We start from the raw sequence: 56878 nt of genomic DNA, 5'->3' as shown, positions 1-56878 counted from the left end.
AGGGTCTTCTCGTCCATGCGCACCAGCGTGTGGGGGCAAGTTCTCCGGCAGGTTGACCGAGGGTTACAACCACGTCTCGCGGCCACGTGATCCGCCTTACATTGCTCCGGTGACGACCCTCGAGGACCTCATCGACGTCCACGACATCAGCCAGCTGAAGTACCGCTACCTGCGCTGCCTGGACACCAAGGACTGGGACGGCTTCGCCGCCTGCTTCGTGCCGGAGGCCACGGCCGACTACAACGGCCTCACCTTCGCCGACCGCGCCGCCCTCGTCGACTACATGCGCACCAACCTCGGCGACGGCCTGATCACCCTGCACCAGGTCCACCACCCCGAGATCACCGTCGACGGCGACTCCGCCACCGGCCGCTGGTACCTCGAGGACAAGGTCGTCGTCGAGGCCTTCCGCTTCCAGCTCGAGGGCGCGTCGTTCTACGAGGACCGCTACGTCCGTACGCCGGAGGGCTGGCGCGTCACGCACACCGGCTACGTCCGCACCCACGAGGTCCACCACCACCTCGACGACACCCCGCGCGTGAAGGTGACGGGGGCCGGACAGGGCCTGCACTGATGGTTGGTCCTGGCCGGGCTGGCGCGGGAATTGCCGCCGCCACCCACCCGGGCAGCGACGGCAAGAAACACCCCGCGCCACCCCACCCGAGACGTGCCTGGCTCCGCTCGGCCTCGATGGTCAATCGGTCAGGCCCGGTCGACGCGTCCTGGGGTGGCGCCGGAACGGTCCGAGAAGGGCTAGAGGGAAGGTTCGGTCCAGGCGGTCTGGACGGTCTCGACGCCGCGCTCGCGGGTGACGAGGCGGCCGCGGCCCGGCGGGAGGGGCGTGGGGCGGAGGTTGCCGACGAGGGGGCCCTCGTCGGGCGAGCCCGAGAGCAGCAGCTGGGGCATCGCGAGGTCGCGGATGCCCTGGATGACCGGCTCGTAGAGCGCCCGGGACGCCCCGCCCGAGCGGCGGGCGACCACGAGGTGCAGGCCGACGTCGCGGGCCTGCGCCAGCAGCGGCTGCAGCACGGCGACGGGCGAGGCCTGCTGGGTCGAGACGAGGTCGTAGTCGTCGACGACCACGAACACCTCGGCGCCGGTCCACCAGCTGCGGTTGCGCAGCTGCTCGGGCGTGACGTCCCCGCCGGGCAGGCGGCTCTCGAGGTAGGTCGCGAGCTCGCGCAGCGCCGGGCCGGCCTGGGCGGCGGAGGTGAGGTAGTCGAGGAGGAAGTCCTCGGGCACCTCGCCCAGCAGCGACCGGCGATAGTCGACGACGACCAGCTGCGCGTCCTGCGGGGTGCGGCCACGCACGACCTCGCGGCACAGGGCCCGCAGGAGGGCGCTCTTGCCGGAGCCGCCGTCACCGAGCACGAGCAGGTGGGGCTCGGTGTCGGGGTCGAGCGCCACGGGCGCCAGCTGCTTCTCGTCGACACCGAGGTGGAGGCGCCGGGCGAGCGCCGGGTCGACTGCCGCCTGGTCGACCTCGGGCCCCAGGCCGGCGAGCTCGAGGACCCGGTCGAGCCCGACGACGTCGGGCAGCAGCCGCAGCTTCGGCCCCTCGGGACCCCGCCAGGCGGCGCGGGACCGGGCGACGAGCGCGGCGAGCCCGTCGGCCGCGGAGGCCGGGTCGCCGTCCCCGTCGATGCGGGGCAGCGCGGTGAGCACGTGCAGCCCGCCGGCGACCAGGCCGCGCCCGGCTCGGCCCGTGGGCACCAGCGCGGCGGCCCGCCGGTCGACCTCTGAGTCGGTCGGGTCGCCGAGCCGCAGCTCGACCCGGGTGCCGAGGACGTCGCGCATCGCGGCCCGGAAGTCGGCCCACCGGGTCGCCGAGGCCACGACGTGGAGACCGAAGGCCAGGCCCCGCGCGGCCAGGGCCTGCACGACGGGCTCGAGGTCGTCGAAGTCGGAGCGCAGCCCGCCCCAGCCGTCGACCACCAAGAACACGTCGCCGTGCCCGTCGTCGGCGCGGCCCTGGGCCCGGCGGGTGCGGTAGCTCTCGACGGAGTCGATGCCCTCGGTGCGGAAGTACTCCTCGCGACGGTCGACGAAGGCCTGCACCTGCGCCACCGCCCGGCGTACGGCGTCGGGCTCGCCGCGCGTCGCCACGCCGGCCACGTGGGGCAGGCCGGCCAGGGCGCCGAGCGCGCCGCCGCCGAGGTCGAGGACGAAGAAGGTGGCGTCGAGCGGGGTGGCGACCAGCGAGAGCGTCGTGACGAGGGTGCGCAGGGCCGTGCTCTTGCCGCTGCGCGGGCCGCCCACGACGCCGACGTGGCCGGCCGCGCCGGTGAGGTCGACGGTGAGGGTGTCGCGCCGCTGCTCGCGCGGACGGTCGATGGTGCCGAGCGGCACCACGAGGCCGCCCGCGGCCCGCCAGCGCGGGGAGACCAGCCCCAGCGCGGGGTCCTCGACGAGGTCGGGCACGAGGCGGTCGAGGGTGTCGGGCCGGTCGAGCGGCGGCAGCCAGACCTGGTGGGCGGGCGTCCCCTGCCCGGCCAGGCGGCGCACGGCGACCTCGAGCAGCGTGGCCTCGGGGGCCGATCCGTCGGCGTCGCCCGCGGGCACCGGCTCGGGGTCGGGGTCGGTCTCGAAGGCGACGACCTCGGAGATGCTGAAGGGGAGGATGCCCCGCAGGTGGCCGCCCTCGTCGCGCGGCGCCGGCCGTCGGGTCGTGACCGGGGGAGCGGAGACGTAGGCGGCCTGGAAGCGGGTGAGCGTGGCCGGGTCGGGCTTGAGCAGGCCGAGCCCGGGCACGGCGGGCAGCTCGTAGGCGTCGGGCACGCCGAGGACCGCGCGGGACTCCTGGGCGCTGAAGGTGCGCAGCCCGACGCGGTAGGACAGGTGGGACTCGAGCCCGCGCAGCCGCCCCTCCTCCAGCCGCTGCGAGGCCAGCAGGAGGTGCAGGCCGAGCGAGCGACCGGTGCGCCCGATCGTCACGAACAGCTCGAGGAACTCCGGCTTGGCCGAGAGCATCTCGGAGAACTCGTCGACCACGATGAGCAGCGACGGCAGCGGCACGAGGTCCTCGCCCGCCGCCCGGGCGCGCTCGTAGTCGCGGACCGAGGCGAAGCTGCCGGCCCGCCGCAGCACCTCCTGGCGCCGGACCAGCTCGCCGGTGAGGGCGTCCTGCATGCGGTCGACGAGCGTGAGGTCGTCGGCGAGGTTGGTGATGACGGCCGAGACGTGGGGGAGGTCGGCCATGCCGGTGAAGGTGGCGCCGCCCTTGAAGTCGACGAGCACGAGGTTGAGCTGGTCGGGCGGGTGGGTGAGGGCGAGCCCGAGCACCAGGGTGCGGAGGAACTCCGACTTGCCCGAGCCGGTGGCCCCGATGACCAGGCCGTGCGGGCCCATGCCCTGCTGCGCGGACTCCTTGAGGTCGAGGTGGACCGGCGCCCCGCGCTCCCCGAGGCCGACCGGCACCCGGAGCCGGTCGCGGGCCGGGCGGGTGCGCCACGCCGCCCGCGGCTCGTAGGCGTGCACGTCGCCCAGGCCGAGCAGGTCCATCACGTCGGCGGGTCCGGTGGCGGCGCCGGCGGCGTCGGCGCCCGGCGCGGCCACCGCGCCCTGCAGCGGCGTCAGCCGGCGGGCGAAGGCCTCGGCCGTGGCGATGTCGCACTGGTCGGCGCGACCCAGGACCGGTGCCTGGCGCAGCCGGGCCAGCTCGGCCGGGACACGCCCGTCGGCGTCGGCGTCGTCACCGAGCCGGACCCGCACGCGGTGGGGGTCGTCGAGCTCGGTCGCGCCGCGGGGCAGGTCGAGCACGGTGACCCCGTCGAGGCCGCCGGGGGGCACGACCGGCCCGCCCGGGGCGGCCTCGACCCCGTCGAGGACCAGCAGGACGTGGGGGAGCGAGGAGCGGTCGCCGGCGGCGTACGGCGGGCGGTCGCGCAGCCCGGCCGGGAGCATCGCGGCCAGGTCGGTGGCCGAGGCCGAGACCATCCGCATCGGGCCGACCGCGTCGCGCTCCTCGGCACTGAGCGCGTGCGGGAGCCACTTCAACCAGTCCCACCGGGCCAGGTGCTCCTCGGCGCACAGCACGGCCACGACGAGCTGGTCGGGGGCGTGGAAGGCCGTCGCCTGGCACACCAGTGCCCGGGCGAGCGCGCGCGGCCGGTCGTCCGGGCCGTGCACCGCGACCCGGTCGACGGCGCGCAGGTCGAGCGCGGCCGGCAGGTCGGGCTGCACGCGGTGGACCTGCAGCAGCCGGTGGAGCGCCGAGACGGCCGCGGGGTCGGCGTGGTCCTCGGTGGTCGAGTCGGGCGGGACCAGCTCGAGGGTCAGGGCCTGGGTGCTGGTGCCCCAGCGGACGTGGAGCCGCCGCGGGTCGCCGCCGCCGCGCTCCCAGACCCGGCTGCGCTCCTCGGCCAGGGCGGGCAGGGCCTCGGGCGCGGGGTGGTGCCAGGTGAGGGCGTCGCGCTGCTGCCGACCGGCCTGGCGGACGAGCGAGCGGACGCCGGCGAGGTAGCGGAGGTACTCGGTGCGGGACCCGCTGACCTGCTGCCCGCGCTGGCGGCGCTGGCGGTCGACCTGGAGCACGACGAACCCGACGGTGGCCAGCAGGAACATGCCGGCGGCGAGGAGGCTGCGGACGCCGGCCTCGGAGCTGGCCCCGGCGCTGCGGGTGATGGTCGCGACCAGCACCACCGAGCCGAGGCTGCCCAGCATCGGGATCGCGGTGAGCGCCACCCCCGACACGCCCTCGCCCGGCTGCAGCCGCGGCGGCGCCTTGAGCACCAGCTGGCCGCTCGGGGGCTCGGGCCGCTCGCGGCCCGCGGGCGCCGCGGGGCGGGCGGGGGTCGGCGTCGTCGTCACGGGGGTCCGTCCGGTCGTGCCGCGACCCGGCGGCCGCGACCTGCGGCGATGATAGGGCCGGGCGCCCCCCGGACCGGTCCGGTGCGCGCCCCGTCCACAGGCCGCGGAGGAGGCGCGATGAGCAGCACCCGCTCGAGCGGCGCCGACCTGCTCGCCCTCAGCGTCCACGGGCCGGCGGGCGTCGTCGACCTGCAGGTGCCCTCCGCGGCGTCGGGTGCCGACGTCGCCCGGGAGTACGCCCGCCAGGCGTCCCTGCGCGCCGTCCCCGCCCTGCACACCCGTCTCGGTCGGCCGCTCCCGGCGGGCGCCTCGCTCGCCGACGCGCGCGTGGCGACCGGGTCGGTGCTCGTCGCGACGGTCGCCGACGACGACCCGAGCGGTGGCACCCGTCGTCAGCGGCGACCGCGCACCCGACGCTCCGAGCCGCCCGGCCCGGGCCGCGCGACCCCGCTGGCCGCCGGAGCGCTCTCGGTGCTGTGGTGCGCGGTGGCCGTCGGCGCCGTCGCCGTGGCGGCCTGGTCGGCCACCCGCACCCCGGACGCCTCCGCGGCCCGCACGGCCACCGTCGTGCTGCTCGCCGTCGCGACCGCGGTGGCCCTCGTGCCCCTCGGCGCGCTCGCCCGGCACCGCGTCGTCGGTGCCCCTGCCTGCGCGGGGGCGGCCGCGGCGGTGGTGGTGCAGGACCCCGGGTCTGGTCTCGGCCTGCACGCGGTCGCCCTGGCGGCGGGGTGCGCCGCTGCCACTGCCGCCCTCGCCTGGGGCCTGCGCCGCGGACGCGACGAGGGCCTGCGGGTCTGGCTGGCGGCCGCGGGCACCGTGGCGGTCGTCGCGGGCCTCGGGGCCGTGGTCGAGGTCGAGCCGCAGGCGGTGTGGGCGGTGCTCCTGCTCCTCGGGGCGCTGGCCGCCCGCTGGGTGCCCGCGCTCGCCGTCACCGTGCCCGACCACCACCTGCTCGACCTCGACCGGCTCGCGGTCTCGGCCTGGACCGCCCACGACCGTGCCGGGGCATGGCAGCGCCCGGTCGTGCCCCGCGAGGCCGTCGTCGACGTCGTGGAGCGCGGCGCGCGGACCGTCCGGGCGGCCTCGCTCGCCACCGCCGTGGTGGTGCCCGCCGCTGCGGTGCTGCTGCTCCACGAGATGACCCGCGCCGTCGACCTGGTGGGCGCCCGGCTCCTCGTGGGCCTCGCGGGCGCCGCCGTGCTGCTCGCCTCGCGCAACCACCGCCACCCCGCCGCGCGCCGCCTGCTGCGCCTCGCGGGGCTCGCCTGCTGGGCCGCGCTCGCCCGGGTGCTCCTCCTCGACGGGGACGGCGGCGCCCTGGTCGTGCTCGCCGCGGCCGCCGTGGTCCTCGGGGCCGCGGTCCTCGCCGCCGCGGTGGCCCTCGGCCGCGGGTGGCGCTCGACCTGGTGGAGCCGGGCCGCCGACGTCGCCGAGACCGCGTGCGGCGCCCTCGCGATCGGCGCGGTCGTCGTCGCCTCGGGCCTCGTGCGGGCCCTGTGGACGATCGCCGGCTGACGTTTCCGCCCCTCGACGGCCCGGGCACCCCGGTCGGCACCGCGCCACCGGCGCGGGCCACCGCACCGCCGAGCAGAGGAGCACCCCATGGACCACCCCACCCCCGGCCACCCGTCCGGCCACCCGTCCGGCCACCAGTTCGGGCACGGCGAGGGCACCCTCGCCCGCGGCGCCGACCTCGTCGCCGAGGCCCGCGCCGACCTGACCGCGACCAACGCCCGGCTCAGCGACCTCGTGGGCAGGCTGCGGGCCGGCTGGCAGGGGCGCGGCGCGACGTCGTTCTTCGCGCTGCACCAGGCCTGGCACGACCGCCAGAGCCGGGTCGTCGCGACCCTCGACGAGCTCTCGACCTCGCTCGGCGACACCGAGCGCGCCGACGCCGCCACCGACGAGCAGCAGGACGCGGCCTTCGCGCGCCTGGCGACCCGCCTCGGCTGACCCGACCCACCGCCCGACCCGACCCGACCCGACCCGACCCGACCCGACCCGACCCGACCCGACCCGAAGGAGCACCCATGTCCACCCAGCCCGCCGGCGCCATCCGCGTCGACCACCTCGCCCTCGACAGCACCGCGGAGTCGATGCGCCGCTGCGTCGCCGACATCGGCCGTCGCCTCGACCGCCTCCACAGCGAGCTCGCGCCGCTGCGCGAGGACTGGACCGGCGAGGCCCAGCACGCCTACGCCGCCGCCAAGGCGGCGTGGGACCGCACGGTCGCCGAGATGCGCGACCTCCTCGACCTCACCCAGGGTGCCGTCGTCACCTCCAACCAGGACTACCGCGACGCCGACCGCCGCGGGGCGGCCCGGTTCGGGCACTAAGGTCCGGGGGACACCCGTCCGAGCACCCCAGGAGGATGACGATGAGCCAGGCGCCCGCCGGCACCTCTGGCCTCGTGCGGGTCACCGTCGCCTCGGGCACCCGGCGCGTCGACCTCGTGCTGCCCGGGGCGGTGCCGGTCGCGGAGCTGGTGCCCGAGCTGGCCCGCAGCGTCGGCCTCCTCGACGCCGCCACCGTGCACGGGGGCTACCGCCTCGTCACCGCCGACGGCCAGCGCCTGGCCGGTGACGCCGGCCTGGTGCTCCAGGGCGTCGAGGACGGGGCCGTGGTCACCGTGACCGCCGGCGTCGACGTCCCCGTGCCCCCGGTGTACGACGACGTGGTCGAGGCCATGGCCGACGTCGTCGAGCGGCAGCTCCGCCCGTGGTCACCCGAGGCCGGCCGGCGCACGGCGCTCACCTCGGCCGCGCTGCTGCTCGCCCTCGGCGCGGCCGCCCTGCTCGCTCTAGGCACCTCCCTCGCGGGCGCGGCCGCCGCGGCCGTCGCGGCGGTGCTGCTCGCGGGCGCCGTCGTCCTCGGTCGCGCCCACGACGAGGGCGAGGCCGCGGTGACCGTCGCCTGGACCGCCGTCGGGTACGCCGCCACGGCGGCGCTCGTGGTCGCCCACGACGAGCCGCTGCTCGGCGAGCGGCTCGCCCTCGCGGGGGCGGCGGCCGCCGCGGCCGGGCTGCTGGCCGTGATCGGGCTGGGCGCGGGTCGCGCGCTGCTGCTGCCGGCCGTGGTGGTCGGGGCGGTGCTGGGCGCGGCCGGGCTCGTCGTCGCCGGGACGGGGGCCGACCCCGACGTGCTGCTGGTCTGCCTGACGACGTTCGTCGTCCTGGTCGGCAGCGTCTTCCCGTGGCTGGCGCTCGGGGTGACCGGCACCCGCGCCGCCGCGCCCGAGGTCCCGGCCGCTGCGGCTGCGACGGCCGCGGCGCCCGGCCCGGTCGACCCGCAGGCGCTGCCGGCCGCCGTCGAGGTCGATGCCGAGCGGGTCGCCGCCGACGCGCGCGTCGCCCACGAGATCCTGCTCGCCATCACCGTCACCGTCGGCCTGCTGCTGGTCAGCGCCGCGCCCCTGGCCGTCGGCCTCGGCCTGGCGGGCACCCTCCTGGCCGCCGTGGCCTGCGTGGTCGTGATGCTGCGCACCCGTCAGTACCGCGCCGGTTCCGAGGTCGTCGCGGGCGTCGTCTCCGGGGTCGCCGGCCTGGCCGTCGTGGTCGTCACCGTGCTGCTCACCCGGGAGGAGTGGCGCCCGACGCTCGCGGTCGTCCTCGCTGCCGGCGGGCTGCTGCTGCTCGCGCTGACCCTGGTCCCGAGCGGGCCGTCGCTGCGGCGCGGCCGGGCGGGCGACCTGCTCGAGAGCGCCGCCCTGGTCGCGCTGGTCCCGCTGCTGGTGGTCGCCGTGGGCGTCGTCGACCTGGTCCCCGCCTGAGGCGCCCGTGGCGACCAAGAAGGACCTCGTCGAGGCCCACGCGTTCAGCCGCCGGCGGCTGGTGGCGGCGTTCGTCTCCGGTGCGCCCGGCGGTCGCGAGGTCGAGCCCGCCCGTCCCGCCCGCACCGTCGCCGCCGGGCTGGCCGTGGCCGTCCTGGTGCTGGCCGGCTCCGCCGTCTACGGCGCCCTGGCCTCGCCCTCCACCGCCGACCTCGACACCCCCGGCCTGGTGACCGAGCGCGGCACCGGCTCCTCCTTCCTCCTCCTGCCCACCGACGACCCCGACGACGGCGACGCCCTCGAGCTGCGCTCGTTGGCCAACGTCACCTCGGCGCTGCTCGTGCTCGGTGACGGCGTCCGCGCGAGCGAGGCGACCACCGAGGAGCTCGCCGCGCTCCGGCGCGGCGCCCCCGTCGGGATCCCCGACGCCCCGGAGGCACCGCCCCCGGCCGACGACCTCGTGCAGGGCGGCTGGGTCGCCTGCACCGCCGACGGCGCCGGCACCCGCGTCTCGGCCGGCTCCCCCGACGACGGGGCGGCCGTGGACGCCGCCGTGGCCGGGCTGGTGCGGTCGACCACGGGCGACCTCTTCCTGCTGGCCCCGTCCGCGGAGGGCGGAGTGCACGCCCTGCCGGTCCCGTCCGGCCCCACCGACCCCTCGCCCGACCCCGTGCTCGACGCCGTCGCCGCCACGCCGGCCGACGCCGCCGTGGTGGTGCCCGACGCGTTCGTCGAGCTGCTCCCCGCCGGCGCCCCGCTGGCCCGCTCGACGTTCGGCCTCGACGACGCCTCGCTCGGCTCGCCCTGGCCCGTCCGGACCGAGGTCGCCGACCTCGCCGTCCGGGCCCGCGCCCAGGTGGGCGACCTGCTCGAGGTCGACGACCGCACCTACCTGACCACCCCCGACGGCGTCCGCCCCCTCGACGCCTTCGAGCGCGCCGTGTGGCGGGCCGTGGGCCGGGTCGGGACCGACGCGCCGGCGGTCTACGACGACGTCGCGTCGCTCGGTGACGTCGACTTCACCGCGGGGGAGCCCACGTCGTGGCCCGCCGCCCCGGTGCCGAGCTCCGCACCGGCGACCGCGGGCCTGTGTGCCGTCCTCGACACCAGCGGACCCGCCCCGGCCGTGCTCCTGGCCACCACGGACGCCGGCAGCCCCGTCGCCGCTGACGGCCTGGTGCCCGACGCGGTCGCCCGGTCGGTGGCCCCCGGTCGCGGCGCGCTCGCGCGCCCCGAGGCCGACGCCCCGCCCGTGCTCGTCGACGACCGCGGCACCGCCTCCGAGCTCGGCGACGCTGACGTGCAGCGGCGGCTCGGCTACGCCGGCACCGAACCCGTCGTGGTCCCCCCGGCGTGGCTGGGCCTGTTCGCGCCCGGACCCGACCTCACCGTCGCCGCGGCCCGCTGTCCGGACACGCCCGACGACTGCCCGGGGGCCTGAGCGGCCTGAGCGGCCTGCGCGGCCTGGACGGTCGGTGTCGCGTCAGGCCTGTCCGGCGGCTGGCGCGTCGTCGTACGCCGCAGGGGCGCCGGCGCGCAGCAGCTCGTCGGGGAACGCGGCGGGCCACGCACCTGCAGGCGCGTGGGGCGCCCGGGGGGCGAACCGCCACCGGCGCACGCCGACGTCGTCACCGCCGTCCTCGTGCCAGACGAGCACCCCGTCGTCGGGCCGGCGCTGCAGCGGCCGGCCGAGGGCCAGCGCCGCCGGTGTCGTGCCGTGCTCCCACAGCCATCGCGTCACCGCGCGCCGGACGGGCGCGGGCGCGCCATCGAGCGGGCGGAGCAGCGTCAGCTCCGTCGGTGTGCAGTGCAGGTACCTGCGCATGTCGCGCCCCATCGAACCCCCCGAGAATGGCGTCGAGCCTCCAGGGAACCAGAGCGAGGGCCGTGTCGTCCCCCTGGCACAGGTTCTGTCCACAGTTGACGACGGGGACTGGTCCGGTGGACCACCGCCCCAGACGCGCGACGCCGGCCCCGACCCGTGCGGGTCGCGAGCCGGCGTCGAGTGCCGTGCGGCTGGCGGAGGTTCTGGGACGGTATTCCAACCACACCGCCACGGGTCTGAGCGTCAGGGCCGTTCGTGACGGCGCGTCGGTCGGCGTGCGCGACGAGCCGTGGGACGCGCCGAGGCTGGTCGGGACTACCCGTATCCGTCGCCTCCTCGCGAGAGAGTTGGACGCGATGATCGCGGACTATGAAGGCGGCATGGGTTGCGTATTGCTGTCACGCAAGTACGGGATCGGCGAGAACACGGTGCTCGCCAGGCTGAAGGAAGCCGGTGTCGTAATCCGGTCGAAGGGGTCTCTCGACCCCGAGACAGTGCGGGAGATGGCGTCTCTTCGTGCGGGTGGCTGGACGCTCAATGCGCTGGCGGACAGGTACGGCACGACACGACAGACGGTCGCCGCATATCTTCGGCGCGCCTACGTTGTCCTGCGATAGCGCACTCTTCGCGGGAGATCCGTGCACCTGAACTGCGTCGTTACGCAAAGCAACTTCTCAAGACCCGCGTCGGCACGAGTGGGCGACGTGGCGGCTAACGCCAAGGAACGCCGCTGTCCGCTGGCGCTAGGCGATCGAAGATCGTGAAGTCGAGAGTCCGCAACCAGTCCTGGACCTCGACGCCGAACGCCTCATACAGGAACGACGCCGTGCAAACCCAGAAGTTCTCCATCATCAAGTTCCAGGGGTCCTTCACGACGTAGTCCTGGTCGTACTCGTCTATGTCGAGCGAGAGAAGGCCATGCGTCGTAAGTTCTTGGGTCGTCTCCCCAAACGTCTGGTCCATCCCGTGCTTGACACGGTTCTCGACCGTGGCGATTGGCAACCGCACGCTCGCATCCCCCGGGTCTCCGAAGTCGTACTTTCTGGTCTTGTCGTCTCGAGAAGTCACCAGCCACACAGCAAGGAACTGGGCCAGCATGTCCAGCGCTGGTTGGGAAAGTCGTTCCAGACACGATCTGGCTTCCTCGAGAGCTGCCAGGAGACTCTTCCTGCTGGAGTCGTCGGTGAACATCATCGACTCGGCCAACCCTGCCGCTGTTGACGCGGCATTTGAGGGGCGAAGCGAGATGTCAAGCAACCCGGTGGCAGTACGCACTCCAGTGAGTTCTTCCTCCACCGCAGCCATGACCGCCTCTGAAACCTTGGTCTCGTGGGCGGCCTTGAGGGCGCGCATCTTCTCGATCGGGAAGAACTTCTCTCCCGTTTCTGGAGAATCGACGTCGCGGCCGTGGGTGGCGCACATGAGGACGAGGTTGTCGAAGGCACGTCGTTCCTCCGCCGTTTCCGGTCCACCGCCTCGCGGGCCGCCCTTCTCGGCGCCGACGATATGAGCCACGGTTCCAATCCATCCCCCAGTCGGGGAAACGAGGGGAAGACCGCACCCAGTCATCGCGCAACGCCCACCCGAGGCGAACATTAGTCGGCGCATCACAGGTGTAGTAACGGGCAAGCGGGTACCCTTCTTGGTCAGCGACTTCTTCTTCGGGTCAGACTTCGCCACGTCAAGATCTTGTCATCTAGTCTGCTGGCCCCTGATCGACCGCTGTGCGTTCGCGAGATCAGCTGGCTGCATCGACACCGCAAGCAGCTCGCAGCCGCGAACCGCCCAGCCCGCGGCCACGACCGCCAGGTCAGAGGGCGTCGGGCTGGGCACGGCAAGATTGATCCCGTGAGTGAGGTCATCGAGCATCCGGCGCCAACGGACGCCACCAACAAGGAGCTCTACGCCCACGCCTTCACCTGCGCGCGGCCAGACTGCGCCGAGTGGCTGTACCGGCAGGAGCCCGGGGTAGCGGACCGAGTACTCAACAGCCGTGTTTGCCACATCCACGCCCGCCGGTCGAACGGCCCTCGCTGGCTGGAGGGGATGACGTCCGAGGCCAACCGCAGCGTCGCGAACCTGCTCATCCTGTGCATCCCGCACTCCTACGAGATCGATGAGCACGCCGACCGTTTCCCCGCCGAGCTGCTGCAGGAGTGGCGGGCGTCGCAGCTCGCTGAGTACGAACGCAGCCGACAGGGCTGGGTCCTCACCGACGAGCAAGCTCGAGAAGTCGCGCGGGAGTCTTTCGAGTCGCCGACGATCGCTGCCCCGATCCTGGCTGCCCTGGTTCGCTGCGCCGAACGGCTCTGCGTGCGCGCCGAAGCCACCCGACCTGCTGTCACCGCCGAGGCGATGCGTTGGCGTGCGACCTGGCAGGCAGTCCGCGCCTCGCTCTCTGGCTGGGACGAAGACGGCAACACGGTCTACGCCGAGCCATCCCGACAGGAGACCGATCGCCACAAGGCGGCGCTTCTCGAAGCTCTCGTAGCCGCGCGCGAAGCGGTTGTGCCCCTCGCCGAGGAACTCAAAGGAGACATAGCAGCTGCCAGGCATTCGCAACCGCGGTCTGCTCCGTGGTGTGACTGGCTGGTGCGGGCCACCGACGAGCTGCTAACGGCGGTCGCGTCATGGCCCGGTCCACCGCCGGCCGAGGACGACTCCCGTCTCACGGAGGCGTGCTCTGAGGTGCGGAGCGCGGCGCGGTCGCTCGCCGCGTCGCTGCGGGGAGAAGCCCCATCGGCGCCGCCTCCTCTCGATGAGCTCGACAGCGCCGTCGATGGCTCGGCCGAGGATGACCCTGCGGCGATGCTGGACCAGCACCTCGAGCTTCTTGACCGAGCCCGGCCATGGCATCGGGTCAAGCACCTGGCCTATGACGCGGAGCTGCGAACGGACCTGGCCGAAGCAGCCGTTCAAGCCTCAGTGGTGCCCCGGGTTCTGTCGATGAGCACGTTCGGTCTCGATACCACCGCCGCGTTGGCAGCTTCAGTCGCACGGAACGCACCCGATGAGGTCTTGGCCGACCTGATCGAGACGGACCGCCAGGCGCGCCCCTTGGTGGTCATGTCTGCCCTGCTGGTCGAGATGTGGAGGATGCTGACCGACCGTGGCCTGGAGGACCTGGCGCAGCGGGCCCGAGAATCATTGGTGGAGGAGTTGACCGGGCAGGATTGGAGCGATGACGCGGCCTGGGCTGGTAACGAGGTCTGCGGCGCTGAGATGTTCACCGCTTGGGCGGCGTTGGGAAGCGGCGAGGACGCGCATGAGGCGCTGTTGGCCGCCCTGAGCGCGAAGCCCGAGCTAGTGCGCGAGGTCGTAGTCAGTTGCTCGGGCTGGACCGAGAGGCACAGCACGCGCGACGGCAGCATGTCGTTCCACCGCAGCTATCGGACGCTTCCCGAGTGGTTTCCTGCGGACGCCGTCGTCGAGGCTTGCGCCGAGACGATGCCAACAGTGACGGCCGCGGGAGACTCGTACGATGCTGGACCAGAGGAGGGCGAAGACGAGGTGGAATACCTAGTCTCGCGCTTGCTGCGAGTCATGTCTGAGACCGAGACGGGGTGAGCTCCGAGCAGCCTTGACGGTGACGACGGGCAGCCAGCATCTCTCGAGCCGAAGCCCGGCGGCCCGCCGTGTAGACCGCCTGAGCCGCTACTTCGTGGCCGCAACCCGGCCAGCGATCGGACCCCGTACTCGATAGCGAGTCCTGGCGTCGCCCGTGTCAGGCGACAGTTGGACGATGCCTGCGGGACCGGTCGGGACGTGGCCTTTCGTCCTAGCCTCGCGGGCCCACCATGCTTGCCACGCAACCTCATCCCGTGCCATCTCATCGCCCTCGAACTCCGCCGTGAACGCAGTCATCGTCGTCCTCCAGATGTGTGGTGTCGATGTGACTGTGACCGCTCTACTCCCCGGATACCAAGCGGTTTCGTTGTGACAAATACGCTGTCCCTGAAGACCTGTCCGGCAGCCCACGAGACCTACGAAGGGGGTTGAGCTCGATCAACCTCGCCTGGCTGTCCGGAATGGGGGTGTGTCATGTGCCGTCGGGGCCCGTCGCCCGGCTGATATCCCGACATAGGTCAGGGTCCAAGGAGCGCGGAACGACGGCGATCTGGTCTGGGCGCTGTCGCCGAGTGTGGTGTGGCGAGAGGTAGTTCACGTGGTCCCAGACGCTGTCGGGGGCCACACTCGGAGCTCGGCAGATCCGGATGCCGGGCGGCGGTCCGCCTATAGACAGCGAAGTTGCCCGCGCCATGGGGTTGGAAGAAGAACCGCAGGGGCGCGCTCGGCGGAGGTTCTGGGACGGTATTCCAACCAAGGCGTCGTAGCGGCGAGCGTCAGCGCACTGCGAGCCAGGGCTTCTGCTGACATGCGCGACGAACCCTGGAGGGACTGCTGCACGAACCGGTGACAGGTTTGGTTAGGCCGCCTGGGTCGCGGTTGGTTTCATGATCAGTTCGTATTCGACCGGGGTCAATCTTCCGAGGGCGGCTTGTCGTCGGCGTCGGTGGTAGGTCTTCTCGATCCAGGTCACGATGGCGATCCGCAGCTCCTGACGTGTCGCCCAGGTCCGTTGGTTGAGGACGTTCTTCTGCAAGAGCGCGAAGAACGACTCCATGGCTGCGTTGTCGCCGGCTGCTCCGACGCGGCCCATGGAGCCGACCATCGAGTGGCGGTTGATGGCGTGGACGAACTTCCTGCTCCGAAATTGCGACCCGCGGTCGGTGTGGATCACACAGCCGGCCACATGACCGCCCTCGATGCGGCGGCGAGCAGCGGCGTTGTTCAGCGCCGCGACCGCCAGCGAGGACTTCATCCGTGAGTCGATGGAGTAGCCGACGATCCGATTGGAATAGGCGTCCTTGATCGCGCAGACATAGAGCTTGCCTTCGCCGGTCCAGTGTTCGGTGATGTCGGCCAGCCACAGCTCGTTCGCGTTGCCGGCCTTGAACTCGTGGCGAGTCACACCGTGCTTGTCGGTCACCGCGCACAGGTCGTCGTGGACCGGCGGTCCTGGCTTCTTGGCGTTGGCGCCGCGCTTCTTGCCGTGCGAGGACCACCACCCCAGCTGTGAGCAGATCTTCCAGGCCGTCCGCTCGGCCATCGGCTCGCCGACCTCCTTGGCCTCGTCAAGGAGGAACCGGTAGCCGAACTCGGGGTCGTCGCGGTGAGCGTCGAACAGGGCGTTGGCGCGGTAGGCCGCGGCCAGTTCGGCGTCGGTGACCGGACTGCGCAGCCAGCGGTAGTAGGGCTGGCGGGTGATCTTGAGCACCCGGCACGTCACCGCGACGGGGACCCCGTCGGCGGCCAGCTCGCGGACGAGCGGGTACATCATTTTCCCGGCAGGTTCGCCTGGGACAGGTAGGCCGCTGCGCGGCGTAGGACCTCGTTCTCCTGCTCGAGCAGCTTGATCCGCTTGTTGGCCTCACGCAGCGCGTCTGACTCGCTGCCCGAGCTCAGTGAGCCCGACGAGCGGGTTGAGGTTTTCTCATCGATCGCAAGCCAGCGCTTGAGGCACGACGGTGAGATACCGAAGTCCTTCGCGACCTGGGCCATCGAGGCATCGGAGTCCTTGTAAACCCGGATCACGTCCTCGCGGAACTCCTGGGGGAACGCCTTCGGCATAGTGCACATCCTTCCAGCGCCGACACACATCGACGCAGATCAGATGTCACCTATCCGTGCAGCAGTCCCGGGCGCTCAATCTCGCCCTTCGCGACGAGTTGGTCGCACACAACGCTGCTCAGGGTCTGGACCTGCCGAACTACACGCGTAGACCGGTCAAGCTTTGGACGCCGGAGCAACTCGCGCGCTTCTTCGAGGCGACGAAGGACCACAGGTGGCACGCCGCGTTCTTGATCTCGGCAATCTGCGGCCTGAGGCGCGGCGAGGTTATCGGCTTGCAGTGGCGCGACATCGACTTTGCCGACCGCGTCATTCACGTGCGCCGCCAGCGGTAGGCGCTTCGTGGGCAAGGGGTGGTTACTTCGACCCTGAAGACCGACGCGGGGCTTCGTGACGTTCCGATTCCCGATGCCGTTGGCACCGCGCTCCTGCGGCTCGACTCGGACGGTCAGGCAGATGACTTCGTGTTCGTCGGTCGCGGCAACACTCCGGCGAATCCCAACCGGTACTACCGGGACTTCAAGGAGGCTGCGGAAGCAGCTGGTTTGCCGCCGATTGCACTCCATCACCTACGTCATGGCGCGGCAACGATGGTCAAGGACTTCGGAGGCGCACCCAAGGATGCCCAGGCGTTGCTCGGGCACGCCGATATTTCTACAACGCAGCAGATCTACCAGCACGCGAATCTGGACGCTCAGCGGGCCGTGCTTGATCGCGTGGCGGCGAGCGTGGTGGGCGGCGTGGTGACAAAACGGGTGACACGCGTTGTTCTTTCCAAGGGTCAAAACACCGAAATCGCTGCTGTGACCTCTGGAGGGCCAGGAGGGGCTCGAACCCTCGACACCCTGCTTAAGAGATGGTCCACGGCCCCAGGGGTCAACACCTTGACCCCTGTCATGCGCGAGCTGGACGTGTGGACGCAGTCGCTCATGTTGGGGCGTGTGGTGACACAACTGGTGACACAAGCCGCTGGCGACGCGGCCCCAGTCTTAACCGACCGTCGCGTCGTCGATGCTCGCAACGACCAGCTGCAGGTCCGAACCTTCGCCGAGGGACTCGAAGCCGAGCGTCTCCGGACTCTCTGCTTCCCATACTCGTTGCTCCCGCCAGCCTGACCGCCCCGACCGAACGAAAGTGATTGCCATGGCAGACACCTCTCCGCGATGCGCGCTCTACCTTCGGGTGTCTAGCAAGTCCCAGGTCGACACCGATTTCGACCCAGAGGGCCTCTCTATCCCGGCCCAGCGCGCGATCTGCCAGCGCAAGGCAGAAAGTCTCGGGCTAACCATCGTGGCCGAGTACGTCGAGCCCGGGCGCAGCGCGACGACGGTCCAGAACCGTCCGCAGTACCAGGCGATGATGCAGCGCATCAGCGCCAAGCGTGACGTCGAGTACGTCATGGTCTACCAACTCAGCCGGCTCAACCGGAACCGCATCGATGACGCTCTCGTCATGCTGCAGATGGACGCTGCAGGCGTTCAACTGATCTCCGCCACGGAGAACATCGACGACTCCCCGGCGGGCCAGATGACGCGCGGCATCCTCGCGGCGATCAACCAGTACCGGTCGGCGTCCGAGGGCGAGGACATCGCTCGCAAGCTCGCGCACAAGGCGAAGCTCGGCGGCACCATCGGACGGGCGCCGCTCGGATACCTGAACGTCAAAGAGGACATCGATGGGCGGCTAGTCAGCTCGGTCGCCGTCGACGAGGAACGTGCACAACACATCCGCGCTGGCTTCGAGTTGTACGCGAGCGGCAACTACTCGCTCGAGCGGTTGGCGCGCGAGATGAACGACCGGGGGCTCACCGTCCGCGCGACCCGTCGTCATCCCGGTGCCAATCTGGTGTCTGTGAGCAAGTGGCACTCGCTGCTCGCCGACCCGTATTACATGGGACTCGTCCGCTACAAGGGTGAACTCTTCCCGGGTCGTCACGAGGCGATCATCACGGCGGAACAGTTTGCGATTGTCCAGCAGATCCTTGCCGAGCGATCCGTGCCGACTCGTCGCGACCGCACTCACTTCCACTACCTCAAGAAGCAGCTGTACTGCTTCCGGTGCGAGCAGACCGGGCAGCGAAGCAAGCTCGTCTACACGCGGGCGTCAGGGAACGGCGGCCAGTACGAGTACTTCGTCTGCATCAACAAGAAGAAGGGGCTGTGCGACCTGCCGCACTTGCCCACGGAACTCGTCGAGGATCACGTGGTCGAGCACTACACCGCCGTCGAGCTTCCGTCAGACTTCACCGAGCTTGTAACGGCGAACATGCACGAGGCACTCGCCGACGAGCAGGTGAGCCTCCGTGAACTCCACGTCTCACTCGCCAGGCGCCTCGCCGACCTCGACAAGCGTGAGGAGCGCCTTATCGACCTGGCCGAGGAAGGACTGCCGCAGCACAAGATCCGCGAGCGCCTGAACAAGCTGCGCGAGGATCGCGCGCGGCTCGAAGCCGATCACGCGACTAGCGGTGCGGCGCTCGCCACGGGTGCCGACGTCCTGACGGAGTGCCTCGGACTGCTTGCCGATGTACGGACGCTGTACCGGAACGCCAACGACGATGCCAGGGGTGCACTCAACGACGCGGTCTTCACCCGCCTCCTCATCGACGAGGACGGCGTCCACGGTGCCGACCTGCGTGAACCGTTCCTTGAGGTCGTGGAGGCGGTCCAGGCGTTCCGGGGCGACGCGACGGCGCCGGGACACACGGGACGCATCCGGGGCGCCCAGATCGCGCCCAAGCGGCGTGGGACGACGGTCCGGTTGTGTGCAGTGATCCCAACCGTGGGGGTCAAGAACCCTCACGGTTGGAATAAGCACCTCATGGCGGAGGATAGGGGATTCGAACCCCTGAGGGCTGTTAACCCAACCCGCTTTCCAAGCGAGCGCCATAGGCCACTAGGCGAATCCTCCGCGGAGGAGCGTACCCGTCCGGTCGCGGCCCCGACCAATCGCCTATGCTCGGGGCCAACCCCCCGCGTGGCGGCACCTCGCCCAACTCCCCCAGGGCCGGAAGGCAGCAAGGGCAAGCGAGCTCTGTCGGGTGCGCGGGGGGCCTTGTTCTTCGTGCAGGGCGGGGCGACCCCCGCCCCTCCCCGCGGGGATCGAGCGGCGAGGGGCGAGCGACCGGTGCTGACCGGGCCACACGGTGGTCGAGGAAGGCGCCCTGGCGCCTGTCTCGAGACCGCACGACCCCCGTGGCATGGGCTCCGCCGGGTGCAGTGGTGTGGTCTCGAGACGGGACTTCGTCCCTCCTCGACCACCGTGGATCGGGCGGCGAGGGGCGAGCGACCGGTGCTGACCGGGCCACACGGTGGTCGAGGAAGGCGCCCTGGCGCCTGTCTCGAGACCGCACGACCCCCGTGGGCGGGCTCCGCCGGGTGCGGTGGTGTGGTCTCGAGACCGGACCTCGTCCCTCCTCGACCACCGTGGGTCGGTCGACGAGGGCGCCCCAGCGCCCGTGTCGCGACCACGCGCCGCCGCCGGTGGGGGTTGTCGGTGGCCGTGGCTAGGGTCGGGCCCGTGGACTCACCGCTCGCGCTCTACCGCCGCTACCGGCCGGAGACCTTCGCCGAGGTCATCGGCCAGGAGCACGTGACCGAGCCCCTGCGCGCCGCGCTGAGCCACAACCGGGTCAACCACGCCTACCTCTTCTCCGGGCCCCGCGGCTGCGGCAAGACGACGTCGGCGCGCATCCTGGCCCGGGCGCTCAACTGCGCGCTCGCGCCGGTGGCCGACCCGTGCGGGGAGTGCGACAGCTGCCGCGACCTCGCACGCGGCGGGTCGGGCTCGATCGACGTCATCGAGATCGACGCCGCCTCCCACGGGGGCGTCGACGACGCCCGTGACCTGCGGGAGAAGGCGTTCTTCGCGCCGGTGCGCGACCGCTACAAGGTCTACATCATCGACGAGGCCCACATGGTCACCACGCAGGGCTTCAACGCCCTGCTCAAGCTCGTCGAGGAGCCGCCGCCCCACCTGCGGTTCATCTTCGCCACCACCGAGCCCGAGAAGGTCATCCCGACCATCCGCTCGCGCACCCACCACTACCCGTTCCGGCTCATCCCGCCCCGGTCCCTCTCGGCCTACCTGACCGAGCTGTGCGAGCGCGAGGGCGTGGCCATCGAGCCGGCCGCGCTGCCGCTGGTCGTCCGCGCCGGCGCGGGCTCGGCGCGCGACACCCTGTCGGTCCTCGACCAGCTGCTCGGCGGTGCCGGGCCCGCGGGGGTCACCTACGACCTGGCCAGCGGGCTGCTGGGCTACACCCCCGACACCCTGCTCGACGAGGTCGTCGACGCGTTCGCCGCGGGCGACGGGGCGGCGGTCTTCGGAGTGGTCGACAAGGTCATCGAGACCGGCCAGGACCCGCGCCGGTTCACCGAGGACCTCCTGCGCCGCCTGCGCGACCTCGTCATCATCGCCGCGGTGCCCGACGCCCCGGCCACCGGACTCATCGACGTCGCCGCCGACCAGGCCGAGCGGCTGGTCGCCCAGGCCTCCCGGTTCGGCCGGGCCGACCTCAGCCGGGCCGCCGACCTCGTCGCCCTCGGCCTGACCGAGATGCGCGGCGCCACGGCGCCCCGTCTCCTGCTCGAGCTGGTCTGCGCGCGGGTCCTGCTCCCGGGTGCCGACCACGGCACCCAGGGCGTCCAGGCCCGGCTCGATCGGCTCGAGCGCCGCGTCTCCATCTCCCCGGTCCCCCCGACCGCGCCCGCGACGGGCGCCTCGGCCGCGCCCGCGGTAGAGCCCGTGCGCACCCTGCCCCCCGAGCACGAGACCCCGCGGCCCGCGCCCGTCGAGCCGGCGCCGGCGCCGCCCGAGCCGGTTGCGGCTGCCCCGGCAGCCCCGGCTGCCCCGGCCCGTGCGGCCCCGGCGACCCCCGAGCCGCGGCCCACCGCGGTCCCGGCGGCCGAGCAGGCGATGCCCACGCCGCCGCCGCGGGTGCCCGAGTCGTTCCCGGCGCCCCCGCCCCGCGTCCCGGAGCAGACCCCCGCCCGTCCCGAGCCCGCCCCCGCGGAGCCGGCAGCGTCCGCGCCCGACCCGGCCCCCGAGCGCCCGGCCGCGCGCGTCTCGGCCCCCGGCAGCGGCCTCACGCTCGTCGACGTGCGCCGGCTGTGGCCCGACATCATCGAGGCGACCAAGCAGCGCCGCCGCATCACCTGGATCCACCTCTCGCAGAACTCCCAGGTCGTGGCCGTCGACGGCGCGACCCTCACCCTCGGCTTCGCCAACGCCGGGGCGCGCGACTCCTTCGAGGCGGGGGGCAGCGCCGAGATCGTCCGCCAGGCCGTCATCGACGTCATCGGCGCCGACTGGCGCATCGAGACGATCATCGACCCCGGGGCCACGGCCGACGCCGGCCCGCCGCCCACGGCCACGCCGGCGCCGCAGGCCCGACGCGAGCCCGACCCCGCCCCGGCGGCCGCGCCGGCGCCCACCGCCGCGCCCGCGCCCCGCGACCCGGCGCCCCCGCCGCCCGACGAGCCCCCGGCCTGGCTGGACGAGGAGCCCGAGCCCCCGCCGCCCGGCGCCCAGGCCGCTGCCCGCGGCGCCATCCGGCAGACCCGGCCGGCGGGCGAGCGGCCGCGGGCCGACACCTCCTCGATGGAGGAGGCCGACGCCGCGGCCAGCCCCGACGACCTCGACGCCGACGCCGACCAGCTCGGCACCGACGACCTGCTCGCCCGCGAGCTGGGCGCCCAGGTGATCGAGGAGATCCCGCACCAGTGACCACGACCACCACCGAGAGGCCCCACCCATGACCGACAACCCCTTCGGCGGAGCCGGCGGCTTCGACATGAACTCCCTGCTCGAGCAGGCCCAGGCGATGCAGGCACAGCTGGTCGAGGCTCAGCAGCAGCTGGCCGACATGGTGGTCGAGGGCACCGCGGCCGGGGTCACCGTCAAGGTCGCCGGCACCGGCGAGCTGGTCGGCGTCGAGATCGGCGTCGGCGTCGTCGACGGCGGCGACCCCGAGTCGCTCACCGACCTGGGCGACGTGATCGTCGCGGCCTACCGCGACGCCAAGGCCAACGCCGACGCCGCGGCCGCCGGGGCCCTCGGCCCGCTCGCCGGTGGCGGCGGGCTGCCCGGGATGCCCGACCTCGGCGGGGGCGCGGCCCCCGGCAAGCTCGGGTTCTGACCACCCGTCCCGCCGCGGTGACCGGGTCGCCACGCCCCCGGGCGGGTGCGGCCCGGCGCCCCGGCCGCTGAGTAGGCTCACGACGTGTACGAAGGCGTGGTCCAGGACCTCATCGACGAGCTCGGCAGGCTGCCCGGCGTCGGTCCCAAGAGCGCCCAGCGGATCGCCTTCCACCTGCTCCAGGCCGACCCGGTCGACGTACGCCGGCTGGCCGACGTGCTCGTCGAGGTGAAGGCCCGGGTGCAGTTCTGCTCGACGTGCTTCAACGTCAGCGAGGACGAGCAGTGCCGCATCTGCCGCGACCCCCGGCGCGACCCGACCGTGCTGTGCGTGGTCGAGGAGTACAAGGACGTCGTGGCCATCGAGCGCACCCGTGAGTTCAAGGGCCGCTACCACGTGCTCGGCGGGGCGATCTCGCCGATCGACGGCATCGGGCCCGACCAGCTGCGCATCCGTGAGCTGGTCTCCCGGCTCTCCGACGACCAGATCGGCGAGATCATCCTCGCCACCGACCCCAACCTCGAGGGCGAGGCCACCGCCACCTACCTCACCCGCCAGCTGCGACCCCTGGGGTTGCGCGTGACGCGGCTGGCGAGTGGACTGCCGGTGGGTGGAGACCTCGAGTACGCCGACGAGGTGACCCTCGGACGAGCATTCGTAGGAAGGCAGGCCGCACCGTGAGCCAGACCCCCCAGACGCCCCTGTTCTCGACCCCGCAGGCGGTCCTCGACAGCGAGACCGAGGACTTCGCCCAGCAGATCGCCGACTCGGTGACGGGCTTCCTGCTCGCCCTGCGGGCGATCGCGCGGGAGGCCGACGGCGGCCGCGCCATCTCGCTGCTGCTCCTCGAGATCAGCCAGGTGCTGCTCGCCGGCGCCCGGCTCGGCGTGCAGCGCGACTTCGAGCCCCGCCTGGAGTACCAGCCCGACGTCGGGCCGGAGGCCGACGTCGACGAGATGCGCATCCGGCTCGCCGAGATGCTCGGCGACGTCGACACCTACAGCTTCGTCTTCGACCCCTACGTGCCGGAGGTCGTGGCCAGCCAGCTCTCCGACGACCTCACCGCGATCGCCACCGACCTGGAGAACGGGCTGCGCCACTACCGCGCGGGTGACGTGGCGGAGGCGCTGTGGTGGTGGCAGTTCTCCTACGTCTCCTCGTGGGGCAACCTCGCCGGCGCGATCCTCAACGCGCTGCTCTCCGTCGTGGCCCACGACCGGCTCGACGTCGACAACGACGCCGAGCTGGAGCAGATCGAGGCCGCCGAGGCCGTCCTGGACAGCAAGGGGTCCTGACCCCCGTCGCCAGTAGGCTTGAGCACCGGAACCACGTCCAGCAAGACCACAGCCAGGAGTGAGCCCGGTGGGCATTGTCGTGCAGAAGTACGGCGGGTCGTCCGTCGCCGACCCCGAGGCGATCAAGCGCGTCGCACGGCGGATCGTCGAGGCCAAGAAGGACGGCCACGACGTGGTCGTCGCGGTCTCGGCCATGGGCGACACGACCGACGAGCTGCTCGACAAGGCCAACGCCGTCAGCCCGCAGCCCCCGGCCCGCGAGCTCGACATGCTGCTGACCGCGGGCGAGCGCATCTCGATGGCGCTGGTGGCGATGGCGATCTCCGACCTCGGCTACAGCGCGCGGTCGTTCACCGGCTCCCAGGCCGGCGTCATCACCGACTCGGTGCACGGCAAGGCCAAGATCCTCGACGTCACCCCGGGTCGCATCCAGGAGGCCATCGCCGACGGCCACATCGTCATCGTGGCCGGGTTCCAGGGCGTCTCGCAGGACACCAAGGAGATCACCACCCTCGGCCGCGGCGGCACCGACACCACCGCGGTGGCCCTGGCGGCCGCGCTCGACGCCGACGTGTGCGAGATCTACACCGACGTCGACGGCGTCTTCACCGCCGACCCGCGCATCGTGCCGAAGGCGCAGAAGGTCGACACCGTCACCTACGAGGAGATGCTCGAGCTCGCCGCGTGCGGCGCCAAGATCCTCCACCTGCGGTGCGTCGAGTACGCCCGCCGCCACGACATCCCGATCCACGTCCGCTCGTCGTTCAGCCACCTCGACGGCACCCTGGTGCAGGGCTCGATCGACGACGTGCGCCACCACGACCAGGAGAACACCACCATGGAGCAAGCGATCATCGCCGGCGTCGCCCACGACCGCAGCGAGGCCAAGGTCACCGTGGTCGGCGTGCCCGACAAGGTCGGCGAGGCCGCCCGGATCTTCTCCGCGCTGGCCGAGGCGCAGATCAACCTCGACATGATCGTGCAGAACGTCTCCGCCGCCGAGACCAACCTGACCGACATCTCCTTCACCCTGCCCCGCACCGACGGGCAGACCGCGATGACGACGCTGGCCGGCCTGCAGGCCGAGGTCGGGTTCGACTCCTTGCTCTACAACGACCAGATCGGCAAGGTCTCGCTGATCGGCGCCGGCATGCGCTCCCACCCGGGCGTGACCGCGAAGTTCTTCAGCGCGATCTCCGAGGCCGGGGTCAACCTCAGCATGATCTCCACCTCCGAGATCCGCATCTCGGTCGTGGTCGACGAGGCCGACGTCGACGCCGCCGTGCGGGCCACGCACACGGCGTTCGACCTCGACGCCGACGAGGTCGAGGCCGTCGTGTACGGCGGGACGGGTCGCTGACATGGGTGCACGTATCGGCATCGTCGGCGCGACCGGGCAGGTCGGCGTCGCCATGCGGCAGATCCTCGAGCAGCGGGCCTTCCCCGCCGACGAGGTCCGCTTCTTCGCCTCCGCCCGCTCTGCGGGCACCGTGCTGCCCTTCGCGGGCGGTGAGGTCACCGTCGAGGACGCCGCGACGGCCGACCCGACGGGCCTCGACATCGCCCTCTTCTCTGCCGGGGCGACGACGTCCCGCGCCCAGGCGCCGCGGTTCGCCGAGGCGGGCGTCGTCGTGGTCGACAACTCCTCGGCGTTCCGCCGTGACCCCGAGGTGCCGCTGGTGGTGTCCGAGGTCAACCCCGGCGACATCGAGCTGGCGACCCGCGAGGGCGGCCGCCGCATCATCGCCAACCCCAACTGCACCACGATGGCCGCGATGCCGGTGCTCAAGCCGCTGCACGACGAGGCCGGCCTGCAGCGCCTGGTCGTCTCGACCTACCAGGCCGTCTCCGGCTCCGGCGTCGCCGGTGTCGAGGAGCTGGCCTCCCAGGTCGCCGCGGCCGGCGACAAGGCGCGCGAGCTGGCCTACGACGGCCAGGCCGTGGCCTTCCCGGAGCCGCAGAAGTACGCGCGCACCATCGCCTACAACGTGCTCCCGATGGCCGGCTCGATCGTCGACGACGGTCTCGGCGAGACTGACGAGGAGCAGAAGCTGCGCCACGAGTCGCGCAAGATCCTCGGCATCCCCGAGCTGCGCGTCTCCGGCATCTGCGTCCGGGTGGCCGTCTTCACCGGGCACTCCCTGGCCATCAACGCCGAGTTCGCGCGGCCGCTGCCCGTCGAGCGGGCGCGCGAGCTGCTCGACGGGGCCCCGGGCGTGGCGTCGAGCGACATCCCGACGCCGCTGCAGGCGGCCGGCCAGGACCCGTCGTACGTCGGCCGGCTGCGGCAGGACGAGGGCGTCGACGACCAGCGGGGCCTGGCCCTGTTCGTCTCCGGCGACAACCTGCGCAAGGGCGCGGCGCTCAACACCGTGCAGATCGCCGAGCTGCTGCTGCGCTGACCCGACGACCTCTGACCAGGTCGCTGACCGTCGTCAGCGTCACTCGGGGTCGATGTAGGTCGTGGTCACCCACCACGAGGCCAGGAACGTCAGCGCGGCGATCGCGGGGATGACGACGACCATCGACCAGTGGTCGAGCTGGTCGACGAGGAAGAGCAGGCACACGACCCCGGTCAGGCCGGTGCCGAGGAAGCTGGTGGCCCCCGGGTCGGGCACCCGCACCCAGCGCAGCAGGAACGCACCCACGACCACCGCCAGGACCAGCACGACCAGCAGCGCGGCCATGCCCGGGCCCGTCCCGCACGACGACGTGCCGCGGGCGACCTCGCAGCCGCGGAAGCCGAGCCAGGTGAAGGCGAGCAGGGCAAGACCCACGACCACGCCGGTCAGCGCTGCGGCCGGGGCGCCCTGGACCGGGGGCTCGCCCGAGAGCCGCGGCAGGGACGGCAGGGACGGCCTCGGTCGGCGCGGTGCCCGGCGGCTGGTCCCGGCCGTCGGCTCGGAGCCGGGCCCATCGGCGGTGTCGTCGAGCTCCTGCAGCACCGCGGTGCGCTCGGCGGGCGTCTCGTCGGCCGGTGCCGGTGCCGGTGCCGATGTCGATGCCGGGCGGCGGCGCTTGAAGAGGCGGGGCGCCTCGAGCGAGGGACGTTCGGTGTCGTCGTCGGCCACCGGAGGATCCTCCCACGGACGACTCGACCCCGGCCGGGGATCCGGACCGGGGTCGGGTGGTGCGGTGCGATGAGAAGTCGGGCTGACAGGATTTGAACCTGCGGCCTCCTCGTCCCGAACGAGGCGCGCTACCAAGCTGCGCCACAGCCCGATGGCGATCGGCACGGGGCCGGTTCACCAGTCGGTGAGCATACCCGAGCCGTCACGCGCCGCCGCAATCGGGATGAGCGCGGGATCAGCGCGGGACCAGCCGCAGGAGCGTGGCCTCGGGCCGGCAGGCGACCCGGAACCGGACGTAGGGGTTGGTGCCGAGCCCGGCCGAGACGTGCAGCCAGGCCGAGCCGGGTTCGCCGGGCTGCGAGTCGGCGGGGTGGCGGTGCAGCCCGCGGGCGCGGGCCGGGTCGAGGTCGCAGTTGGTGGTCAGCGCCCGGCCGCCGGGCAGGCAGACCTGGCCGCCGTGGGTGTGGCCGGCCACGACGGCGTCGTACCCGTCGGCGGCGTACTGGTCGAGGACCCGCAGGTACGGCGCGTGCGCGACCGCCAGGCGCAGGTCGGCGGAGGCGTCGGCGGGGCCCTGCACCTCCTCGAGCCGGTCGTAGGCCAGGTGCGGGTCGTCGACGCCGGCCAGGGCGAGGGTGAGGTCGCCGACGGCGAGCCGGTCGCGGCGGTTGGTCAGGTCGAGCCAGCCGGCGTCGGTGAACCGGCGGGAGAGCTCGCGCCACGGCAGCTGCGGGGTGTGGGTGTGCCGGCGCCCGTCGTCGGGGAGCAGGTAGCGCAGCGGGTTGCGCACGGTCGGCTCGAAGTAGTCGTTGGACCCGTGCACGAAGACCCCCGGCACGTCGAGCAGGCCGCCGAGCGCGTCGACGACGGCGGGCACGGCGTCCCGGTGGGCGAGGTTGTCGCCGGTGTCGACGACCAGGTCGGGGCGCAGGTCGGCGAGCCCGCGCACCCAGTCGAGCTTGCGCCGCTGGGTCGGCACGACGTGCAGGTCGCTGAGGTGCAGCACCCGCAGCGGGCGCGCGCCGGCGGGCAGCACCGGCACCTCGACGTGGCGCAGCGTGTAGGCCCGGGCCTCGTGGGCGGCGTACGCCGCGACGGCGGAGCCGAGGAGGGCGCCGGCCCCGAGGAGGCGCGTGGGGAACCCGGTCGGAGGCACGGCGCCAGGCTGCCACAATGCTGGGCATGACCCTCAAGGAGCAGCTGCGCGCCGACCTGACCGCCGCGATGAAGGACCGCGACAAGCTCCGCTCCTCCACCTTGCGCATGGTCCTGACCTCGGTCACCACGGCCGAGGTCGCGGGCGAGGAGTCGCGTGAGCTCAGCGACGCCGAGGTGCTCGACGTGCTGACCAAGGAGGCCAAGAAGCGCCGCGAGGCCGCCACCGCGTTCGAGGACGGTGGTCGGGCCGAGAGCGCCGCCCAGGAGCGGGCCGAGGCCGAGGTGATCGCGGCCTACCTGCCCCAGCAGCTCACGGCCGAGGAGGTGGTGGCGATCGTGGCCGCGGCGATCGAGCAGACCGGCGCCGCCGGCGAGGGCATGCGCGCCATGGGCAAGGTCATGGGCGTCGTGCAGCCGCAGGTCAAGGGCCGCGCCGACGGCGGCGCCGTGGCCGCGGAGGTACGCCGCCAGCTCGGCTGAGCCGGCGCAGGGTCAGCCGCCCAGCAGCCGGGCCACTGGCACCACGGCGAGCGCCACGGCCGCGAGACCCGCGAGCCAGGCCCGCCGGCCGGTGACCAGGGCCTGTCAGGCCGGGGTCGGTGCCGGAACGGTCCCGCCCGAGGTCCCGCCCGTGGTCCCGCCCGCGGTGGCGCTCACCGCGCGCCGGCCACCTGCGGCGGGTCGAAGTCGACGTAGTCGAGCCGGGGGGCGATCGCCTTCATCGCGGCGCCCCACATCGGTGCGGCCAGGCCGGACCCCGAGGCGCTGACGACGCGGCCGTTGATGACCTGGCCGTCGAGGCCGAGCGGGCTGCCGAACTCGTTGGCGCCGGCGATCATGGCCGCGGTGGCGAGCTCGGGGGTGTAGCCGTTGAACCACACGGCGGGGGAGCCGGCCGCGCCGCCCGTCGTACCGGTCTTGCCCGCGGCCGGCACCGGCAGGCGCTGGGCGGAGGCGAAGCCGTTGTCGATGACGCCGCGCAGGATGTCGTTGACCGCGTCGGCGGTGGACTCCGACATCACCTGCTCGCAGCGCGAGGAGTACTCCTTGAGCGGGTTGCCGTTGGCGTCCTCGATCTTGGTCACCGGTCGCGACGGGCAGTGCGTGCCGCGGGCGGCGAAGGTGGCGTAGGCCTCGGCCATCTCGAGCGGGCTGACGTCGGCGACGCCGAGGGTGAAGAAGGGGACGCGCTCGGGCGACACGCCGGGGCAGCTGCCCTGGTCGGGGCAGGTGAGCCGCACGCCCATCTTCTTGGCCAGCTCGTAGGGGTCGCAGATGCCGGTGCGCTTCTCGAGGTTGAGGAAGAACGTGTTGATGGAGTTCTGGGTGCCGGAGTAGAGGTCCTCGGTGCCACCGGACTGCACCGAGTTGGAGATCGGGAAGCTGCCGTAGCCGTAGGGCTCGCCGTCGCAGTTCTCGTACTCGCTCTCCTGCATCGTCACCGGGCCGTTGGGCGAGGGGATGCGCTGGTTGAGCGGGGTGCCCTTCTCGATGGCGTCGGCGAGCACGAAGGCCTTGAACGTCGACCCGGCCTGGAAGCCGTTGGAGTCGCCGTACTTGGAGGGGACGACGTAGTTGAGGAAGGTCTGGCCCTCCGCCTTGTTGCGGCCCATGGGGCGCGACTGCGCGAGCGCCTTGACCTGGCCGGTGCCGGGCTCGACCATCGCGAGCGCCCCGATGGCCTGGTCGGTCGGGCGCACGCTGGCGGCGACCGCGGCGTCGGCGGCCTCCTGGTCCTGCAGGTCGACGGTGGTGTAGATCTTCAGGCCGCCGGACTTGATGAGCCGGTCGCGCTCCTCCTTGTTGCGGCCGAGCGACTTGTCGTCGAGGAGGTACTCCAGGACGTAGTTGCAGAAGAACGGTGCGCGACTGCTGATGCAGCCGTTCTCGCGCGGCTGGGGGTCGAGCCGGAGCCGACGGGCCTTGACCTCGTCGGCCTGGGCCTGCGTGATGGCGCCGAGCTGGGCCATCCGGTCGAGGACGACGTCGCGCCGCTCGAGGGCCCGGTCGGGGTGGTTGGTGGGGTCGAAGCCCGTGGGGTTCTGCACCAGGCCGGCCAGGATCGCGGACTGGTTGAGGTTGAGCTTGCGGGCGTTGACGTCGAAGTAGTGCCGGGCGGCGGCCTGGATGCCGTAGGCGCCGTCACCGAAGTAGACGGTGTTGAGGTACTGCTCGAGGATCTGGTCCTTGGAGTACTTCTTCTCCACCGCGATCGCGTAGCGCAGCTCCTGCAGCTTGCGGGCGTAGGTGTCGTCGGTGACGGCCTGCCGCTCCTCAGCGGTGTCGGCGGCGTTGAAGAGGGTCTGCTTGACCAGCTGCTGGGTGATCGAGGAGCCACCCTGGACGACGCCGCCCGAGCCGAGGTTGGTGACCAGGGCGCGCATCGTGCCCTTCACGTCGAGCGCCCCGTGCTGGTAGTAGCGGTAGTCCTCGATCGAGATCAGCGCCTCCACCATCGTGCGCGAGATCTGGTCGAGCGGGACGTTGATGCGGTTCTGGTCGAAGACCGAGGCCAGGACGCTGCCGTCGCCGGCGTAGATCGTGGTCTTCTGCGGCAGGGCGCCGAACTCCAGCTCCAGCGGCAGGTCGTCGGTGGTCTCGGCCGTGCTCTTGGCCGCGAAGCCGAGCAGGCCCGCGAACGGGATCGCGAGCCCGGAGACGACGACGCCGAGCACGACGGAGACGATCGCCATCACTCCCAGGTGGGAGAGGACGGTCGTGGGGCGGGGACGCTCGGACCGGGGCCTGGACACGGCCACCAGGGTACGTGAGCCCTGTCGACCCCCGGATTCCTCGCGCCGCGGCTGCGTCGTGACCGGCTCGCTCGCCGACCCCAGCCCGGGGGTGGTCATGGTGGACTAGTCATTTGTGACTAGCGAAGTTGGGTCTAACGAGCCCTGTCGCGACCTGGGGATGGTTCCTTAACTTTGTCCTTGAGAGTCAGGGACAGGGACGGCGTCATGGGGCGCACAACCGCTCTCGTCTGATGTGGGGACATCATCATGTGGGTTGAGGACTGGGCGCCGCGCGCCGCGTGCAAGGCCGAGCAGCCGGACAAGCTGTTCGTTCGAGGGGCCGAGCAGAACAAGGCCAAGCAGCTCTGCCAGGGGTGCCCCGTGCGCACCGAGTGCCTCGCCGAGGCCCTGGACAACCAGATCGAGTGGGGCGTCTGGGGTGGCATGACCGAGCGCGAGCGCCGGGCGCTGATCCGCCGCCGGCCCAACGCCTCCTGGCGCACGGTCCTCGAGACCGCCCGCCGCGACGCGACCAAGGTCAGCGTCACTGCCTGACCCGCTCCCTGCGAGCACCCGCCGGCCCCGCGCCGTACGCCGTCACCGGCGTCGCCGCGGGGTCGTCGCGCGTCCGGGGCTTCGAGGCTCGCTGCGCTCGCACCTCAGCCACCGGTGGCCGCGGTGCGAGGAGCGCCGGCGACGAGCCTCGAGGCCACCGCGGCCGGCGTGCCGGGGCCGCGCGGTCTCAGGCGTCGGCGAGCAGGGTGCCGATGCGGCGCAGGCCCTCGAGGTCGTGGACGTCTGCCGGGAGCGCCGGGACGACGGCCGTGGCGACCTGAGGGTGGGCGGTGGCGAAGCCGCGGCGCAGCTGGCCCTCGCGCTCGACGAGGCGGACCCGGTCGGCGTGCAGGCGCAGCAGGCCGGCGGTGACCGAGCCGGGGTCGTCGCGGCGCAACCGGGCCGCGACGCTGGCCGCCTCGTCGGCGTCGAGGTCGCCGGCCGGCGCCTGGGCGGCGCGGTTGACGACCATGCCGGCGAGCGGCATCTGGTCGCCGCTGAGCCGCTCGACGAAGTACGCCGCCTCGCGCAGCGCGTCGGGCTCGGGCGCGGCCACCACGACGAAGGCGGTGCCGCGCGCCTGGAGCAGCGCGTAGGTCTTGGTGGCCCGGGCCCGGAAGCCGCCGAAGACGGTGTCGATGGCCGCCACGAACGTCTGCAGGTCGCGGAGCACCTGGGCGCCCAGGATCTTGGTGAGCGCGTTGGTGATGAGGCCGAACCCGGCGCCCATCAGCTTCATCGGACCGCGGGCCGGGGCCAGCATCAGCCGGATGAAGCGGCCGTCGAGGAAGCTGGAGAGCCGCTCGGGGGCGTCGAGGAAGTCCAGCGCCGAGCGCGACGGCGGGGTGTCGACGACGATCAGGTCGTAGCGGCCGTCACCGCCCGGGGCGACGGAGTCGGCGTGGATCTGCCCGAGCTTCTCCATCGCCATGTACTCCTGGGTGCCGGCGAAGGAGCTCGACAGGGCGATGTAGAAGGGGTTGTCCAGGATCTGCTGGGCCTTCTCGGGGCTGGCCTGGCTCTCGACCACCTCGTCGAAGGTGCGCTTCATGTCGAGCATCATCGCGTCGAGGCTGCCGCCGGCCCCGGTGTCGACGTCGGTGACCGGGCGCGGGGTGTTGTCGAGGGCCTCGATGCCCATCGACTGCGCCAGCCGCCGGGCCGGGTCGATGGTCAGCACCACGACCTTGCGGCCGCGCTCGGCCGCGCGCAGGGCCAGGGCGGCCGAGGTGGTGGTCTTGCCGACCCCACCGGAGCCGCAGCACACGATGATGCCGACCTCGCGGTCGTCGAGCAGCGCGTCGACGTCGAGCGGGGGAGCGGGGGAGGCCGCGGTGGGCCCGACCCGCGACGCCGGGCTCACGCCAGCCCCTGCTCGCGCAGCGAGCCGGCCAGCTCGTAGAGCGCGCCGAGGTCGACGCCCTGCGGCAGCCGCGGCAGCTCGTACGCCGGCACGTCGAGCCCGGCGACGATGGCCCGTTGGGAGGCCTCGAGCGTGCGGCGCTCGGCGTGCTCGCGGCCCTCGGTGACCAGGGAGTCGACCAGCGTCGGCACCGGCGCGACGCCGGCCGCCTCGAGGTCGGCGGCCACGGTGCCGGCGTCGACGGCGGCGAGCTGCTCGGGGGTCAGGTCCTGGGGCCGGACGAGGTTGACCACGACCCCGCCGACCGGCAGGTCGACCGAGCGGAGCTCGGCGATGCCGTCGCTGGTCTCCTGCACGGGCATCTCCTCCAGCACGGTCACCAGGTGCACCGCGGTGCGCGGCGAGCGGAACAGCGTCATCATCGTGTCGGCCTGCGACCTCACCGGGCCGACCTTGGCCAGCCCGGCGAGCTCGTTGCTGACGTTGAGGAACTGCACGATCCGGCCCGTCGGCGGGGCGTCGAGCACCACGGCGTCGTACTCGATGGCGCCCTTGTTGCGGCTGTTGCGCTGCACGGCCTCGAAGACCTTGCCGGTGAGCAGCACGTCGCGCACGCCCGGGGCGATGGTGGTGGCGAACTCGATGACGCCGAACCGGTCGAGCGCGCGGCCAGCGCGGCCGAGCTTGTAGTAGAGGGCGAGGTACTCCAGCAGCGCGGCCTCGGGGTCGATGTGCAGCGCGTGGACGACGCCCGGCGTGCCGTCGGGGCCGGGCAGGCCGGTGGTGAGCCGCCGCTCCTCGAAGGGCAGCGGGTCGACGTCGAACATCCGGGCGATGCCCTGGCGGCCCTCGACCTCGCAGAGCAGGACGTTCTTGCCGCCGGAGGCCAGGGCCAGCGCGAGTGCCGCCGCCACCGTCGACTTGCCGGTGCCGCCCTTGCCGGTCACGACGTGCAGCCGGACCTTCGGCCAGTCGCTCATGGTCCGCGAGCGTAGGGGATGGGGCCGACCCGGGTGGGTGAAGCAGGGGCGCCGGGGGCCGCCGGGCGGCGTGAGGCCGGTCACCCCTCGTGACGGCACCGGACTAGGGTGCCGAGCATGGACAAGGTGGTCTCGTCGGCGGCCGAGGCGGTCGCCGACATCGGGTCGGGCTCGACGATCGCGGTCGGGGGGTTCGGGCTGTGCGGCGTGCCCGAGGTGCTCATCGACGCGCTGCTGGCAGCGGGGGTCGACGACCTCGAGGCCGTCTCCAACAACGCCGGCGTCGACGCGGCCGGCCTGGGCAAGCTGCTCTTCGCCGGCCGCCTGCGCCGGATGGTGTCGTCGTACGTCGGGGAGAACAAGGAGTTCGCCCGGCAGTACCTCGCCGGGGAGCTGGAGGTCGAGCTCACCCCGCAGGGCACGCTCGCCGAGCGGATGCGGGCCGGCGGCTCGGGCATCGCGGCGTTCTACACCGCGACCGGCGGCGGCACCCAGGTCGCCGAGGGCGGGCTGCCCTGGCGCTACGACAGCGACGGCGACGTCGTGAAGGCTTCACCGCCCAAGGACACCCGCACGTTCGAGACCGCGGACGGCCCGCGGGAGTTCGTGCTGGAGGAGGCCATCGTGGCCGACTTCGGCCTGGTGCGGGCCTGGAAGGGCGACCGCCACGGCAACCTCGTCTTCCGCAAGTCGGCGCGCAACTTCAACCCGCTGGCCGCGATGTGCGGTCGCACCACGATCGCCGAGGTCGAGCACCTCGTCGAGCCCGGCGAGATCGACCCCGACGCGGTCCACACGCCGGGGGTCTTCGTCCAGCGGGTGGTGCAGCTGACGCCCGAGCAGGCCGCCGACAAGCCGATCGAGAAGAAGACCGTCCGGCCGCGGCCGGACGGGGCGGGGGAGCAGGCATGAGCTGGACGCGCGAGGAGATGGCGGCCCGGGCCGCCGCCGAGCTGGCCGACGGGTCCTACGTCAACCTCGGCATCGGCCTGCCGACGCTGGTGCCCAACTACGTGCCCGACGACGTCGAGCTGGTGCTGCAGTCGGAGAACGGCGTGCTCGGCACCGGCGCCTACCCCTACGACGGCGAGGAGGACCCCGACCTCATCAACGCCGGCAAGGAGACCGTCACGCTGCGGGCGGGGGCGTCGTTCTTCGACTCCGCGACGTCGTTCGGGATGATCCGCGGCGGCAAGATCGACGCCGCGATCCTCGGAGCCATGCAGGTCTCGGCCGCGGGCGACATCGCCAACTGGATGATCCCGGGCAAGATGGTCAAGGGCATGGGCGGTGCGATGGACCTCGTGCACGGCGCCAAGCGGGTCATCGTGCTGATGGAGCACGTCGCGCGCGACGGGTCCTACAAGATCGTCGAGCAGTGCTCGCTGCCCTACACCGGCCGCGGGGTCGTGGAGCGCATCATCACCGACCTCGCCGTCCTCGACGTGGCGCGGGGCGGCGAGGGCGGCCTGCGGCTCGTCGAGCTCGCGCCCGGCGTGACGCTGGACGAGGTCCGCGAGAAGACCGAGCCCGAGGTGCTCGCCGACTGAGGGTCGGCTGCGGGCCCGGTCCGGAGCTGCAGCTCCGTGTCCGAGGCACTACCCCTGCGGTAGACCGCAGGGGTGGTGCACGGGACACCCGGTTGCATCCCCGGGGAGGCCGGGCGGCTGGGGCGGGCCTGCTCAGCGCCTCGGCGGCAGCCCGCGTACGACAGCCAGCCCGCGCTCGACCCACGACGCCAGCGCGTCGTCGGCGACCAGGGCCCGGTCGGCGACGCGGACCCAGGTGCGTGCGGTGCGGGCACCCATCGCCATCCACGCCACGTCGCCGGTGTCCCCGCTGGCGGCGACGAGCGCCTCGCCGTCGGGCTCGGGCACCCGGACCAGCAGGCCCTCGCCCCGGCCGCTGACGCAGACCGGCATGTGGCCGGCGACCAGGAACCCCAGCCCGCCGAACAGCCGTTCCTCCTCCACCGGCCCGCCGCCCGACCCGTCGACCAGGTCGCCGAGCAGCGACCTGACCCGCGCGGCCAGCGCGTCGTCGTACGTCATGGCGCGACGATGCCACGTCGTGCGGGCGCCGTCCCCCGTCTCCTCGGGCTCGCAGCTGTGGCACGGAGCTGCACCACCCGGGGCGACCGCAGGAGTCCCACCGACCCCAGGAGCAGGCGTCGGGTCGGCCCCCGACGGGTCGCGGCGACCGCGGACCGGGTGTTTGACGCCGACGGTCGCGGGGGTGCAGGTTCACCCGGGTGAGCCTCTTCCGGACGAAGTCGATCGAGCAGTCCATCAAGGACACCGACGACCCCGACCACCAGCTGAAGAAGGACCTCGGGGCCCTCGACCTCATGGTCTTCGGTGTCGGCGTCATCATCGGCGCCGGCATCTTCGTGCTCACCGGCACGGTGGCGGCGTCCAACTCCGGCCCGGCCCTCGCGCTGAGCTTCCTCATCGCCGCCCTGGCCTGCGGCCTGGCCGGGCTCTGCTACGCCGAGTTCGCCTCGACGGTGCCGGTCGCGGGCAGCGCCTACACCTTCAGCTACGCCACCCTCGGTGAGTTCGTCGCCTGGATCATCGGGTGGGACCTCGTGCTCGAGTTCACGATCGGCTCGGCCGCGCTGGCGTCGAGCTTCTCGGGCTACCTCGCCCAGGTGCTCGACATCGTCGGCATCACGCTGCCGACGTCGATCTCGTCCGCCTCCGACGGGTTCGTCGACCTGCCGGCCCTCGTCATCGCCCTGCTGGTGATGGGGATGCTCGTGCGCGGCACCAAGTTCTCCAGCCGGTTCAACCAGGTCGTCGTGGCCATCAAGCTGGTCGTCGTCGCGGCCGTCATCGTCGTCGGCGTCACGCTGGTCAAGGTCGACAACTGGACGCCGTTCATCCCGCCCTCGCAGCCCGTCGACGAGTCGGGCGGCGGCTTCCGCGACCTCCCGCTCATCACCTCGCTCTTCGGCATCGAGCCCGCCGTCTTCGGGGTCGCCGGCGTCGTGTCCGGCGCCGCGATCGTGTTCTTCGCCTTCATCGGCTTCGACATCGTCGCGACCACGGCCGAGGAGGCCCGCAACCCCCAGCGCGACGTGCCGATCGGCATCCTCGGCTCGCTGGCCATCGTGACGGCGCTGTACGCCGCGGTCAGCCTGATCGTCACCGGCGTCCAGAGCTACACCGAGATCGACCCGAACGACGGCGCCCCGCTGGCCACCGCCTTCGACGCGGCCGGTGTCACCTGGATGGGCAACCTGGTCGCGATCGGCGCCTGCATCGGCCTCGTGGTCGTCGCGATGATCCTGATGCTCGGCCAGAGCCGGGTCGCCTTCGCCATGGCCCGCGACGGCCTGCTGCCGGCCAAGCTCGCACAGGTGCACCCGACCTACGGCACGCCCCACCGCATCACGCTCATCGCCGGTGTCGCGATCGCCCTGATCGCGGGCTTCGTCGACCTCGAGACGCTCGCCAACCTGGTCAACATCGGCACCCTGTTCGCCTTCGTGCTGGTCAGCATCGCGGTGCTGGTGCTGCGGCGCACCCGCCCTGATCTGCCCCGTGCGTTCCGCACGCCGTTCGCCCCGGTCGTGGCCAGCGTGGCGGTCATCATGTGCGTCTACCTGATGCTCAACCTGACCGGTGAGACCTGGGAGCGGTTCCTGATCTGGATGGCGCTCGGCGTCGTCGTCTACTTCGCCTACGGACGGCGGCACAGCAAGCTGGGCCTGCGCCAGCAGCCGCACACCGCTACGCCAGGGCCAGGCCCGCGGAAGGACTGACCCGGGCCGCCCGCCGCGCTGGCAGCAGGCAGGCCGCCAGCCCGGCGACGGCGGAGACCGCGACGACCAGCGCCAGCTGTGCCCACGGCAGCACCAGGGGTGCGCCGGGCACGACCGCGGCCACCATCACCTGCACGGCCACCCGGGCGAACGCCACCCCGATCGCGGTGCCGACGAGCGTGGCCACGACCGAGAGCAGGACCGCCTCCACGGCCAGGGTCGCGCGCAGCTGGCGGCGGGTGAGCCCGACCGCGCGCAGGAGGGCGTGCTCCCGGGCCCGCTCGAGGACCGACAGGCCGAGGGTGTTGGCGATGCCGACGAGGGCGATGAGGATCGCGACACCCAGCAGGCCCACGACGACCGCGGTGACCACGTCGAGCTGCAGCTCGACGTAGGCCCGGTCGGCCAGGCCGTTGTCGACGACCCCGCCGACACCGGCGGTGCGCGCCTCGAGGTCGGCCTGGAGCAGGTCGGGGTCGGCGCCGTCGGCCGCGTCCACCCACAGCGCACGCGGCTGCGGGTCGTCGGTGAGCCGGGCCAGGGTGGTGGGGGTGACGAGCACGGCGTCGCCGAACCCCTCGCCCCCGACCACCTCGACCGGCACCGCGCGGTCGCCGACCGCCAGCCGGTCGCGCAGCCCCGCCGCGACGTCGTACGGCGCCAGGACCTGCCCGTCCACGGGTGCGACGCCCCCACGGTCGCGGGCCCGGGTGAGGGCCTCGTCGTCGACGGCGAGCGCGAGCACGGGGGTGTCCCCCAGCCGGGCCTCGACGCCGCGCAGCACCGTCGCACCGGCCACCTGGTCGCTGGCCCGCACGCCGGCCAGCGTCTCGTCGTCGAGCGGGTCGGCCGCGGTCACGACCGCGTCGACCGGGTGCTGGACGTCCATCTCGCCGGCCAGCGCGTCGCGGCCGCTGGCCATGCCGGTCAGCACGGCCGTGGTGAGGGTGACGCCGACGAGCAGGGAGGCGGCGGTGGTGGCGGTGCGCTTGGGGTGCCGGGCCGCGTTGCCCGCGGCCAGGCGGGCGGCGGGTCCGGCCACCCGGCCGAGCGCGGCGCCGACGACCCGCAGGACCGCGGGCACCAGCCACGGGCCGAGCACGAGCACCCCGGCGAAGGACGCCATGCCGCCCAGCAGCATCGGCGGGAGCGTCTCGGTCACGACCGCCAGCCCGAGCAGGGCCACGCCGCCGGCGACCAGCAGCACACCGAGCGCGAGCCGGAGCACGCCGGCCCGGGACCGCGCGTCGACGCCGGCGTCGGGACGCAGCGCCGCGAGCGGGTCGGCGCGGGTCGCCGAGCGGGTCGGCAGCCAGGACGCGACCAGGGTGACGAGCACGCCGACGACGAGGGCGCCGGCGTACCAGGCGGGGGAGACGGTCGCCTCCCCGAGCCGCGCCTGCGGCCACCGGCCGGCGACGACGGCGGCCGCGACCCGGGCCACGACGGTGCCGGCGAGCAGGCCGACGACCGTCGCCGCGACACCGAGCGCGAGCGCCTCGGCCCGCACCGACCGGAGCAGCTGGCGCCGGGTCGCGCCGACGCAGCGCAGCAGCGCGAGGTCGTGGCGGCGCTGGGCGAAGAGGATCGCGAAGGTGTTGGCGATGACGAGCACGCCGACCGTCAGGGCGATCGCGGCGAAGACGAGCAGCAGGATCGTGACGACGTCGACGCCGTTGTCGACCTCCTCCTGCAGGTCGGCCACGTAGGTCGCGCGGTCGGTCACGGTCGCGTCGGGTGCCGCGGCGCGCAGGGGTGCGGCCGGGCCCGCCCAGGCCACCGCGTCGACGCCGAGGCGGCCGGAGGAGGTCGCGGTCAGGTCGGGCCAGGTGAGGTAGAGCGACCCGCCGAGCATCGTCGGGGCGTCCACGAGGGCCGTCACCTCGACCGTCCGTGCCGTCCCGCCCGAGCCGACCTCGAGCCGGTCGCCGAGCCCGAGCCCGTGCTCGCGGGCGGCCCCGGTGTCCAGGGCGGCCTGCCCGGGGCCTGCCGGCCAGGTGCCGTCGACGAGCTGCTGCCACCGCAGGTCCTCGGTCGGGGCGAGGGCGCCGACCTGGGTCTCGCGGTCGACGAGGCGCCCGCCCTCCCGGACCGGTTCGAGGCTCCAGGCCAGCGGGGAGACGCCGGCGCCGCTCTCGGCCGCCGCCGCGACGACGCGGTCGGCGGCGGCCTCGTCGAGACCGGTGGCCACGACGTCAGAGCCGGCGTACGGCGCCCCGACCCCGGAGGTGAGCCCGCTGCGCGCGGCCGACGACAGTCCGGCGACGACGACCACGAACCCGACACCGACGACGATCGCCAGCGCCGCCGAGACGTAGCGGCGGGTGTGGGTGCGCAGGGAGGCGAGCACGACGGTCCTCATCGGGTCACCACCGCCTCGCGGACCGGGCGGCCGGCGAGGGTCTCGACGAGGCGCTCGCGGTCGGGGTCGACGAGGTGGGCGCGCACGGCGCCGTCGGCCAGCACCACCACGTCGTCGGCGTACGCCGCCGCCTCGACCTCGTGGGTCACCATGACCACCGTCTGGCCGAGCTCGCGCACGGAGCGGCGCAGGAAGCCGAGCACCTCGGCCGAGGCGGTGCTGTCGAGGTTGCCGGTGGGCTCGTCGGCGAACACGATCGCCGGGCGGGTCGCCAGCGCACGGGCGATGGCCACGCGCTGCTGCTGGCCGCCGCTGAGCTCCGAGGGCCGGTGGCGCAGCCGGTCGCGCAGGCCCAGCACGTCGACCACGGCGTCGACGTGGTCGCGGGCCTCGGCGACCGCGCGGCGTCCTTCGAGCTCGAGCGGGAGCACGATGTTCTGCTCGGCGGTGAGCATCGGCAGCAGGTTGAAGGCCTGGAAGACGAAGCCGAGGTGCCGGCGGCGGAACAGCGTGAGTGCGGTGTCGTCGAGCCCGGCGAGCTCGCGCCCGGCCACGGTGACGCTGCCCGCGGTCGGGGTGTCGAGGCCGGCCAGGCAGTGCATGAGCGTCGACTTGCCGGACCCCGAGGGGCCCATCACGGCGGTGAACCGGCCGGTGGGCAGGTCGAGGTCGACGCCCCGCAGGGCATGCACGACGGTCGCGTCGCGGTCGGGTCGGCCGTAGGTGCGGACGAGGCCGCGGGCGGAGGCGGCGGGGCCGGGGGAGGGGTTCTCGATCATGGCCACGACGCTAGGAATCCGGCCCCCTCCCCGTCGTCCGGCGACGGGATGGTCCTGGCGTCAACCCGCGGGATGACGGGTCCGGGTCGGGTGGCCCCGACCACCGTGCACCCCGGCCGACCCCACGGTGGTCGAGGAAGGACGGAGTCCTGTCTCGAGACCACGTCCAGCAGGTGGCCTCGAGACAGGCGCCAGGGCGCCTTCCTCGACCACCGTCGTGGCAGCCCTCAGCCGCCGACGAGGCCGGTCTCGTGGGCGAGGACGACGAGCTGGACGCGATCGCGGGAACCGGTCTTGGCGAGCAGGCGGCTGACGTGGGTCTTGACGGTGGCCTCGGCGACGACGAGCTCGACGGTGATCTCGTGGTTGGACAGGCCGCGGCCGACGAGCACGAGCACCTCGCGCTCGCGGTCGGTCAGGTCGCGCAGGCGCGGGTCGTCGGCGGCCGGCGGGCTCGCGGGGGAGGGGGCCGCGGCGAGGTGCTCCAGCAGCCGCCGGGTCGTGCTGGGGGCGACCACGGCGTCGCCGGCGTGCACCGTGCGCACCGCGGCGAGGAGGTCCTCGGGGGCGGCGTCCTTGAGCAGGAACCCGGCCGCCCCCGCCCGGATCGCCGCGAACGCGTGCTCGTCGAGGTCGAACGTCGTCAGCACCAGCACCCGGGGTGCGTCGGGCAGCGCGGTGACCTCGGCGGTCGCGGCGACGCCGTCGAGCACGGGCATCCGGACGTCCATGAGCACCACGTCGCACGGCGTGCGCCGCACCAGGTCGACGGCCGCGCGCCCGTCGCCGGCCTCGCCGACGACCACGAGGTCGGGCTGGCTCTCCAGCAGCATCCGGAAGCCCGCGCGCACCATCTGCTGGTCGTCCACCAGCACCACCCGGATCACAGGGGGATCGTCGCCGACACGCCGAACCCGCCGCCGGGCCGGGGTCCGGTGACCAGGTCGCCGCCGTGCACGTCGAGCCGCTCGCGCATGCCGACGAGGCCGTGGCCGTGGCCGTCGTCCGGCTCGCCGGCCGCCGCGCCGCGGCCGTCGTCGACCACCTCGACCTCGACCGCGCCGTCGTCGACGACCACGCTGACGTGCGCCCGGGCACCCGGCCCGGCGTGCTTGCGCACGTTGGTCAGCGCCTCCTGCACGACCCGGTACGCCGTGAGCGCGGCCGCCGGCGGCACCGGCCGGTCGAGCCCCACGAGGTCGGCGTGGGCCGCCGACTCCTCGCACAGCGCCGGCAGGTCGCCGAGCCCGGGCAGCGGCGAGCGCCCCGTCCCGTCCTCGGCCCGGAGCAGCCCGAGCAGCTGGCGCATGTCGCCCAGCGCCTCGCGACCCGTGGCGCCGATGCGGGCCAAGGTCTCCACGGCGACCTCGGGGTCGCGTGCGGCGGCGTACCGGGCGCCGTCGGCCTGTACCACGATGACCGACAGGCCGTGGGCCACCACGTCGTGCATCTCGCGGGCGATGCGGGCCCGCTCGTCGGCCGCGGCCAGGGCGACCCGCTGCTCGGCGTCGCGGCGGATCCGGTCGGCCCGCTCGACCAGCGAGTCGACGTACGCCGCCCGGGTGCGGCCGAGCGTGCCCAGCGCCCAGGCCGTGACGACGATCCCCGACAGCGTGAGGAAGAACGACGTCACGGCCTCGTCGACCAGGGTCCCGGCGACGTCGCTGGTCCAGTCGAGTGCCGCGACGGCCGCGCCCACCTCGCCGAGCACGAGGGCGACCAGGCCGACCCGCGCCGACCCGAACCGGGCCGCGGAGAAGACGGCGATCGGCACGGCGAGCTGGGAGTGGAGGGGCAGGTCGTTGACCGGCACCTGGGCGGCCGTGGCCAGGGCGACCGCCGCCAGCACCGCGGCCGGGCGGGTCCGCCGCCACAGCAGCGGCACGACCTGGGCCACGACGAGGGGCACCGAGGCCAGGTCCTCGTCGATCGCGTAGATCGGCGCCGGCAGCAGCAGCACGACCACGATCGCGACGTCGAGCACCCGCCGGCCGCGCGGACCGAGCCGCCACGGACGGCGTACGCCGTCGGGGTCGGCGGGGAGCGCGGGAGCCACGGCCACACCGTAGGCGGGCCGGGGCGCGGGGTCGTCAGACCACGGGATGACGTCGGCGCGGTGCCGGTGTAGACCTGGCACGTGCCGCTGCGACCGACTTCTGGATGGCTGGCCGACGAGTGCGCGCGGCTCCTCGACTTCAGCGCCGACCCGCGCCACCCGCGGGGCGGGTTCGCCTGGCTCGACGACGACGGTCGCCCCGTGGCCGACCGCCCGGTCGAGCTGTGGATCACCTGCCGCGGCGTGCACGTGCACGCCCTGGGTCACCTGCTCGGCCGCGACGGGTCCGCCGCCCTGGCCGACCACGGCCTGGCCGCCCTCGCCGCGGGCGGGGTGCTGCGCGACGACGAGCACGGCGGCTGGTGGGCGCGGGTCGGCGCCCAGGGACCGGTGACGAGGAGCAAGACGGCCTACGAGCACGCGTTCGTCGTGCTGGCCGGCGCGAGCGCGACCGCCGCGGGCCGGCCCGGCGGCCGCGCCCTGCTGGAGGAGGCGCTCGACGTGCTGCTGACCCGCTTCTGGGACGACGACGCGGGCATGGTCGTCGAGGAGTGGGACGAGGCGTGGACAGTGCTCGACGGCTACCGCGGCCTCAACGCCGCCATGCACACCGTCGAGGCGCTGCTCGCGGCCGCCGACGTGCTCGACGGCGACGACCCGAGCGGCGCGACCCGGGCGGCCGGGCTCCGGGCCCGCGCGCTCCGCTCGACCGACCGGGTGCTGCGCGACCTCGCGCCGGCACACGACGGGCGGCTGCCGGAGCACTTCGACGACCGGTGGGTGCCCGACCTGGCCTACCACCGCGACCGACCCGCCGACCCCTTCCGCCCCGCGGGCGCGACGGTCGGGCACTGGATGGAGTGGGCCCGGCTCGCCCTGCACCTGCGCGCCGCGCTCGGCGAGGATGCGCCGGACTGGCTGCTCCCCGGCGCCGAGGCGCTGTACGCCGCCGCCGTGCGCGACGGCTGGGCGGCCGACGGCCACGACGGGTTCTGCTACACCGTCGACTTCGACGGCCGCCCGCTGGTGCGCCAGCGGATGCACTGGGTGCTGGCCGAGGCCGTCTCGGCCGCGGCGGCCCTGCACGCCGCCACCGGCGAGCCGTCGTACGCCGAGGACCACGCGACCTGGTGGGCCTGGGCCGAGGACCGCCTCCTCGACCGCGAGCGCGGGTCGTGGCACCACGAGCTCGCCCCCGACGGCACGCCCGACGGCGCGACCTGGCCCGGCAAGCCCGACCTCTACCACGCCGTCGGCGCCACCCTCGTGCCCCGCCTGCCGCTCGCCCCGGGGGTGGCCGTCGCGCTCCGCGAGGGCCTGCTGGACCCCGGCCCGACGTGAGTAGGGTGCGGAGCATGACGACGTGGGAGTACCAGGTGGCGCCGATCCCGCTCCACAACGAGGCGCTGATGCTCAACAACTTCGGCCAGGACGGGTGGGAGCTGGTCGCGATCCACACCAACGCCCAGGGCGGGCTCGTCGCCTTCCTCAAGCGACCGAAGGCGTCCTGATGTCCGAGCCGACGGCCGAGGGCGCGACGCCGGAGGAGCGCATGGCCTCGCTGGGCCTGGCGGTCCCCGAGGTCGCGGCGCCCGTCGCGGCCTACGTGCCGGCGGTCCGGTCCGGGGAGCACGTCTTCACCTCCGGCCAGCTGCCGATGCGCAAGGGCGAGCTGCTCGCCACCGGCAAGGTCGGGGGCGAGGTGAGCGCCGAGGAGGCCTACGCCTGCGCCCAGCAGTGCGCCCTCAACGCGATCGCGGCCGTCAAGGCCGTGCTCGGCGACCTCGCGCTCGTGGAGCAGGTGGTCAAGGTCGTGGTCTTCGTGGCCTCGACGCCCGACTTCAGCGGCCAGCCCGCCGTGGCCAACGGCGCCTCTGAGCTGCTGGGTGAGATCTTCGGCGACGCGGGTGTCCACGCCCGCTCGGCCGTCGGCGTCCCGGTGCTGCCGCTCGACTCGCCCGTCGAGGTCGAGCTCGTCGTCCGCGCCGCGCTGGCCTGACCCGGCCGCCGACCCCGCCATGCAGATCCCCCTCCCGCCCGTCCTGCTCTCCGACGACCTCGTCGCCGTCGCCGCGGCGTACGCCAACGGCACCCGCGAGCCCGTCTCGCCCCGCGACGCCGCCACCGTCGTCCTGGTCCGGCCCGGCCCCGACGGGACGGGCGGGTCGGACGGCCCCGAGGCCTACTACCTGCGCCGCCAGCTCTCGATGGACTTCGCCGCCGGCATGGCCGTCTTCCCCGGCGGCGGCGTCGACCCGCGCGACTTCGACACCGAGGTCGCCTGGGCCGGCCCCGCGCCGTCCGCGTGGGCGGCACGTCTCGGCTGCGACGAGGAGACCGCGCGGGCCCTGGTCTGCGCGGCCGTGCGCGAGACGTTCGAGGAGTCCGGCGTCCTGCTCGCCGGGCCCTCGGAGCACGAGGTCGTCGCCGACACCACGGCGGAGGACTGGGAGGCCGACCGGGTCGCCCTCGAGTCGCGCACCCTGTCGCTCTCCGACTTCCTCGTACGCCGTGGCCTGGTGCTCCGCACCGACCTGCTCGGCGTCTGGGACGCCTGGCTGACGCCGGTCTTCGAGCCCAAGCGCTACCGCACGTGGTTCTTCGTGGCCACCCTGCCCGAGGGCCAGCGCACCCGCGACGTGTCCTCGGAGTCCTCCTCGGTGCTGTGGCTGGCCACGGGCGAGGCCGCCGACCGGGCCGACCGCGGCGAGCTGGCGATGATGCCGCCGACCTACCTGACCTCCATGGAGGTGGCCTCCTTCGTCACCCCCGAGGCGGTGCTGGCCGAGGCCGCCACCCGCTCGGTCGAGATGTTCACCCCGACCGTCGAGCCGCTCGGCGACGGGTTCACGCTGTCGATGCCCGACCGGCTCCGCCCGCTCGTCGCGGAGCGCCGCTCGTGAGCGGCGACTGGTCCGGCGGCGAGTTCGGCGAGCGGGGACGTTGCCTGCTCGCGCCCAACCCCGGCCCGATGACGCTCGACGGCACCAACACCTGGGTGCTGCGCGAGCCCGGGTCGTCGCGGTCGATCGTGGTCGACCCGGGCCCGGTGGAGGACGGCCACCTCGACCGCGTCGACGAGCTCACCGGCGACGTGGCGGTCGTGCTGCTGACCCACCACCACCACGACCACTCCGAGGTCGCGGCAGACCTGGCCGAGCGCAAGGGCTGCGCCGTGCGCGCCCTCGACCCGGCCTTCTGCGTCGGCGCCGACCCGCTGGCCGACGAGGAGGTCGTCGACGTCGACGGGCTGAGGCTGCAGGTCGTCACCACCCCCGGCCACACGGCCGACTCGGTGTCGTTCCTGCTGCCCGCCGAGCGGGTGCTGCTCTCCGGTGACATGGTGCTCGGCCGCGGCACCACCGTCGTGGCCCACCCCGACGGCCGGCTCGGCGCCTACTTCGAGTCCATCGAGCGGATGCGCTCCCTCGTCACCGACGGCGCGGTCGAGACCATCTGGCCCGCCCACGGGCCCGTGCTCGGCGAGGCCGGCGCCGTCCTCGACTTCTACCTCGCCCACCGTCGCCAGCGCCTCGACCAGGTGCGTGCGGCGCTGGCCGAGCTCGCCGACCAGCCCCACCCCGAGGGCATCAGCGAGGACGAGCTCCCCCGCCGCGTCGTCGAGGTCGTGTACGCCGACGTCGACCGGTCGGTGTGGGACGCCGCCGAGCTGTCGGTGCGGGCCCAGCTCGCCTACCTGCGCGACCAGGAGTCCTGAGCCCGGCCCACCTGCGCCGTGGCCCGGGTGTTGCGTCAGACGAGGTGGTGGCTCGGGCGACCAGCGACGCCCCCGCCGGCCCCCACCGGCCTCCACCGGCCTCGCCGGGGGAGCGAGGGGCAGGGAGGGAGAGGGGCCGTCACCGCGCGCGGCGGGCGAGCCGCTCGACGTCCATGATGACGACCGAGCGGGGCTCGAGGCGCAGCCAGCCGCGGGAGGCGAAGTCGGCCAGCGCCTTGTTGACCGTCTCGCGGGAGGCGCCGACCAGCTGGGCGAGCTCCTCCTGGGTGAGGTCGTGGTGCACGTGCACGCCGTCGTCGGCGGTGCGGCCGAAGCGGTCGGCGAGGTCGAGCAGCGCCTTGGCGACGCGGCCGGGGACGTCGGAGAAGACGAGGTCGGCGACGACGTCGTTGGCCTTGCGGAGCCGGCCGGCGAGCTGGGAGAGCAAGCCGCGGGCGACGACCGGTCGGCCCTCGAGCCAGCGCAGCAGGTCCTCGTGGGAGAGCGAGGCGAACTCGGCGTCGGTCACCGCGGTCACCGTGGCCGAGCGCGGGCCCGGGTCGAACAGCGACAGCTCGCCGAACATCGAGCCGGGGCCGAGGATGGCCAGCAGATTTTCCCGGCCGTCGGCCGAGGTGCGGCCGAGCTTCACCTTGCCCTCGAGCACGATGTAGAGCTTGTCGCCGGAGTCGCCCTCGTGGAAGAGCACCTCGCCGCGCCGCAGCCGGGTCTCGCTCATCGAGGAGCGCAGCGCGCTGGCCGCCTCGTCGTCGAGAGCGCTGAACAGCGGGGCCTGTCGCAGAACCTCGGTGTCCACGGGAACCTCCTCGAGCCTGGGCGCGGGCAGGCGCCCGCAGTCGCGATCCTAGAGGGTGGCCGACCTCACAGAGGAAGCCGAGGTCGGCGTTTCCCGCTCTGCTGCGCGCCGTACCCGCCTCGAGCCCGGCCTACCCGTACCTCCTGCGGTGCCGGGACTGTCGGTGCCGGACCGTACGCTGGCGGGGTGCCGAAGCCCGTCACGCCTGTGCCGCCCGCGCCCACGAGCCTCGTGCGGCGCGCCCGCAAGGTCGACCGCGTGCTGGCCGAGACCTACCCCGACGCCGGGTGCGAGCTCGACTTCGACAACGCCTTCGAGCTGCTCGTCGTCACCGTGCTCAGCGCCCAGACCACCGACCGCCGGGTCAACGCGGTCCGCCCGACGTTGTTCGCCGCCTACCCCGACGCCCGCGCCATGGCCGCGGCCGACCGCGAGGTGCTCGAGGGCATCGTCGGACCCCTGGGGTTCTTCCGGGCCAAGACCGAGTCGCTGCTCAAGCTGAGCGCCGCCCTGGTCGAGCACCACGACGGCGAGGTGCCGCCGCGCCTCGACGACCTCGTGCAGCTGCCCGGTGTCGGCCGCAAGACGGCCAACGTCGTGCTCGGCAACGCCTTCGACGTCCCCGGCATCACCGTCGACACCCACTTCGGCCGGCTCGCGCGCCGGCTCGGCTGGACCGAGGAGACCGACCCGGTCAAGGTCGAGCACGCGATCGGGGCGCTGTTCCCCCGGCGCGACTGGACGATGCTGAGCCACCACCTCATCTGGCACGGCCGCCGCCGTTGCCACGCCAAGAAGCCGGCCTGCGGCGCCTGCCCGGTCGCCCGCTGGTGCCCGGCCTTCGGCGAGGGCCCCACCGACCCCGAGGCCGCGGCCGCGCTCGTCAAGACCCAGGGGCCTGCGTGAGCCGCTGGCGGGCCGCGCTCGCGGCCGTCCTGCTGGTGCTCGCCCTCGCCGGCTGCTCCGATGCCGTCCCCGCACCCGGCCAGAGCGACGTCGACGTCGACACCCCCGAGCTGCAGGCGCAGAAGGCGGCCGCCGGCATCGAGGACTGCGAGCCGGGCGACGCCACCAACGAGCTGCCCGCCCTCGTGCTGCCCTGCCTGGGCGGCGGGCCCGACGTCGACCTGTCGACCCTGTCCGGACCGGTGCTGCTCAACGTGTGGTGGTCGGGCTGCGCGCCCTGCCGCGACGAGATGCCGGCCTTGCAGGCCTTCCACGAGCAGCACGGCGACGAGGTGCAGGTCATCGGCATCGACGTCGAGACCTACCCCGGTTCCGCGATCGGGTTCGCCGAGACCGTCGGGGCCACCTACCCGCAGCTGGCCGACCCCGGCGGCACCGTCTTCGACGGCGACCTCGGGCTTCGCTCGGCCTTCCCGCAGACGCTCGTCGTCGACGCCGACGGCCGGGTGGTCTTCAAGGAGGCCCGCGAGTTCGACTCCGCCCAGGAGATCGCCCAGGTCGTCGGTCAGGCCCTCGGGACCCGTCTGTGAGCGACGGCCACCCCGGCCTGCCCGCGTGGCTGCGGCCGGTCGAGGCGGCGATGCACTCGATCTCGGTCCACGACCTGACCCGGTTCCAGGTGCCCGACGACGCCGACGGCGTACGCCGCTCGGCCGTGCTCATGCTCTTCGGGGAGGGCCCCGCCGGGCCCGACCTGCTGCTGACCGAGCGCGCCCACCACATGCGCTCCCACCCGGGCCAGGTCTCGTTCCCCGGCGGCAGCCTCGACCCCGGCGAGACGCCGCGGCAGGCGGCGCTGCGCGAGGCCGAGGAGGAGACCGGTCTCGATCCCGCCGGCGTCGACGTCCTCGGCGAGCTCCCCGAGCTGTGGCTGCCCCCCAGCAACTTCGGGGTGACGCCGGTCCTGGCCTGGTGGCGCGAGCCGAGCCCGGTCTCGGTGCGCTCGCCCGACGAGGTCCACGAGGTCTACCGCGTGCCCCTCGCCGAGCTCCGCGACCCCGCCCACCGCATCGTGGTGCCCGGCCCCCGCGGGTGGTCCTCGCCCGGGTTCCTCATCGGTCCCGACAAGGACGTCATCCTCTGGGGCTTCACCGGCGGTATCGTGGCGCGGCTGTTCGAGTACCTCGGCTGGATCGAGGACCTGCCGGACGCGCCCCGGCGTGACCTCCCGGCCTACATGCTGGGCGGCCGCCCGCCGCAGAACACCGACGTGCGGCCCAACACCGACTTCGAGGAACGGCGCCGCGGATGAACCTGCTCGACTGGCTGCTGCTCCTCCTCGTGCTGGCCTACGCCCTCTCGGGCTACTGGCAGGGCTTCGTGACGGGCGTGTTCGCCACCGTCGGGCTGCTGGCCGGTGGCCTCCTGGGCATCTGGCTCGCGCCGCGCATCCTCGGCGACGCGGCCCCGTCGCTCACCGTCAGCCTGGGCGCCCTGTTCATCGTCATCGTCGGGGCCTCGCTCGGCCAGGCGCTGCTCCAGCTCGCCGGGTCCAAGCTGCGCGACCGCATCACCTGGCAGCCCGCCCGCGCCCTCGACGCTGTCGGCGGCGCGGCCCTGAGCGCGCTGGCCGTGCTGCTCGTCGCCTGGGCGCTCGGCGTCGCCGTCACCGGCTCCCGCATCGGACCGCTGACCGAGCTGGTGCGCTCGAGCACCGTCCTGCGCACGGTCAACAACGCGCTGCCCACCTCGGCCCCCACCGTCCTGCAGGCCTTCAACAACGTCGTCGGCACGTCGTTCTTCCCGCGCTACCTGCAGCCGTTCGCCGACGAGCGCATCCGCGAGGTCAGCCCCGGCGCCCAGCGCCTGCTGCGCGACCCCGACATCGCCGCGGCCGAGCAGAGCGTGCTCAAGATCCGCGGCAACAACAGCTGTGGACGCGGGGTCGAGGGCAGCGGCTTCCTGTACGCCGACGACCGGCTGATGACCAACGCCCACGTCGTCGCCGGCGTCGACGAGCCGACCGTGCTCATCGGCGACGAGACCGTCGACGCCACCGTCGTCTACTACAACCCCGACCTCGACGTCGCCGTCCTCGACCTCGACGACCTCGGCCGCCCGACGCTGCCGTTCGTCGACAGCAACGACGAGGAGCGCCGCTTCGTCACCGACGGCCGCGACGGCGTCGCGATCCTCGGCTACCCCGAGGACGGCCCGTACGACGTCCAGCGCGGTCGGGTGCGCGAGGAGCGCACGCTGGAGTCACCCGACATCTACGGCCGGGGCAGCGTCATCCGCGAGGTCTACTCCCTGCGCGGCCTGGTCCGCCCCGGCAACTCCGGCGGGCCCGTCGTCACCACCCAGGGCCACGTCGCGGGCGTCGTCTTCGCCGCGTCGGTCACCGACGACGACACGGGCTACGCGCTCACCTGGGAGCAGGTCGCCGACGCGGCCGCCGCCGGCGAGGACGCCTCCCGCCAGGTCGACACGGGCGCCTGCGCCGGCTGAACTACGCCGGCGGTGGTGGCCACACGGTGGTCGAGGAAGGCGCGCTGGCGCCTGTCTCGAGGCCACTTGACCGCAGCTGCTCGGGTGTGTCGTTGCGGTGGTGTGGTCTCGAGACGGTTGCTAGCGCAACCTCCTCGACCACCGTGGGGTCCGGGTCGGACGGTGGTCGAGGAAGGCGCGCTGGCGCCTGTCTCGAGGCCACTTGACCGCAGCTGCTCGGGTGTGTCGTTGCGGTGGTGTGGTCTCGAGACGGTTGCTGGCGCAACCTCCTCGACCACCGTGGGGTCCGGCCTGACGGTGGTCGAGGGGCCACCGGGTGGCTGGCGCCTACTTCTTGCCCTTGAGGGCTGAGGGGATCTGCTTGCCCTGCTTGATCGCCTTCTCCGGCGGGCGGGCGCGCTTGACCTTCTTGATGCCCAGGAAGGCCAGCAGGCCGGCGAGGAGGAGGTAGGCGCCGAAGACGATGAGGAAGGCCCAGTGCAGGTCGAGGCCGTCGCCGTTCCAGTGGATCAGGTAGGCGAAGGCGACCGAGAGCATGATGATCGCCAGCAGGGCGAGGAAGCCGGCCAGCACGAAGAACACGACGCCGGTGAGGCCGAACCGGACGCTGACCTTGAGCTCGGACTTGGCGAGCTCGATCTCCTTCTTGACCAGCAGCGAGATGTCGCGCGTGGCGTCGTTGACCAGCCGCCCGATCGTGGGCTCGTCGGGGGAGGGGGCCACCTGCTGGGCGGACTGCTTCGCGGGCTGGTGCTGGGCCATGGGGTCCTCGAGTCGTTCAGGTCGTGGCGGTGCCGCCGGAGGGCGGACGTCGCTCCGACCCTACTGGTAGACGTCGGGGATCCCGTCGCGGTCGTCGTCGACGCTCTCCATCTCGCACAGGCGTCGGTACACCCGGTTGCGGGAGCGCAGCACGGCCGTGGCCAGCAGGGCGGCCAGCAGGGATCCGACCAGCACCCCGACCTTGACGTGCTCGTCGGCCACGCTCCCGGGCCCGAAGGCCAGCTCGCCGATGAGCAGGGAGACGGTGAACCCGATGCCGGCGAGCATGGCCATCCCGACGACGTCGACCCAGGCCAGCTCGTCGTCGAGGTCGGCGCCGGTGAAGCGGGCGAGCAACCAGGTCGACCCGGCGATGCCGATCGGCTTGCCGAGCACCAGGCCGAGCACGATGCCGATGGCGACGGGGTCGGTGATCGCCGAGGTCAGGCCGTCGAGGCCGCCGACGGTGACCCCGGCGGCCAGGAACGCGAACACCGGGACGGCGACGCCGGCTGACACGGGCCGCAGCCGGTGCTCGAAGTGCTCGGCCAGCCCGGGCCCGGCGTCGGGCCCGCCGGCGGCCTCGCTGCGCAGCACCGGGACCGTGAAGGCCAGCAGCACGCCGGCCACCGTCGCGTGCACGCCCGACTCGTGCACCAGCGCCCACGTCACCGCGGCCAGTGGCAGCAGCAACCACCACGAGCGCACCCGGCGCTGCACGAGGACGCCGAACAGGGCCAGCGGCACCAGCGCGGCGAGCAGGTAGCCGACCTCCAGCGAGGCGGTGAAGAACAGGGCGATGATCGTGATCGCCAGCAGGTCGTCGACCACGGCGAGGGTCAGCAGGAAGGTCCGCAGGCCCGAGGGCAGGTGGGTGCTGATGACGGCCAGCACGGCCACGGCGAACGCGATGTCGGTCGCGGTGGGGATGGCCCACCCCTCACCCCGACCGCCGGGGTCCAGGGCGTTCCAGGCGACGTACACCAGGGCGGGCACGACCATGCCGCCGACGGCGGCGGCCACCGGCAGGGCGGCGCGGTGCGGGTCGCGCAGGTCCCCGGCGACGAACTCGCGCTTGACCTCCAGCCCCGCGACGAAGAAGAAGATCGCGAGCAGCCCGTCGGCCGCCCAGGTGGCCAGGCTGAGGTCGAGGTGCAGCCCGAGCAGGTCGCTCGGCCCGACGACGAGCCCGCGCAGGTCGTCGTACGCCGGGGCCCAGGGGCTGTTGGCCCACACCAGCGCCACCACGGCACCGACCACGAGCAGGACGCCGCCGGTGGTCTCGGCGCGCAGGATGTCGGCGACGCGGGAGGCCTCGGGCCACGTGCCGCGGGCGAAGAGCCGCGGGCGGTGGGGCAGGTGGTGCTTCGGCACAGGAGGTCCCTCGGGGTCGGCGGCACGACTGCCGACCAGACTTCCCGGCGCACCGGTGCCCCAGCCTAGCGGGGGCTGGGGCACCAGGTGGGTGGGGTCGGGCTCCGGTCAGTCGTCGCCCTTGCCGCCGGACAGGCCGGAGGAGATGAGGTCCATGACCGAGGAGTCGGCGAGCGTGGTGACGTCGCCGACCTCGCGGTGCTCGGCCACGTCGCGCAGCAGGCGGCGCATGATCTTGCCGGAGCGGGTCTTGGGCAGCTCGGGCACGACCATGATCTGCCGGGGCTTGGCGATGGGGCCGATCTGGGTGCGGACGTGGTTGCGGAGCTCCTCGACGATGTCCGCGCCGCCGTCGCCCGCCTCGTCGCGGAGGATGACGAAGGCACAGACGGCCTGGCCGGTGTCCTCGTCCTTGGCGCCCACGACCGCGGCCTCGGCGACCTTGGGGTGGGAGACCAGGGCCGACTCGATCTCGGTGGTGGACAGGCGGTGGCCGGAGACGTTCATGACGTCGTCGACGCGGCCGAGGACCCACAGGTCGCCGTCGTCGTCGAGCTTGGCGCCGTCGCCGGCGAAGTACCAGCCCTGCTTGGCGTACTTCGACCAGTAGGTCTCCTTGAACCGCTCGTCGTCGCCCCAGATGGTGCGCAGCATCGAGGGCCACGGCTCGGTGAGCACGAGGTAGCCGCCGGAGCCGTCGGGCACCGACTCGCCCTCCTCGGTGACCACGTCGGCGGCGACGCCCGGGATCGGCACCATGGCCGAGCCCGGCTTGCCGTGGGTCACGCCGGGCAGCGGGCTGATCATGATCGCGCCGGTCTCGGTCTGCCACCAGGTGTCGACGACCGGGGTGCGGTCGCCGCCGATGACCTGGCGGTACCAGACGTAGGCCTCGGGGTTGATCGGCTCGCCCACCGATCCGAGCACCCGCAGCGACGACATGTCGTGCTGGTCGGGCACCTCGCGGCCCTGCTTCATGAACGACCGGATCGCGGTGGGGGCGGTGTAGAAGATCGAGACCTTCTTGTCCTCGATGATCCTCCACCAGCGGCCGCGCTCGGGGCTGTCGGGCGTGCCCTCGTAGAGCACTTGCGTGACGCCGTTGGCCAGCGGGCCGTAGACGATGTAGGAGTGGCCGGTGACCCAGCCGATGTCGGCGGTGCACCAGTAGACGTCGGTCTCGGCCTTGAGGTCGAAGACCGCCCAGTGCGTGTAGGCCGCACCGGTGAGGTAGCCGCCGGTCGTGTGCAGGATGCCCTTGGGCTTGCCCGTGGTGCCCGAGGTGTACATGACGTAGAGCGGGTGCTCGGCGTCGAACGCCTCCGGGGTGTGCTCGGTCGAGGCCTGGTCGACGGTGTCGTGCCACCACACGTCGACGGCGTCGTCCCAGGCCACCTCCTGGCCCGTGCGGCGCACGACGAGGACCTTCTCGACCGTGTGGCCGAGGTCGGCGGCCTTGGTGCGGGCTTCGTCGACGGCCGGCTTGAGCGCCGAGGGCGCGCCGCGGCGGTAGCCACCGTCGCTGGTGACGACGACCTTGGCCTGGCAGTCCTCGAGCCGCGAGGCCAGCGCGTCGGAGGAGAACCCGCCGAAGACCACGGTGTGGGGCGCCCCGATGCGGGCGCAGGCCAGCATGGCCACGATGGCCTCGGGGATCATCGGCATGTAGATCGCGACGCGGTCGCCCGTGGCGACGCCCAGGTCGGTGAGGGTGTTGGCGGCCTGGCTGACCAGGTCCTTCAGCTCGGCGTAGGTGATGTCGCGCTCGTCGTCGACCGGCTCGCCCACGAAGTGCAGCGCGACCTTGTCGCCGCGCCCGGCCTCGACGTGCCGGTCGACGCAGTTGTACGCCGCGTTCAGGCGGCCCCCGACGAACCACTTCGCGAACGGCGGGTCGTCCCAGTCCAGCACCCGGTCCCAGCGCGTCTCCCAGGTCAGGCGCTCGGCCTGCTCGGCCCAGAACCCCTCCCGGTCGGTCGCGGCCCGCGCGTACGCCTCCTCCTTCAGGTTGGCCTCGGCGGCCAGGTCCTCCGGCGGTGCGAAGCGGCGGTCCTCGGAGAGGAGGTTGGACAGGGTTTCTTCACTCACGAGTGTCCTCCTGCGGGTCGTTCCGGGTGCCCTCGTCACAGTAGCCAGGGCGGGTTGTCTGGGCGATGGTCCTCGCTGGTCGCGCACACCGCGCTGACCCGTCGTGGAGCCACGACGGGTCAGCGGGTCGGGTGCTAGTGGCTGATCGCCTTCTCGGAGCCGGCGCCGGTGAGGGCGCGGACCTCGAGCTCGGTGTAGCGGTCCTCGGCCGTGGGCTCGCGGGTGGTGAGGGTGCCGATGATGCCGAGGAGGAAGCCGAGCGGGATCGAGACGATGCCCGGGTTGCTCAGCGGGAACCACGCGAAGTCGGCGCCGGTGACCAGCGACGTCTCCGCCCCCGACATGACCGGTGAGAAGACCACCAGGCCCACGGCGGAGACCAGGCCGCCGTAGATGCTCCACAGCGCGCCCCGGGTGTTGAACCGGCGCCAGAACATGTTGAGCACGATGTTGGGCAGGTTGGCCGACGCCGCGACCGCGAAGGCGAGCGCCACGAGGAAGGCGATGTTGAGGCTCTGGGCCGGGATGGCGAGCAGGATGGCGACGAGGCCGATGGCGCCGGCGGCGATCCGGGTCACCTTGATCTCCTCGGCCTCGGTGGCCTTGCCCTTCTTGATGACGTTGTTGTAGACGTCGTGCGCGACCGAGGCCGACGAGGTGAGGGTCAGGCCGGCGACGACGGCGAGGATGGTCGCGAAGGCCACCGCCGCGATGAGGGCGAGCAGGATCGCGCCGCCGGTCGAGCCGGCTCCGCCACCGACCTCCTCCGCCAGGCGCGGGGCGGCCAGGTTGCCGGCCGGGTCGAGCGTGCTGGTGTCGAGCAGCGCGGCGGCACCGAAGCCGAGGACCAGGGTGAAGAGGTAGAACACGCCGATGATCCCGATCGCCCACAGCACCGACTTGCGGGCGTCGCGCGCCGTCGGGACGGTGTAGAAGCGGATGAGGATGTGCGGCAGGCCGGCCGTGCCGAGCACGAGCGCCAGCCCCAGGGACACGAAGTCGAGCTTGCTGGTCAGGTCGGCGCCGTACTTGAGGCCGGGCTCGAGGAACGCGTCGCCCTTGCCGCTGTTGCTGGCGGCGGCACCGAGGAGCTCGGAGAGGTTGAAGCCGTACTGGGCGAGCACGAGCACGACGATGAGCGCCGAGCCGGTCATCAGCAGGACGGCCTTGACGATCTGCACCCAGGTGGTGCCCTTCATGCCGCCGACGGTGACGTAGAAGATCATCAGCACGCCGACGCCGAGGATGACGATGTTCTTCACCGTCTGGCTGTCGACGCCGAGCAGCAGGGCCACGAGCGTGCCCGCGCCGACCATCTGGGCCAGCAGGTAGAAGATCGAGACCACGACGGTGGACGTCGCGGCGGCCATGCGCATGGGGCGCTGCTTCATCCGGAACGCCAGCTGGTCGGCCATGGTGAACCGGCCGGAGTTGCGCAGCATCTCGGCCACCAGGAGCAGGGCGACGAGCCAGGCCACCAGGAAGCCGATGGAGTAGAGGAACCCGTCGTACCCGGACAGGGCGATGATGCCGGTGATGCCGAGGAACGACGCCGCCGACATGTAGTCGCCGCCGATGGCGAGGCCGTTCTGCACCGGGGAGAACGAGCGGCCGCCGGCGTAGAAGTCCGACGTGCCCGAGGAGCTGCGGCTGGCGCGGACGGTGACGAAGATCGTCAGCGCGACGACCGAGAGGAACAGGACGGTGGTGAGCACCTGGTGGTCCATCAGCGCTTCGCCCCCTTGCCGGCCTCGTAGCGGTCGTTGAGCTTCTCGGCCAGCGGGTCGAGCCGCGCGGTGGAGTAGCGGCTGTAGGCGTAGGCGATGGCGAACGTCGTCACGAACTGCAGCAGCCCGAAGACCAGGGCGACGTTGATGTTGCCGACGACCTTGGTCCCCATGAAGTCCGTGGCCCAGTTGGACATCACGACGTACAGCAGGAACCAGGCGAGGAAGACCGCCGTGGCCGGGATGACGAACGCGCGGTAGCGGCGCCGCAGCTCGGCGAAGTCGTCGGCGGCGTGCAGCTCGTCGTAGACGGGGTCGTGGCGGCTCGCCTGCTCGTGGGACGGTGCTTGGGCCATGGTGCGGGCGCCTTCCTGCGCGGGGACGTGACGCCGGTCACGCTAGGGAGTGGCCTGCGTCACGCGGCAGGGCTGCGTCGCCCCCCTGCGCCGGGCGGGGATCGTCGTGCGACGAGCGGTCGGTCGGGCGCGACGAGCGGTCGTGGTCCCGACCGACGGTGGTCGAGGAAGGACGGAGTCCTGTCTCGAGACCACGCACGTCAGGTGGACGCTCCTATGTCTGGTCAAGGGGTGTTTGGGTGTCGCCGGCTTCGAGGGTTCGGTAGAGGTCTCGGGCGATGTAGCGCTTGAGGCAGCGTCGGATCTCGCGGGGGTTCTTGCCTTGGCTG

The 56878-nt window shown here is 73.2% G+C and carries 50 protein-coding genes, 2 tRNA genes, 1 other RNA gene and 2 pseudogenes (1 of these 55 cut by a window edge); 31 read left to right on the top strand and 24 right to left on the bottom strand.

Going from position 1 to position 56878, the window contains the following annotated elements; genetic code table 11:
• A protein-coding gene (locus tag FJQ57_RS08475) for a hypothetical protein (protein WP_139979281.1) crosses the window boundary here: on the bottom strand, positions 1 to 17 show its 5' end (the start). 208 nt of this gene lie to the left of the window's left edge; the window shows 17 of its 225 coding nt (coding positions 1-17); its start codon is at positions 15 to 17; its stop codon lies off the left edge, out of view.
• A gap of 92 nt (positions 18 to 109) precedes the next feature.
• Between FJQ57_RS08475 and FJQ57_RS08470 the strand changes: the two genes are divergently transcribed.
• Positions 110 to 574, top strand: a complete 465-nt coding sequence (locus tag FJQ57_RS08470; protein ID WP_139979279.1) for a nuclear transport factor 2 family protein — start codon at positions 110 to 112, stop codon at positions 572 to 574.
• Positions 575 to 753: 179 nt separating this feature from the next.
• Here the strand turns inward: FJQ57_RS08470 and eccCa are convergent, their stop codons facing one another.
• The gene (gene eccCa, locus FJQ57_RS08465) at positions 754 to 4809 is read right to left on the bottom strand and encodes a type VII secretion protein EccCa (protein ID WP_139979277.1); all 4056 of its coding nucleotides are present in this window, start codon (positions 4807 to 4809) and stop codon (positions 754 to 756) included.
• Between the two features lie 117 nt (positions 4810 to 4926).
• On the opposite strand from eccCa, the gene FJQ57_RS08460 reads away from it, so the two are divergent.
• The 5 genes from FJQ57_RS08460 (at position 4927) to FJQ57_RS08440 (ending at position 10019) form a co-directional block, all read left to right on the top strand.
• Positions 4927 to 6324, top strand: coding sequence for a hypothetical protein (locus FJQ57_RS08460; RefSeq protein WP_139979275.1), 1398 nt, complete (start codon positions 4927 to 4929; stop codon positions 6322 to 6324).
• Positions 6325 to 6411: 87 nt separating this feature from the next.
• Positions 6412 to 6762 carry a WXG100 family type VII secretion target gene (locus FJQ57_RS08455; protein WP_139979274.1) on the top strand — a complete coding sequence of 117 codons (351 nt, stop codon included), beginning with the start codon at positions 6412 to 6414 and terminating at the stop codon, positions 6760 to 6762.
• Between the two features lie 77 nt (positions 6763 to 6839).
• Positions 6840 to 7145, top strand: coding sequence for a WXG100 family type VII secretion target (locus FJQ57_RS08450; protein WP_139979272.1), 306 nt, complete (start codon positions 6840 to 6842; stop codon positions 7143 to 7145).
• 41 nt (positions 7146 to 7186) lie between these two features.
• On the top strand, positions 7187 to 8578 hold the full coding sequence (gene eccD / locus FJQ57_RS08445) for a type VII secretion integral membrane protein EccD (protein ID WP_139979270.1): 1392 nt from the start codon (positions 7187 to 7189) through the stop codon (positions 8576 to 8578).
• A 7-nt stretch (positions 8579 to 8585) separates the two neighbouring features.
• Positions 8586 to 10019: a type VII secretion protein EccB gene (locus tag FJQ57_RS08440; RefSeq protein ID WP_139979268.1), complete on the top strand. Its 1434-nt coding sequence runs from the start codon at positions 8586 to 8588 to the stop codon at positions 10017 to 10019.
• 42 nt (positions 10020 to 10061) lie between these two features.
• Here the strand turns inward: FJQ57_RS08440 and FJQ57_RS08435 are convergent, their stop codons facing one another.
• Positions 10062 to 10403 (bottom strand): hypothetical protein, encoded by a 342-nt coding sequence (locus FJQ57_RS08435; RefSeq protein WP_139979266.1) that lies wholly within the window; start codon positions 10401 to 10403, stop codon positions 10062 to 10064.
• Positions 10404 to 10588: 185 nt separating this feature from the next.
• Here FJQ57_RS08435 and FJQ57_RS08430 point away from each other — a divergent pair, with 185 nt between their 5' ends.
• Entirely contained in the window at positions 10589 to 11020 is a 432-nt protein-coding gene (locus tag FJQ57_RS08430) for a helix-turn-helix domain-containing protein (protein ID WP_139979264.1), read from the top strand.
• A gap of 94 nt (positions 11021 to 11114) precedes the next feature.
• Here the strand turns inward: FJQ57_RS08430 and FJQ57_RS08425 are convergent, their stop codons facing one another.
• Entirely contained in the window at positions 11115 to 11918 is an 804-nt protein-coding gene (locus tag FJQ57_RS08425; RefSeq protein ID WP_139979262.1) for a hypothetical protein, read from the bottom strand.
• A gap of 333 nt (positions 11919 to 12251) precedes the next feature.
• Between FJQ57_RS08425 and FJQ57_RS08420 the strand changes: the two genes are divergently transcribed.
• Positions 12252 to 13970 carry a hypothetical protein gene (locus FJQ57_RS08420; RefSeq protein ID WP_139979260.1) on the top strand — a complete coding sequence of 573 codons (1719 nt, stop codon included), beginning with the start codon at positions 12252 to 12254 and terminating at the stop codon, positions 13968 to 13970.
• A gap of 859 nt (positions 13971 to 14829) precedes the next feature.
• On the opposite strand, the gene FJQ57_RS08415 is transcribed toward FJQ57_RS08420, so the two are convergent.
• Positions 14830 to 16034 (bottom strand): IS3 family transposase gene (locus tag FJQ57_RS08415; protein WP_139979258.1). Its coding sequence is split into 2 segments (ribosomal slippage): positions 14830 to 15747 and positions 15750 to 16034, totalling 1203 coding nucleotides; the frame shifts between segments, so codons are not numbered across the junction.
• A 56-nt stretch (positions 16035 to 16090) separates the two neighbouring features.
• Between FJQ57_RS08415 and FJQ57_RS08405 the strand changes: the two are divergent.
• Positions 16091 to 17149, top strand: a pseudogene (locus FJQ57_RS08405) (tyrosine-type recombinase/integrase).
• A pseudogene (locus FJQ57_RS23770) lies at positions 17046 to 18014 on the top strand (recombinase family protein); the annotation flags it as partial. The pseudogenes FJQ57_RS08405 and FJQ57_RS23770, both read left to right, overlap by 104 nt.
• Before the next feature lie 336 nt (positions 18015 to 18350).
• Here the strand turns inward: FJQ57_RS23770 and FJQ57_RS08390 are convergent.
• Both FJQ57_RS08390 and FJQ57_RS08385 read right to left on the bottom strand, forming a co-directional pair.
• Positions 18351 to 18737, bottom strand: coding sequence for a hypothetical protein (locus FJQ57_RS08390; RefSeq protein ID WP_139979251.1), 387 nt, complete (start codon positions 18735 to 18737; stop codon positions 18351 to 18353).
• A 118-nt stretch (positions 18738 to 18855) separates the two neighbouring features.
• Positions 18856 to 18944, bottom strand: a tRNA-Ser gene (locus FJQ57_RS08385).
• A 53-nt stretch (positions 18945 to 18997) separates the two neighbouring features.
• Here FJQ57_RS08385 and ffs point away from each other — a divergent pair.
• The 7 genes from ffs (at position 18998) to FJQ57_RS08350 (ending at position 25870) form a co-directional block, all read left to right on the top strand.
• Positions 18998 to 19096: signal recognition particle sRNA small type (ffs, locus tag FJQ57_RS08380), an RNA gene on the top strand.
• Between the two features lie 457 nt (positions 19097 to 19553).
• A complete protein-coding gene (locus FJQ57_RS08375) occupies positions 19554 to 21761 on the top strand; it encodes a DNA polymerase III subunit gamma and tau (RefSeq protein WP_139979250.1) in 2208 nt (735 codons plus the stop codon).
• Positions 21762 to 21789: 28 nt separating this feature from the next.
• A complete protein-coding gene (locus tag FJQ57_RS08370) occupies positions 21790 to 22173 on the top strand; it encodes a YbaB/EbfC family nucleoid-associated protein (protein ID WP_139979248.1) in 384 nt (127 codons plus the stop codon).
• A gap of 84 nt (positions 22174 to 22257) precedes the next feature.
• A complete protein-coding gene (gene recR / locus FJQ57_RS08365) occupies positions 22258 to 22854 on the top strand; it encodes a recombination mediator RecR (RefSeq protein ID WP_139979246.1) in 597 nt (198 codons plus the stop codon).
• Positions 22851 to 23468, top strand: a complete 618-nt coding sequence (locus FJQ57_RS08360; protein ID WP_246081691.1) for a DUF5063 domain-containing protein — start codon at positions 22851 to 22853, stop codon at positions 23466 to 23468. Before recR ends, FJQ57_RS08360 begins: the two co-directional genes overlap by 4 nt.
• Positions 23469 to 23535: 67 nt before the next feature.
• Positions 23536 to 24828 (top strand): aspartate kinase, encoded by a 1293-nt coding sequence (locus FJQ57_RS08355; protein ID WP_139979244.1) that lies wholly within the window; start codon positions 23536 to 23538, stop codon positions 24826 to 24828.
• Position 24829: 1 nt separating this feature from the next.
• On the top strand, positions 24830 to 25870 hold the full coding sequence (locus tag FJQ57_RS08350; protein ID WP_139979242.1) for an aspartate-semialdehyde dehydrogenase: 1041 nt from the start codon (positions 24830 to 24832) through the stop codon (positions 25868 to 25870).
• A gap of 39 nt (positions 25871 to 25909) precedes the next feature.
• On the opposite strand, the gene FJQ57_RS08345 is transcribed toward FJQ57_RS08350, so the two are convergent.
• The 3 genes from FJQ57_RS08345 to FJQ57_RS08335 form a co-directional block, all read right to left on the bottom strand.
• Positions 25910 to 26539: a hypothetical protein gene (locus FJQ57_RS08345; RefSeq protein WP_139979240.1), complete on the bottom strand. Its 630-nt coding sequence runs from the start codon at positions 26537 to 26539 to the stop codon at positions 25910 to 25912.
• A 77-nt stretch (positions 26540 to 26616) separates the two neighbouring features.
• A tRNA-Pro gene (locus tag FJQ57_RS08340) sits at positions 26617 to 26690 on the bottom strand.
• An 84-nt stretch (positions 26691 to 26774) separates the two neighbouring features.
• The gene (locus FJQ57_RS08335) at positions 26775 to 27695 is read right to left on the bottom strand and encodes a metallophosphoesterase (RefSeq protein ID WP_139979238.1); all 921 of its coding nucleotides are present in this window, start codon (positions 27693 to 27695) and stop codon (positions 26775 to 26777) included.
• A gap of 17 nt (positions 27696 to 27712) precedes the next feature.
• On the opposite strand from FJQ57_RS08335, the gene FJQ57_RS08330 reads away from it, so the two are divergent.
• Positions 27713 to 28177: a GatB/YqeY domain-containing protein gene (locus FJQ57_RS08330; protein WP_139979236.1), complete on the top strand. Its 465-nt coding sequence runs from the start codon at positions 27713 to 27715 to the stop codon at positions 28175 to 28177.
• A gap of 173 nt (positions 28178 to 28350) precedes the next feature.
• On the opposite strand, the gene FJQ57_RS08325 is transcribed toward FJQ57_RS08330, so the two are convergent.
• The gene (locus FJQ57_RS08325) at positions 28351 to 30450 is read right to left on the bottom strand and encodes a transglycosylase domain-containing protein (protein WP_139979234.1); all 2100 of its coding nucleotides are present in this window, start codon (positions 30448 to 30450) and stop codon (positions 28351 to 28353) included.
• A 249-nt stretch (positions 30451 to 30699) separates the two neighbouring features.
• On the opposite strand from FJQ57_RS08325, the gene FJQ57_RS08320 reads away from it, so the two are divergent.
• Positions 30700 to 30987, top strand: a complete 288-nt coding sequence (locus tag FJQ57_RS08320; RefSeq protein ID WP_139979232.1) for a WhiB family transcriptional regulator — start codon at positions 30700 to 30702, stop codon at positions 30985 to 30987.
• 187 nt (positions 30988 to 31174) lie between these two features.
• Here the strand turns inward: FJQ57_RS08320 and bagB are convergent, their stop codons facing one another.
• Together bagB and bagA are read right to left on the bottom strand one after the other, a co-directional pair.
• A complete protein-coding gene (gene bagB / locus FJQ57_RS22900; protein ID WP_211348825.1) occupies positions 31175 to 32350 on the bottom strand; it encodes an ArsA family ATPase in 1176 nt (391 codons plus the stop codon).
• Entirely contained in the window at positions 32347 to 33414 is a 1068-nt protein-coding gene (bagA, locus tag FJQ57_RS22895; RefSeq protein ID WP_342775387.1) for an ATPase BagA, read from the bottom strand. Before bagA ends, bagB begins: the two co-directional genes overlap by 4 nt.
• A 33-nt stretch (positions 33415 to 33447) precedes the next feature.
• Between bagA and FJQ57_RS08310 the strand changes: the two genes are divergently transcribed.
• Positions 33448 to 34242 carry a CoA transferase subunit A gene (locus FJQ57_RS08310; RefSeq protein WP_139979229.1) on the top strand — a complete coding sequence of 265 codons (795 nt, stop codon included), beginning with the start codon at positions 33448 to 33450 and terminating at the stop codon, positions 34240 to 34242.
• On the top strand, positions 34239 to 34880 hold the full coding sequence (locus FJQ57_RS08305; RefSeq protein WP_139979227.1) for a 3-oxoacid CoA-transferase subunit B: 642 nt from the start codon (positions 34239 to 34241) through the stop codon (positions 34878 to 34880). The genes FJQ57_RS08310 and FJQ57_RS08305 overlap by 4 nt, the downstream gene beginning before the upstream one ends.
• Positions 34881 to 35012: 132 nt before the next feature.
• On the opposite strand, the gene FJQ57_RS08300 is transcribed toward FJQ57_RS08305, so the two are convergent.
• Positions 35013 to 35381: a TfoX/Sxy family protein gene (locus tag FJQ57_RS08300; protein ID WP_139979225.1), complete on the bottom strand. Its 369-nt coding sequence runs from the start codon at positions 35379 to 35381 to the stop codon at positions 35013 to 35015.
• 200 nt (positions 35382 to 35581) lie between these two features.
• Between FJQ57_RS08300 and FJQ57_RS08295 the strand changes: the two genes are divergently transcribed.
• Positions 35582 to 37096, top strand: coding sequence for an amino acid permease (locus FJQ57_RS08295; RefSeq protein WP_139979223.1), 1515 nt, complete (start codon positions 35582 to 35584; stop codon positions 37094 to 37096).
• Here the strand turns inward: FJQ57_RS08295 and FJQ57_RS08290 are convergent.
• From FJQ57_RS08290 to FJQ57_RS22890, 4 genes are all read right to left on the bottom strand, one after another.
• Positions 37065 to 39458 (bottom strand): FtsX-like permease family protein, encoded by a 2394-nt coding sequence (locus FJQ57_RS08290; RefSeq protein ID WP_139979221.1) that lies wholly within the window; start codon positions 39456 to 39458, stop codon positions 37065 to 37067. The genes FJQ57_RS08295 and FJQ57_RS08290 overlap by 32 nt on opposite strands.
• Positions 39455 to 40237 (bottom strand): ABC transporter ATP-binding protein, encoded by a 783-nt coding sequence (locus FJQ57_RS08285; RefSeq protein WP_139979219.1) that lies wholly within the window; start codon positions 40235 to 40237, stop codon positions 39455 to 39457. The genes FJQ57_RS08290 and FJQ57_RS08285 overlap by 4 nt, the downstream gene beginning before the upstream one ends.
• A gap of 227 nt (positions 40238 to 40464) precedes the next feature.
• Positions 40465 to 41124: a response regulator transcription factor gene (locus FJQ57_RS22365; protein WP_211348824.1), complete on the bottom strand. Its 660-nt coding sequence runs from the start codon at positions 41122 to 41124 to the stop codon at positions 40465 to 40467.
• Positions 41121 to 42293, bottom strand: a complete 1173-nt coding sequence (locus FJQ57_RS22890; protein ID WP_139979217.1) for a sensor histidine kinase — start codon at positions 42291 to 42293, stop codon at positions 41121 to 41123. Before FJQ57_RS22890 ends, FJQ57_RS22365 begins: the two co-directional genes overlap by 4 nt.
• A gap of 81 nt (positions 42294 to 42374) precedes the next feature.
• On the opposite strand from FJQ57_RS22890, the gene FJQ57_RS08270 reads away from it, so the two are divergent.
• The 5 genes from FJQ57_RS08270 to FJQ57_RS08255 are packed head-to-tail and all read left to right on the top strand — an operon-like array spanning position 42375 to position 46011.
• Positions 42375 to 43634 (top strand): AGE family epimerase/isomerase, encoded by a 1260-nt coding sequence (locus tag FJQ57_RS08270; RefSeq protein WP_139979215.1) that lies wholly within the window; start codon positions 42375 to 42377, stop codon positions 43632 to 43634.
• 14 nt (positions 43635 to 43648) lie between these two features.
• The gene (gene sp36 / locus FJQ57_RS22360; RefSeq protein WP_170219337.1) at positions 43649 to 43804 is read left to right on the top strand and encodes a Sp36 family protein; all 156 of its coding nucleotides are present in this window, start codon (positions 43649 to 43651) and stop codon (positions 43802 to 43804) included.
• Positions 43804 to 44292 (top strand): RidA family protein, encoded by a 489-nt coding sequence (locus FJQ57_RS08265; protein ID WP_139979213.1) that lies wholly within the window; start codon positions 43804 to 43806, stop codon positions 44290 to 44292. The genes sp36 and FJQ57_RS08265 overlap by 1 nt, the downstream gene beginning before the upstream one ends.
• 19 nt (positions 44293 to 44311) lie before the next feature.
• Positions 44312 to 45196, top strand: coding sequence for an NUDIX hydrolase (locus tag FJQ57_RS08260; protein ID WP_139979211.1), 885 nt, complete (start codon positions 44312 to 44314; stop codon positions 45194 to 45196).
• On the top strand, positions 45193 to 46011 hold the full coding sequence (locus FJQ57_RS08255; protein ID WP_246081690.1) for an MBL fold metallo-hydrolase: 819 nt from the start codon (positions 45193 to 45195) through the stop codon (positions 46009 to 46011). The genes FJQ57_RS08260 and FJQ57_RS08255 overlap by 4 nt, the downstream gene beginning before the upstream one ends.
• A gap of 139 nt (positions 46012 to 46150) precedes the next feature.
• On the opposite strand, the gene FJQ57_RS08250 is transcribed toward FJQ57_RS08255, so the two are convergent.
• Entirely contained in the window at positions 46151 to 46828 is a 678-nt protein-coding gene (locus FJQ57_RS08250) for a Crp/Fnr family transcriptional regulator (protein WP_139979209.1), read from the bottom strand.
• A 186-nt stretch (positions 46829 to 47014) separates the two neighbouring features.
• Between FJQ57_RS08250 and nth the strand changes: the two genes are divergently transcribed.
• The 4 genes from nth to FJQ57_RS08230 are packed head-to-tail and all read left to right on the top strand — an operon-like array spanning position 47015 to position 50242.
• Positions 47015 to 47734, top strand: a complete 720-nt coding sequence (nth, locus tag FJQ57_RS08245; protein ID WP_139979207.1) for an endonuclease III — start codon at positions 47015 to 47017, stop codon at positions 47732 to 47734.
• Positions 47731 to 48324 (top strand): TlpA family protein disulfide reductase, encoded by a 594-nt coding sequence (locus FJQ57_RS08240; protein ID WP_170219336.1) that lies wholly within the window; start codon positions 47731 to 47733, stop codon positions 48322 to 48324. The genes nth and FJQ57_RS08240 overlap by 4 nt, the downstream gene beginning before the upstream one ends.
• Positions 48321 to 49046, top strand: coding sequence for an NUDIX hydrolase (locus FJQ57_RS08235; protein WP_246081689.1), 726 nt, complete (start codon positions 48321 to 48323; stop codon positions 49044 to 49046). Before FJQ57_RS08240 ends, FJQ57_RS08235 begins: the two co-directional genes overlap by 4 nt.
• The gene (locus FJQ57_RS08230) at positions 49043 to 50242 is read left to right on the top strand and encodes a MarP family serine protease (protein ID WP_139979203.1); all 1200 of its coding nucleotides are present in this window, start codon (positions 49043 to 49045) and stop codon (positions 50240 to 50242) included. The genes FJQ57_RS08235 and FJQ57_RS08230 overlap by 4 nt, the downstream gene beginning before the upstream one ends.
• Before the next feature lie 327 nt (positions 50243 to 50569).
• Here the strand turns inward: FJQ57_RS08230 and FJQ57_RS08225 are convergent, their stop codons facing one another.
• The 5 genes from FJQ57_RS08225 to FJQ57_RS08205 all read right to left on the bottom strand — a co-directional run bounded on the left by FJQ57_RS08225 (position 50570) and on the right by FJQ57_RS08205 (position 56549).
• Positions 50570 to 51004 carry a phage holin family protein gene (locus FJQ57_RS08225; RefSeq protein WP_139979201.1) on the bottom strand — a complete coding sequence of 145 codons (435 nt, stop codon included), beginning with the start codon at positions 51002 to 51004 and terminating at the stop codon, positions 50570 to 50572.
• Between the two features lie 60 nt (positions 51005 to 51064).
• A complete protein-coding gene (gene nhaA / locus FJQ57_RS08220; RefSeq protein ID WP_246081688.1) occupies positions 51065 to 52378 on the bottom strand; it encodes a Na+/H+ antiporter NhaA in 1314 nt (437 codons plus the stop codon).
• A gap of 108 nt (positions 52379 to 52486) precedes the next feature.
• Entirely contained in the window at positions 52487 to 54466 is a 1980-nt protein-coding gene (gene acs / locus FJQ57_RS08215; RefSeq protein ID WP_139979199.1) for an acetate--CoA ligase, read from the bottom strand.
• A gap of 134 nt (positions 54467 to 54600) precedes the next feature.
• Positions 54601 to 56193 carry a solute symporter family protein gene (locus FJQ57_RS08210; protein WP_139979197.1) on the bottom strand — a complete coding sequence of 531 codons (1593 nt, stop codon included), beginning with the start codon at positions 56191 to 56193 and terminating at the stop codon, positions 54601 to 54603.
• The gene (locus tag FJQ57_RS08205) at positions 56193 to 56549 is read right to left on the bottom strand and encodes a DUF485 domain-containing protein (protein ID WP_139979195.1); all 357 of its coding nucleotides are present in this window, start codon (positions 56547 to 56549) and stop codon (positions 56193 to 56195) included. Before FJQ57_RS08205 ends, FJQ57_RS08210 begins: the two co-directional genes overlap by 1 nt.
• Positions 56550 to 56878: the final 329 nt, after the last annotated feature.

The organism is Nocardioides litoris, from assembly GCF_006346315.1.
Taxonomy (GTDB): Bacteria; Actinomycetota; Actinomycetes; order Propionibacteriales; family Nocardioidaceae; genus Nocardioides; species Nocardioides litoris.
The sequence above is the reverse complement of the archived record's forward strand: the minus strand, read 5'-3'. Positions and strand labels throughout refer to the sequence as shown.

Excerpts from the sequence above, each read along its gene's own strand:
- FJQ57_RS08305 (WP_139979227.1), top strand. The coding sequence starts at position 34,239 with ATGAGCTGGACGCGCGAGGAGATGGCGGCCCGGGCCGCCGCCGAGCTG.
- FJQ57_RS08460 (WP_139979275.1), top strand. The coding sequence starts at position 4,927 with ATGAGCAGCACCCGCTCGAGCGGCGCCGACCTGCTCGCCCTCAGCGTC.
- FJQ57_RS08230 (WP_139979203.1), top strand. The coding sequence starts at position 49,043 with ATGAACCTGCTCGACTGGCTGCTGCTCCTCCTCGTGCTGGCCTACGCC.
- FJQ57_RS08310 (WP_139979229.1), top strand. The coding sequence starts at position 33,448 with ATGGACAAGGTGGTCTCGTCGGCGGCCGAGGCGGTCGCCGACATCGGG.
- FJQ57_RS08265 (WP_139979213.1), top strand. The coding sequence starts at position 43,804 with ATGTCCGAGCCGACGGCCGAGGGCGCGACGCCGGAGGAGCGCATGGCC.
- FJQ57_RS08225 (WP_139979201.1), bottom strand. The coding sequence starts at position 51,004 with ATGGCCCAGCACCAGCCCGCGAAGCAGTCCGCCCAGCAGGTGGCCCCC.
- FJQ57_RS08285 (WP_139979219.1), bottom strand. The coding sequence starts at position 40,237 with ATGATCGAGAACCCCTCCCCCGGCCCCGCCGCCTCCGCCCGCGGCCTC.
- FJQ57_RS08455 (WP_139979274.1), top strand. The coding sequence starts at position 6,412 with ATGGACCACCCCACCCCCGGCCACCCGTCCGGCCACCCGTCCGGCCAC.
- FJQ57_RS08350 (WP_139979242.1), top strand. The coding sequence starts at position 24,830 with ATGGGTGCACGTATCGGCATCGTCGGCGCGACCGGGCAGGTCGGCGTC.
- FJQ57_RS08330 (WP_139979236.1), top strand. The coding sequence starts at position 27,713 with ATGCTGGGCATGACCCTCAAGGAGCAGCTGCGCGCCGACCTGACCGCC.
- FJQ57_RS08435 (WP_139979266.1), bottom strand. The coding sequence starts at position 10,403 with ATGCGCAGGTACCTGCACTGCACACCGACGGAGCTGACGCTGCTCCGC.
- FJQ57_RS08300 (WP_139979225.1), bottom strand. The coding sequence starts at position 35,381 with ATGACGTACGACGACGCGCTGGCCGCGCGGGTCAGGTCGCTGCTCGGC.
- FJQ57_RS08290 (WP_139979221.1), bottom strand. The coding sequence starts at position 39,458 with ATGAGGACCGTCGTGCTCGCCTCCCTGCGCACCCACACCCGCCGCTAC.
- FJQ57_RS08320 (WP_139979232.1), top strand. The coding sequence starts at position 30,700 with ATGTGGGTTGAGGACTGGGCGCCGCGCGCCGCGTGCAAGGCCGAGCAG.
- FJQ57_RS08370 (WP_139979248.1), top strand. The coding sequence starts at position 21,790 with ATGACCGACAACCCCTTCGGCGGAGCCGGCGGCTTCGACATGAACTCC.
- FJQ57_RS08210 (WP_139979197.1), bottom strand. The coding sequence starts at position 56,193 with ATGGACCACCAGGTGCTCACCACCGTCCTGTTCCTCTCGGTCGTCGCG.
- sp36 (WP_170219337.1), top strand. The coding sequence starts at position 43,649 with ATGACGACGTGGGAGTACCAGGTGGCGCCGATCCCGCTCCACAACGAG.
- FJQ57_RS08205 (WP_139979195.1), bottom strand. The coding sequence starts at position 56,549 with ATGGCCCAAGCACCGTCCCACGAGCAGGCGAGCCGCCACGACCCCGTC.
- FJQ57_RS08260 (WP_139979211.1), top strand. The coding sequence starts at position 44,312 with ATGCAGATCCCCCTCCCGCCCGTCCTGCTCTCCGACGACCTCGTCGCC.
- FJQ57_RS08450 (WP_139979272.1), top strand. The coding sequence starts at position 6,840 with ATGTCCACCCAGCCCGCCGGCGCCATCCGCGTCGACCACCTCGCCCTC.
- eccD (WP_139979270.1), top strand. The coding sequence starts at position 7,187 with ATGAGCCAGGCGCCCGCCGGCACCTCTGGCCTCGTGCGGGTCACCGTC.